The organism is Streptomyces sp. NPDC013187 (genome assembly GCF_042899705.1).
GTDB classification, from domain to species: Bacteria; Actinomycetota; Actinomycetes; order Streptomycetales; family Streptomycetaceae; genus Streptomyces; species Streptomyces hawaiiensis_A.
This window is the reverse complement of the sequence record NZ_JBIBAF010000015.1, coordinates 1-53,896: the sequence shown is the minus strand read 5'-3', so window position 1 is coordinate 53,896 and position 53,896 is coordinate 1. Positions and strand designations below refer to the sequence as shown.

Annotated in this window: 47 protein-coding genes and 2 pseudogenes; 27 read left to right on the top strand and 22 right to left on the bottom strand. The window is 71.7% G+C overall.

Annotation, left to right across the window (positions count from 1 at the left end):
• Positions 1-205: 205 nt before the first annotated feature.
• Positions 206-1,195: a hypothetical protein gene (locus tag ACFY5B_RS29255; protein ID WP_389975268.1), complete on the top strand. Its 990-nt coding sequence runs from the start codon at positions 206-208 to the stop codon at positions 1,193-1,195.
• Positions 1,196-1,295: 100 nt separating this feature from the next.
• Here ACFY5B_RS29255 and ACFY5B_RS29250 read toward each other — a convergent pair whose 3' ends face one another.
• Positions 1,296-2,834, bottom strand: coding sequence for a peptide MFS transporter (locus ACFY5B_RS29250; protein WP_389974833.1), 1,539 nt, complete (start codon positions 2,832-2,834; stop codon positions 1,296-1,298).
• A gap of 460 nt (positions 2,835-3,294) precedes the next feature.
• Here ACFY5B_RS29250 and ACFY5B_RS29245 point away from each other — a divergent pair, with 460 nt between their 5' ends.
• Together ACFY5B_RS29245 and ACFY5B_RS29240 are read left to right on the top strand one after the other, a co-directional pair.
• Positions 3,295-3,972 (top strand): response regulator transcription factor, encoded by a 678-nt coding sequence (locus ACFY5B_RS29245; RefSeq protein ID WP_053675697.1) that lies wholly within the window; start codon positions 3,295-3,297, stop codon positions 3,970-3,972.
• 28 nt (positions 3,973-4,000) lie between these two features.
• On the top strand, positions 4,001-5,275 hold the full coding sequence (locus ACFY5B_RS29240) for an ATP-binding protein (RefSeq protein WP_389974829.1): 1,275 nt from the start codon (positions 4,001-4,003) through the stop codon (positions 5,273-5,275).
• 17 nt (positions 5,276-5,292) lie between these two features.
• Here the strand turns inward: ACFY5B_RS29240 and ACFY5B_RS29235 are convergent, their stop codons facing one another.
• Positions 5,293-5,781 (bottom strand): GtrA family protein, encoded by a 489-nt coding sequence (locus tag ACFY5B_RS29235; protein WP_389974826.1) that lies wholly within the window; start codon positions 5,779-5,781, stop codon positions 5,293-5,295.
• A gap of 163 nt (positions 5,782-5,944) precedes the next feature.
• Here ACFY5B_RS29235 and ACFY5B_RS29230 point away from each other — a divergent pair, with 163 nt between their 5' ends.
• From ACFY5B_RS29230 to ACFY5B_RS29220, 3 genes are read left to right on the top strand one after another with little or no spacing between them, the layout of a single operon-like run.
• Positions 5,945-7,084: a 5-(carboxyamino)imidazole ribonucleotide synthase gene (locus ACFY5B_RS29230; protein WP_389974823.1), complete on the top strand. Its 1,140-nt coding sequence runs from the start codon at positions 5,945-5,947 to the stop codon at positions 7,082-7,084.
• Positions 7,081-7,608 (top strand): 5-(carboxyamino)imidazole ribonucleotide mutase, encoded by a 528-nt coding sequence (purE, locus tag ACFY5B_RS29225; protein ID WP_078885255.1) that lies wholly within the window; start codon positions 7,081-7,083, stop codon positions 7,606-7,608. Before ACFY5B_RS29230 ends, purE begins: the two co-directional genes overlap by 4 nt.
• 5 nt (positions 7,609-7,613) lie before the next feature.
• Entirely contained in the window at positions 7,614-8,801 is a 1,188-nt protein-coding gene (locus tag ACFY5B_RS29220; RefSeq protein ID WP_389974819.1) for a dipeptidase, read from the top strand.
• Here ACFY5B_RS29220 and ACFY5B_RS29215 read toward each other — a convergent pair.
• A complete protein-coding gene (locus ACFY5B_RS29215; RefSeq protein ID WP_389974816.1) occupies positions 8,741-9,880 on the bottom strand; it encodes an alkene reductase in 1,140 nt (379 codons plus the stop codon). The genes ACFY5B_RS29220 and ACFY5B_RS29215 overlap by 61 nt on opposite strands.
• 53 nt (positions 9,881-9,933) lie before the next feature.
• Here ACFY5B_RS29215 and ACFY5B_RS29210 point away from each other — a divergent pair, with 53 nt between their 5' ends.
• Together ACFY5B_RS29210 and ACFY5B_RS29205 are read left to right on the top strand one after the other, a co-directional pair.
• Complete coding sequence (locus ACFY5B_RS29210; RefSeq protein WP_389974813.1) at positions 9,934-10,293, top strand: MerR family transcriptional regulator; 360 nt, start codon at positions 9,934-9,936, stop codon at positions 10,291-10,293.
• Positions 10,294-10,404: 111 nt separating this feature from the next.
• Positions 10,405-11,541, top strand: coding sequence for a dipeptidase (locus tag ACFY5B_RS29205; protein WP_389974810.1), 1,137 nt, complete (start codon positions 10,405-10,407; stop codon positions 11,539-11,541).
• Positions 11,542-11,679: 138 nt separating this feature from the next.
• On the opposite strand, the gene ACFY5B_RS29200 is transcribed toward ACFY5B_RS29205, so the two are convergent.
• Positions 11,680-12,072, bottom strand: a complete 393-nt coding sequence (locus ACFY5B_RS29200; protein ID WP_389974807.1) for a VOC family protein — start codon at positions 12,070-12,072, stop codon at positions 11,680-11,682.
• Positions 12,073-12,086: 14 nt separating this feature from the next.
• Positions 12,087-12,458: a VOC family protein gene (locus tag ACFY5B_RS29195; protein WP_389974804.1), complete on the bottom strand. Its 372-nt coding sequence runs from the start codon at positions 12,456-12,458 to the stop codon at positions 12,087-12,089.
• 116 nt (positions 12,459-12,574) lie between these two features.
• Between ACFY5B_RS29195 and ACFY5B_RS29190 the strand changes: the two genes are divergently transcribed.
• Positions 12,575-13,081 (top strand): CGNR zinc finger domain-containing protein, encoded by a 507-nt coding sequence (locus ACFY5B_RS29190; protein WP_389974801.1) that lies wholly within the window; start codon positions 12,575-12,577, stop codon positions 13,079-13,081.
• 166 nt (positions 13,082-13,247) lie between these two features.
• On the opposite strand, the gene ACFY5B_RS29185 is transcribed toward ACFY5B_RS29190, so the two are convergent.
• On the bottom strand, positions 13,248-14,591 hold the full coding sequence (locus ACFY5B_RS29185) for a UDP-glucose dehydrogenase family protein (RefSeq protein ID WP_389974798.1): 1,344 nt from the start codon (positions 14,589-14,591) through the stop codon (positions 13,248-13,250).
• A 188-nt stretch (positions 14,592-14,779) separates the two neighbouring features.
• Here ACFY5B_RS29185 and ACFY5B_RS29180 point away from each other — a divergent pair, with 188 nt between their 5' ends.
• On the top strand, positions 14,780-15,937 hold the full coding sequence (locus ACFY5B_RS29180; protein WP_389974795.1) for an acyl-CoA dehydrogenase family protein: 1,158 nt from the start codon (positions 14,780-14,782) through the stop codon (positions 15,935-15,937).
• A 200-nt stretch (positions 15,938-16,137) separates the two neighbouring features.
• Here ACFY5B_RS29180 and ACFY5B_RS29175 read toward each other — a convergent pair whose 3' ends face one another.
• Entirely contained in the window at positions 16,138-16,401 is a 264-nt protein-coding gene (locus tag ACFY5B_RS29175) for a hypothetical protein (RefSeq protein ID WP_389975286.1), read from the bottom strand.
• Here ACFY5B_RS29175 and ACFY5B_RS29170 point away from each other — a divergent pair.
• Both ACFY5B_RS29170 and ACFY5B_RS29165 read left to right on the top strand, forming a co-directional pair.
• Positions 16,369-16,554, top strand: a pseudogene (locus tag ACFY5B_RS29170) (winged helix-turn-helix domain-containing protein); the annotation flags it as partial. The gene ACFY5B_RS29175 and the pseudogene ACFY5B_RS29170 sit on opposite strands and share 33 nt — an antisense overlap.
• A pseudogene (locus tag ACFY5B_RS29165) lies at positions 16,551-16,923 on the top strand (transposase). The pseudogenes ACFY5B_RS29170 and ACFY5B_RS29165, both read left to right, overlap by 4 nt.
• Before the next feature lie 19 nt (positions 16,924-16,942).
• On the opposite strand, the gene ACFY5B_RS29160 reads toward ACFY5B_RS29165, so the two are convergent.
• The 3 genes from ACFY5B_RS29160 to ACFY5B_RS29150 all read right to left on the bottom strand — a co-directional run bounded on the left by ACFY5B_RS29160 (position 16,943) and on the right by ACFY5B_RS29150 (position 19,108).
• Entirely contained in the window at positions 16,943-17,314 is a 372-nt protein-coding gene (locus ACFY5B_RS29160; protein ID WP_389974791.1) for an AQJ64_40280 family protein, read from the bottom strand.
• A gap of 94 nt (positions 17,315-17,408) precedes the next feature.
• Positions 17,409-17,552, bottom strand: coding sequence for a hypothetical protein (locus tag ACFY5B_RS29155; protein WP_389974788.1), 144 nt, complete (start codon positions 17,550-17,552; stop codon positions 17,409-17,411).
• Between the two features lie 332 nt (positions 17,553-17,884).
• Positions 17,885-19,108 carry a phosphatidylserine/phosphatidylglycerophosphate/cardiolipin synthase family protein gene (locus ACFY5B_RS29150; RefSeq protein ID WP_389974785.1) on the bottom strand — a complete coding sequence of 408 codons (1,224 nt, stop codon included), beginning with the start codon at positions 19,106-19,108 and terminating at the stop codon, positions 17,885-17,887.
• 248 nt (positions 19,109-19,356) lie between these two features.
• Here ACFY5B_RS29150 and ACFY5B_RS29145 point away from each other — a divergent pair, with 248 nt between their 5' ends.
• Positions 19,357-19,722: a four-helix bundle copper-binding protein gene (locus ACFY5B_RS29145; protein WP_104780261.1), complete on the top strand. Its 366-nt coding sequence runs from the start codon at positions 19,357-19,359 to the stop codon at positions 19,720-19,722.
• 60 nt (positions 19,723-19,782) lie between these two features.
• Here ACFY5B_RS29145 and ACFY5B_RS29140 read toward each other — a convergent pair whose 3' ends face one another.
• Positions 19,783-21,084 (bottom strand): LCP family protein, encoded by a 1,302-nt coding sequence (locus ACFY5B_RS29140; protein ID WP_389974782.1) that lies wholly within the window; start codon positions 21,082-21,084, stop codon positions 19,783-19,785.
• 119 nt (positions 21,085-21,203) lie between these two features.
• Here ACFY5B_RS29140 and ACFY5B_RS29135 point away from each other — a divergent pair, with 119 nt between their 5' ends.
• The gene (locus tag ACFY5B_RS29135; RefSeq protein ID WP_053675667.1) at positions 21,204-21,761 is read left to right on the top strand and encodes an acyl-CoA thioesterase; all 558 of its coding nucleotides are present in this window, start codon (positions 21,204-21,206) and stop codon (positions 21,759-21,761) included.
• Positions 21,762-21,845: 84 nt separating this feature from the next.
• On the opposite strand, the gene ACFY5B_RS29130 is transcribed toward ACFY5B_RS29135, so the two are convergent.
• A complete protein-coding gene (locus ACFY5B_RS29130; RefSeq protein WP_389974778.1) occupies positions 21,846-23,327 on the bottom strand; it encodes an LCP family protein in 1,482 nt (493 codons plus the stop codon).
• A 127-nt stretch (positions 23,328-23,454) separates the two neighbouring features.
• Between ACFY5B_RS29130 and ACFY5B_RS29125 the strand changes: the two genes are divergently transcribed.
• Positions 23,455-24,492: a glycosyltransferase family 2 protein gene (locus tag ACFY5B_RS29125; RefSeq protein WP_389974775.1), complete on the top strand. Its 1,038-nt coding sequence runs from the start codon at positions 23,455-23,457 to the stop codon at positions 24,490-24,492.
• Between the two features lie 111 nt (positions 24,493-24,603).
• Here ACFY5B_RS29125 and ACFY5B_RS29120 read toward each other — a convergent pair whose 3' ends face one another.
• The 5 genes from ACFY5B_RS29120 to ACFY5B_RS29100 all read right to left on the bottom strand — a co-directional run bounded on the left by ACFY5B_RS29120 (position 24,604) and on the right by ACFY5B_RS29100 (position 32,691).
• On the bottom strand, positions 24,604-26,262 hold the full coding sequence (locus ACFY5B_RS29120; protein ID WP_389974772.1) for an LCP family protein: 1,659 nt from the start codon (positions 26,260-26,262) through the stop codon (positions 24,604-24,606).
• Positions 26,263-26,488: 226 nt separating this feature from the next.
• On the bottom strand, positions 26,489-28,243 hold the full coding sequence (locus ACFY5B_RS29115) for an LCP family protein (RefSeq protein WP_389974769.1): 1,755 nt from the start codon (positions 28,241-28,243) through the stop codon (positions 26,489-26,491).
• A 232-nt stretch (positions 28,244-28,475) separates the two neighbouring features.
• Complete coding sequence (locus ACFY5B_RS29110) at positions 28,476-30,236, bottom strand: LCP family protein (protein WP_389974766.1); 1,761 nt, start codon at positions 30,234-30,236, stop codon at positions 28,476-28,478.
• Positions 30,237-30,477: 241 nt separating this feature from the next.
• Positions 30,478-31,692 carry an LCP family protein gene (locus tag ACFY5B_RS29105; RefSeq protein ID WP_389974763.1) on the bottom strand — a complete coding sequence of 405 codons (1,215 nt, stop codon included), beginning with the start codon at positions 31,690-31,692 and terminating at the stop codon, positions 30,478-30,480.
• Between the two features lie 228 nt (positions 31,693-31,920).
• Complete coding sequence (locus tag ACFY5B_RS29100; protein WP_389974760.1) at positions 31,921-32,691, bottom strand: TIGR03089 family protein; 771 nt, start codon at positions 32,689-32,691, stop codon at positions 31,921-31,923.
• Positions 32,692-32,841: 150 nt separating this feature from the next.
• On the opposite strand from ACFY5B_RS29100, the gene ACFY5B_RS29095 reads away from it, so the two are divergent.
• Positions 32,842-34,302 carry an N-acetylmuramoyl-L-alanine amidase gene (locus ACFY5B_RS29095; RefSeq protein WP_389974757.1) on the top strand — a complete coding sequence of 487 codons (1,461 nt, stop codon included), beginning with the start codon at positions 32,842-32,844 and terminating at the stop codon, positions 34,300-34,302.
• A 133-nt stretch (positions 34,303-34,435) separates the two neighbouring features.
• The gene (locus tag ACFY5B_RS29090; protein WP_361117890.1) at positions 34,436-35,518 is read left to right on the top strand and encodes an NDP-sugar synthase; all 1,083 of its coding nucleotides are present in this window, start codon (positions 34,436-34,438) and stop codon (positions 35,516-35,518) included.
• A gap of 272 nt (positions 35,519-35,790) precedes the next feature.
• Here ACFY5B_RS29090 and ACFY5B_RS29085 read toward each other — a convergent pair whose 3' ends face one another.
• The 4 genes from ACFY5B_RS29085 to ACFY5B_RS29070 form a co-directional block, all read right to left on the bottom strand.
• The gene (locus tag ACFY5B_RS29085; protein WP_389974754.1) at positions 35,791-36,825 is read right to left on the bottom strand and encodes a DNA-3-methyladenine glycosylase family protein; all 1,035 of its coding nucleotides are present in this window, start codon (positions 36,823-36,825) and stop codon (positions 35,791-35,793) included.
• A 62-nt stretch (positions 36,826-36,887) separates the two neighbouring features.
• Complete coding sequence (locus ACFY5B_RS29080) at positions 36,888-38,219, bottom strand: coenzyme F420-0:L-glutamate ligase (RefSeq protein ID WP_389974751.1); 1,332 nt, start codon at positions 38,217-38,219, stop codon at positions 36,888-36,890.
• The gene (gene cofD / locus ACFY5B_RS29075) at positions 38,216-39,175 is read right to left on the bottom strand and encodes a 2-phospho-L-lactate transferase (protein WP_389974749.1); all 960 of its coding nucleotides are present in this window, start codon (positions 39,173-39,175) and stop codon (positions 38,216-38,218) included. Before cofD ends, ACFY5B_RS29080 begins: the two co-directional genes overlap by 4 nt.
• 35 nt (positions 39,176-39,210) lie before the next feature.
• Entirely contained in the window at positions 39,211-39,717 is a 507-nt protein-coding gene (locus ACFY5B_RS29070; protein WP_389974746.1) for a cysteine dioxygenase, read from the bottom strand.
• Between the two features lie 658 nt (positions 39,718-40,375).
• Here ACFY5B_RS29070 and ACFY5B_RS29065 point away from each other — a divergent pair.
• The 3 genes from ACFY5B_RS29065 (at position 40,376) to ACFY5B_RS29055 (ending at position 46,151) form a co-directional block, all read left to right on the top strand.
• On the top strand, positions 40,376-40,639 hold the full coding sequence (locus ACFY5B_RS29065) for a WhiB family transcriptional regulator (RefSeq protein ID WP_010034659.1): 264 nt from the start codon (positions 40,376-40,378) through the stop codon (positions 40,637-40,639).
• Positions 40,640-40,854: 215 nt separating this feature from the next.
• On the top strand, positions 40,855-44,598 hold the full coding sequence (locus tag ACFY5B_RS29060) for a glycosyltransferase (protein WP_389974742.1): 3,744 nt from the start codon (positions 40,855-40,857) through the stop codon (positions 44,596-44,598).
• Positions 44,595-46,151, top strand: a complete 1,557-nt coding sequence (locus ACFY5B_RS29055) for a DUF5719 family protein (RefSeq protein ID WP_389974739.1) — start codon at positions 44,595-44,597, stop codon at positions 46,149-46,151. Before ACFY5B_RS29060 ends, ACFY5B_RS29055 begins: the two co-directional genes overlap by 4 nt.
• Before the next feature lie 122 nt (positions 46,152-46,273).
• On the opposite strand, the gene ACFY5B_RS29050 is transcribed toward ACFY5B_RS29055, so the two are convergent.
• Positions 46,274-46,729, bottom strand: a complete 456-nt coding sequence (locus ACFY5B_RS29050) for a metallopeptidase family protein (RefSeq protein ID WP_389974736.1) — start codon at positions 46,727-46,729, stop codon at positions 46,274-46,276.
• A gap of 295 nt (positions 46,730-47,024) precedes the next feature.
• Between ACFY5B_RS29050 and ACFY5B_RS29045 the strand changes: the two genes are divergently transcribed.
• The 7 genes from ACFY5B_RS29045 to ACFY5B_RS29015 form a co-directional block, all read left to right on the top strand.
• Complete coding sequence (locus tag ACFY5B_RS29045; RefSeq protein ID WP_053675638.1) at positions 47,025-47,447, top strand: DUF3499 domain-containing protein; 423 nt, start codon at positions 47,025-47,027, stop codon at positions 47,445-47,447.
• 332 nt (positions 47,448-47,779) lie between these two features.
• Positions 47,780-49,144: a phosphomannomutase/phosphoglucomutase gene (locus ACFY5B_RS29040; protein WP_389974733.1), complete on the top strand. Its 1,365-nt coding sequence runs from the start codon at positions 47,780-47,782 to the stop codon at positions 49,142-49,144.
• Positions 49,145-49,213: 69 nt separating this feature from the next.
• Complete coding sequence (locus tag ACFY5B_RS29035; protein WP_344463939.1) at positions 49,214-49,384, top strand: Trm112 family protein; 171 nt, start codon at positions 49,214-49,216, stop codon at positions 49,382-49,384.
• A 169-nt stretch (positions 49,385-49,553) separates the two neighbouring features.
• Entirely contained in the window at positions 49,554-50,681 is a 1,128-nt protein-coding gene (locus ACFY5B_RS29030; protein WP_389974730.1) for an SIS domain-containing protein, read from the top strand.
• A 55-nt stretch (positions 50,682-50,736) separates the two neighbouring features.
• Positions 50,737-51,888, top strand: a complete 1,152-nt coding sequence (gene manA / locus ACFY5B_RS29025) for a mannose-6-phosphate isomerase, class I (RefSeq protein ID WP_389974727.1) — start codon at positions 50,737-50,739, stop codon at positions 51,886-51,888.
• Positions 51,889-52,040: 152 nt separating this feature from the next.
• Complete coding sequence (locus ACFY5B_RS29020; protein WP_389974724.1) at positions 52,041-53,021, top strand: cation diffusion facilitator family transporter; 981 nt, start codon at positions 52,041-52,043, stop codon at positions 53,019-53,021.
• Between the two features lie 456 nt (positions 53,022-53,477).
• On the top strand, positions 53,478-53,896 hold a 419-nt coding region (locus tag ACFY5B_RS29015; protein WP_389974721.1), incomplete at its 3' end, for an adenosylhomocysteinase.

Below are 53,896 nucleotides of genomic sequence, written 5' to 3'. Positions count from 1 at the left end.
GCACCGCTTCCGAGGCGCGGCCACCAAGGGGGCCGGGCAAGCCGCTGACGGAAGCCCGCTGACGGAAGCCCCCCGGCGGACGCACCGCTTCCGAGGCGCGGCGGGCCGCTACCTGCGCCCCTCCCGGCCGGTGCACCGCCGAGCGCAGGGCCGCACGCCGCTCGGTCCGGCCCACGCCGGCACCGTACGACCGTTGGAGCCGCCGATGCCGTCCGCCGTCCGTCTTCCGTACGTGTCCCTGCCGGTGCTGCTGGCGCTGCTGCTCGTTCTGGCGGGTGCCGGGTCCGTCGGGGCGGTGGACCGGCCCGACGTCGAGCTGTCCAAGGCCCAGGCGGGCACGGGTGGTTCGGTCACGGTCAGCGGCACCGGCTGGCGGCCGCGTGCCCTGCTGACGCTGCTCGTGTGCGGGCAGGCCGAGCCGCGGCGGGGCGTGACCGGCGGCACCAACTCCTGTGCCAACGCCGACGGCCGGGCCGTCACCACCGGCGCCGACGGGCGATTCCGCCGCGAACTGCCCGTCGTGGAGCCGCCCGTGCCGTGTCCCTGCGTGGTGCACGTGGCCACCGTGACAGGAGCCGCGGCCGAGGCGGACGCGGCCCTCCAGGTCGCCGGGCACGCGGTCGAGCCACTGCCCGCGGAAGCGGCCGGCGGACGGCTGTCCCTGCTCGCGGACACCCGGTTGCGCGGCTCCGGGGGCCTGCTCACTTGGTTCGGCTCCCCGCCCGCTCGGACCCTCGTGATCACCGTCGGCAACGTCGGCACGTCCCCCGTGAAGAACCCGGTCTTCCAGGTCGGCACCGCGCACGGCGTGTACGCCCCCGAGTGGCAGGACCAACGCTGGCGCGGCACGATCCGGCCCGGCGGCAAGGCCCGCATCGAACTGCCCGTGGAACTCGGCGCCGGGGCGCACGGCGACTACACCGTGTCGCTGAAATACGGCGGCAAAGTGCTCGCCGAACACCCCTGGGGCGTGGACCGCCCCTGGGGCGTGACTCTGTTCTGGGTCCTCGTCCTCCTGGTCGTACCGGCGGCGCTGGTGCGCGGCGGACTGGCCGTGATCGACCACGTACGGCCCCGCCGCCCGGGTCACGCGGCCCGCCCGGCCCGCCGCCTGCCGCTGCCGGCTCCCCGCCGGGCCCCTGCCACGCCCTGGTTCGCCCCGGACGGCGACCCACCGGGATCGACCGGGACATGAGGACCGGGACATGAGGACCGGGACATGAGGACCGGGACATGAGGAAGGGCCGCCACACCGGGGGTGTGACGGCCCTTCTCCCGAAAACGGGCGGCATTGATCAGTGGACGTCGCCCATCAGGGACTTGACCTTCCTGCGGTACATGTACACCGCAAGACCGGCGAGCACGGCGAGCACGGCCTCCGCGGCGACCGCACCGGTGCCGCTCAGGTCCACGCCGCCGACGGCCGGGTTGGAGAGCAGACCCGTCACCGAGTCACCCGCGGTGACCGCGAGGAACCAGACGCCCATCATCTGGCTGGCGTACTTGGCCGGGGCCATCTTCGTCGTCACGGACAGGCCGACCGGCGAGAGGCACAGCTCACCGACGGTCTGGATCAGGTAGATGCCCACCAGCCACATCGGGCTGACCGGCGTGTCACCGCCGGCCATGCCCAGCGGCAGCAGGAAGAAGAAGAACGAGACACCGATGAAGAACAGCGCCGCGGCGAACTTGGCGACGGTGCTCGGCTCCTTGCCCTTGCGGTTCAGCCACAGCCAGAACCAGGCGAAGACCGGGGCCAGCGCCATGATGAACACCGGGTTCAGCGACTGGTACCAGGAGGACGGGAAGTCGAAGCCGAGCAGCGAGCCGGAAGCCTTCGTCTCACCGAACGCCTGGACCGTGGATCCGCCCTGGTCGTAGATCATCCAGAACGCGGCGGCCGCGACGAAGAACCAGATGTAGCCGGTCATCTTCGACTGCTCGACCGTGCTGAGCTCCTTGTCCCGCTTGATGCGGATCAGCACGCCGGCCGGGATGACCAGGCCGATGACCGTCAGCGGGATCATCGCCCAGTTCAGGGTGAAGTGGCCGGTGAGACCGACGACGCCGTAGAAGACGGTCGCGACGATCAGCCACAGCAGGCCCTTGCGCAGCCATGACGCGCGCTCCTCGGCCGCCAGCGGCTTGGGCACCACGTTGCTCTGCGGGCTGAGGTTGCGGGTGCCGAGGAGGAAGGCGATGAGGCCGATGCCCATGCCGACCGCGGCCAGGCCGAAGCCGAGGTGCCAGCTGACCTGCTGGCCGACGGTGCCGATGATCAGCGGCGCGAAGAAGGCACCCATGTTGATGCCCATGTAGAAGATCGTGAAGCCACCGTCACGGCGCGGGTCGTCCGGGCCGTCGTAGAGGTGGCCGACCATCGTGGAGATGTTGGCCTTCAGCAGGCCGGAGCCGAGCGCGACCAGGGCCAGACCGGCGAAGAAGGGCGCCTGGCCGCCGGGCAGGGCCAGGACCAGGTGGCCCGCCATGATCGTGACGGCCGCGATCGCCACCGTCCTGCGCGGCCCCCAGACGCGGTCGCCGAGCCAGCCGCCGGGCATGGCGAGCAGGTACACCATCGACAGGTACACCGAGTAGATCGCCGTCGTCGTGGCGAGGTCCATGCCCAGGCCGCCGCCCATGCTGCCCTTCTTGGCGTCCGGTCCGCCGGAGAGCAGGTAGACGACGAGCAGGGCCCGCATGCCGTAGAAGCTGAACCGCTCCCACATCTCGGTCATGAACAGAGTGGCCAGTCCGCGGGGGTGGCCGAAGAAGGTCTTCTCGGAACCGGGGGTGCCCGGTCGGGCGGAGTCCTTCGTCAGGCTGGACGCCATGGTCGTTCCTTGCTGCTCGGGACGCGCCCCGCAGCAGCGGTGGTGCGCCCGGTGGGGGTATGCCGGCACCGGTGGGCGGTCGCCACCGGGATCCACGCCTCTACGCGCGTCGCCGCACTGCGAGGCCCGGCCACAGGTCGTTTCACGTCGGGGGGCCGGCGGAACCGGCCCGCACACAAAAGAGACCCTCAGGGCAAATGGCCTCTGAAGGGTCGCCGTGGTGCTACAGGCGTTGATTCACCATACGGCAGGACACCACCCCATATGGAAGGACTTGAGACACGGATCACAGGTGTCGGGGGAACCGCACGCTGGTTTCCAAGGTCCTTCGACGATCCCACCTCATAGGCGCAGGTTCTTACGCGTACCTCAGAAACGTAAGAACCGAGCAAGCAGAGGGTAAGAATCAAGGGTTCCGGTCACACCCCAGCTCAGGGCGTCGCAGGTCTACCATCACCTCATGACCCGTGTACTGCTCGCCGAGGACGATGCGTCCATCTCGGAGCCGCTGGCCCGTGCTCTGCGCCGGGAGGGCTACGAGGTCGAGGTCCGTGAGGACGGACCCACCGCTCTCGACGCCGGACTGCAGGGTGGCGTCGATCTGGTCGTGCTCGACCTCGGTCTGCCCGGCATGGACGGCCTGGAGGTGGCGCGTCGCCTGCGTGGCGAAGGCCATGCCATCCCGATCCTCATCCTGACCGCGCGCGCCGACGAGGTGGACACCGTCGTCGGGCTCGACGCGGGCGCCGACGACTACGTCACCAAGCCGTTCCGGCTCGCCGAGCTGCTCGCCCGGGTGCGGGCCCTGCTCCGGCGCGGCGTCTCCGAGCCGCAGCAGCCGCCCGCCACGCACGGCGTGCGCATCGACGTCGAGTCGCACCGCGCCTGGATGGGCGAGGAGGAGCTCCAGCTCACCGCCAAGGAGTTCGACCTGCTGCGGGTGCTGGTGCGCGACGCGGGCCGGGTCGTCACCCGCGACCAACTGATGCGGGAGGTCTGGGACACGACCTGGTGGTCGTCGACCAAGACCCTCGACATGCACATCTCCTGGCTGCGCAAGAAGCTCGGCGACGACGCGGCCAACCCCCGCTACATCGCCACCGTGCGCGGTGTGGGTTTCCGTTTCGAGAAGAGCTGAGCCGCGAGGCGGGCTCGGGTAACAGGACATGCGTCGCCGACTGATCCAGTCCACGCTCGCCGTGGTGCTCGTCGTGATCGCCGTCTTCGGCGTCTCCCTCGTCATCGTCGAGACCCGGACGATCAGCAACAGCGCCCAGGAGCGGGTGGAGTCCGAGGCGGTCCGGCTGGCCAGCATCGTCGACAGCCGGCTCTTCGGGGCGCAGCAGGTCGACGCGGAGGTGCTGCGCGAGCAGGTCACGCAGGACCGCTACTACGCGGTGATCCGCATCCCCGGCGAGTCGCCCATCCAGGTCGGCGACAAGCCGGACGGTGACGTCATCACCGCGACCGCGCCCGGCGAGGAGGGCGAGACGGTCACCGTCTCGGAGCCGCGCTCCTCGGTGACCCGGGAGGTCGGGCGGACGCTGCTGATCATCGCGCTGGTCGCGCTGCTGGCGGTGGTGGCCGCGGTGCTGCTTGCGGTCCGCCAGGCGAACCGGCTGGCATCGCCGCTGACCGACCTCGCGGAGACGGCCGAGCGGCTCGGCTCGGGCGATCCGCGGCCCCGGCACAAGCGGTACGGGGTGCCCGAGCTGGACCGGGTGGCGGACGTGCTGGACGGCTCCGCCGAGCGCATCGCCCGCATGCTGACGGCCGAACGCCGCTTGGCCGCCGACGCCTCCCACCAGCTGCGCACGCCGCTCACGGCGCTGTCGATGCGGCTTGAGGAGATCACCCTCACCGACGACCCGGACACGGTGAAGGAGGAGGCGACGATCGCGCTGACGCAGGTCGAGCGGCTCACGGACGTCGTGGAGCGGCTGCTGACCAACTCCCGCGACCCGCGCACCGGCTCCGCCGTCTCCTTCGACCTCGACGAGGTCATCCAGCAGCAGCTCGCCGAGTGGCGGCCGGCCTACCGCAGCGCGGGACGGGCGATCGTCAGCTCCGGCAAACGGCATCTGCGCGCGGTGGGCACGCCCGGCGCGGTCGCGCAGGTGCTGGCCGCGCTGATCGAGAACTCCCTCATGCACGGCGGCGGCACGGTGGCCCTGCGTACTCGCGTCACCGGCAACCAGGCGGTCATCGAGGTCACGGACGAGGGCTCGGGCGTCCCCGCCGACCTGGGCGCCCGCATCTTCGAACGGGCGATCAGCGGCCGCAACTCCACGGGCATCGGCCTGGCGGTCGCCCGCGACCTCGCGGAGGCCGACGGCGGCCGTCTGGAGATGCTCCAGACCAAACCCCCGGTCTTCGGCCTGTTCCTGTCCCGCACCCCCCTGCACAAGCCCGCGGACGACGAGGAGCCGATGGTCCGCTAGGGCCGGGTGCGGGAGGGCTACGGCACCTGCTGCTTCGTCTTCGGGTGGCCGGCGGGCCCGGTTCGCGGGGCCGGCTCCCGGGCGGGCAGTGCGCGGAAGACCCAGGAACGGTAGGACCAGAAGCGGAACAGGGTCGCGATGCCGATGCCCAGGAACTTGAAGACGTTGTTCTGGAGCGGCGTGTTCCAGCCGAAGCCGTAGGTGGCCACGTACAGGACGCCGTTCTCGATGACCAGGCCGATCGCGCTGAACAGCAGGAACAGGGTCATCTCACGCGTACGGCGGCTCTTGTCGCGGTCGCGGTACGTGAAGTAGCGGAAGCCGACGTAGTTGAAGACGATCGCCACGACGGTCGCGATGACGCTCGCGCGGACCACCTGGAGGTCGGTGGTGTGGCGTACGAGGTTGAAGACGAGCAGGTTGACCAGCACCCCGGCACCGCCCACGGCGCCGAACTTGGCGACTTCGCGAACGACCCGTCGGAGTCGGGAGGCACCATGTCCCATGGTCGTACAGGCCCCCGTCCGTTCGTCGGCGTCAACCCAGCCATGCTAACCACCCTCCCGCGCGATCTTCCTGCCGATACCGGTGGGCGGCCGGAGATGGTCCGGGCGGGGCCGGTGAGGGGCAGGAAACCGGTCACCCTGGCGCGGCCGATACCCTGGGGGCGTGACGTTCCCGGTAGTCGGCATGGTCGGCGGTGGCCAGCTCGCTCGTATGACACACGAGGCGGGCATCCCGCTGGGCATCAGGTTCAAGCTCCTCAGTGACACCCCGCAGGACTCCGCTGCGCAGGTCGTGAGCGATGTCGTCGTCGGCGACTATCGCGACCTCGACACGCTGCGCGAGTTCGCCCGGGGGTGCGATGTGATCACCTTCGATCACGAACACGTACCCACCGAGCACCTCCGGGCCCTGGAGGCGGACGGCATCCCCGTCCGCCCCGGCCCCGACGCGCTCGTGCACGCCCAGGACAAGGGGGTGATGCGCGCGAGACTCGACGCGATCGGCGTCCCCTGCCCCAGACACAGGATCGTCTCCGATCCGCAGGACGTGGCCGCCTTCGCGGCCGAGGGCGAGGGATTCCCCGTCGTCCTCAAGACCGTCCGCGGCGGCTACGACGGCAAGGGCGTGTGGGTCGTCGACTCCGTCGAGGAGGCCGCCGACCCGTTCAAGGCCGGTGTCCCCGTGCTCGCCGAGGAGAAGGTCGACTACGTCCGGGAGCTGGCCGCCAACGTCGTGCGCTCGCCGCACGGCCAGGCCGTGGCCTACCCGGTGGTGGAGTCGCAGCAGGTGAACGGCGTCTGCGACACGGTCATCGCCCCGGCGCCCGACCTCGACGAGGCCCTCGCCCTGGAGGCCTCCGAGATGGCCCTGAACATCGCCAAGGAGCTCGACGTCGTCGGGCACCTCGCCGTCGAGCTGTTCCAGACCCGCGACGGCCGGATCCTCGTCAACGAGCTCGCGATGCGCCCGCACAACTCCGGCCACTGGTCGATGGACGGCGCGGTGACCAGCCAGTTCGCCAACCACGTCCGCGCGGTCTTGGACCTGCCCCTCGGCGACCCGCGCCCGCGCGCCCCGTGGACGGTCATGGTCAACGTCCTCGGCGGCGACTACCCGGACATGTACTCCGCGTACCTGCACTGCATGGCCCGCGACCCCCAGCTCAAGATCCACATGTACGGCAAGGACGTGAAGCCCGGCCGCAAGGTCGGCCACGTCAACACCTACGGCGACGACCTGGACGACGTGCTGGAGCGCGCCCGTCACGCAGCCGGCTACCTGAGAGGCACCATCACCGAATGAGCCCTGTTGTTGGCATCGTCATGGGGTCGGACTCCGACTGGCCCGTCATGGAGGCCGCCGCCAAGGCCCTCGACGAGTTCGAGATCGCCTACGAGGTCGACGTCGTCTCCGCGCACCGCATGCCGCGCGAGATGGTCGCCTACGGCGAGCAGGCCGACGGCCGAGGGCTCAAGGTGATCATCGCCGGGGCGGGCGGTGCCGCCCACCTGCCCGGCATGCTCGCCTCCGTGACCCCGCTGCCGGTCATCGGCGTGCCGGTGCCGCTGAAGTACCTCGACGGCATGGACAGCCTCCTGTCCATCGTGCAGATGCCGGCGGGTGTCCCCGTCGCCACGGTCTCCGTCGCCGGTGCCCGCAACGCCGGTCTGCTGGCGGCCCGCATCCTCGCCGCGCACGACGAGGAACTGCGCGGCCGGATGCGCGACTTCCAGCAGGAACTGAACGACCAGGCCACCGAGAAGGGCAAGCGTCTGCGCTCCAAGGTCGAGGGCTCGGGCGGATTCGGCTTCGGCGCGGGGAAGTGACGGCGATGACCTCCCAGGAGGCGGCCCGGGAGCTCCTGCGCGAGTTCCCGGTCGTCGACGGCCACAACGACCTGCCCTGGGCGCTGCGCGAGCAGGTTCGCTACGACCTCGACGCCCGGGACATCGCCGCCGACCAGAGCGCCCATCTGCACACCGACATCCCCCGGCTGCGCGCGGGCGGGGTCGGCGCGCAGTACTGGTCGGTGTACGTCCGCACGGACTCACCCGACCCGGTCGCGGCCACGCTCGAACAGATCGACTGCGTTCGGCAGCTGCTGACCCGCCACCCCGAGGACCTGCGCCCCGCGCTCACCGCCGCCGACATGGAGGCCGCGCGCGGGGAGGGCCGTATCGCCTCCCTCATGGGTGCGGAGGGCGGGCACTCCATCGCCAACTCCCTGGGCACCCTGCGCGGCCTGCACGGGCTCGGCGTGCGGTACCTCACCCTGACCCACAACGACAACGTCGACTGGGCGGACTCCGCGACCGACGAGCCGAAGGCCGGTGGTCTGACCGCGTTCGGCCGTGAGGTCGTCCGGGAGATGAACCGGCTCGGGATGCTCGTCGACCTGTCCCACGTGGCGGCGACGACCATGCGGGACGCGCTCGACGCGAGCTCGGCCCCGGTGATCTTCTCCCACTCGTCCTCACGGGCGGTGTGCGACCACCCGCGCAACATCCCGGACGACGTCCTGGAGCGGCTGCCCGCCAACGGCGGCATCGCGATGGTGACGTTCGTGCCGAAGTTCGTGCTCCAGGCCGCCGTGGACTGGACGGCCGCGGCCGACGAGAACATGCGCGCCCACGGCTTCCACCACCTCGACACCACCGCGGAGGCCATGAAGGTGCACCGCGCCTTCGAGGAGCGGCACCCGCGCCCGGTCGCGACGGTGTCGACGGTGGCCGACCACCTGGACCACATGCGCGAGGCGGCCGGCATCGACCACCTCGGCATCGGCGGCGACTACGACGGCACGGCCTTCACGCCCGACGGCCTCGCCGACGTCTCCGGCTACCCGAACCTCCTCGCGGAACTGCTCGACCGCGGCTGGTCCAAGGCCGATCTGGCCAAGCTGACCTGGAAGAACGCGGTCCGCGTCCTGGACGCGGCGGAGGACGTCGCCCGGGGTCTTCAGGCGACGCGGTCGCCGTCCAACGCCACGATCGAGTCGCTGGACGCGCCCGCCGGCTGAGCGTCGAGGGCGGGGTAGTCGGTGTAGCCGGTCGCCCCGCCCACGTACATGAACGAACCCTCGCGCATCGCGTTCAGCGGTGCCCCGGTCCGCAGCCGCGTCACCAGGTCCGGGTTGGCGAGGAAGGGCCGGCCCAGGGCGATCAGGTCGGCCCCGGCGGCCAGCAGCGCCCCGGAGGCCCGGTGCACCTCCTCGGTGGAGACCTCCTTCAGCACCGGATTGCCGATCAGCACGCCGGGCCAGGCGGCGCGTACGTCCCGGAACACCGCCGTGTCCGGGTCGGCGTGCACCAGGTGCAGATAGGCCAGGTCCAGCCCGCCGAGCCGCTCGGCGAGCGCCGGGTAGAGCTCGTCCGTCTCGCCCTCCGCGATGCCGTTGACGGTGTTGCCGGGGGAGACCCGCAGCCCCGTGCGTCCGGCCCCGATCTCGGCGGCCACGGCCTCGGTCACCTCGGCGGTGAACCGGAGGCGGGCGGCGACGGAGCCGCCGTAGCCGTCGGTGCGGAGGTTGGTGTTCCGGGCGAGGAACTGGTGCAGCAGATGGCCGTTGGCGGAGTGCACCTCCACGCCCTCGAAGCCGGCGTCGATGGCGTTGCGGGCGGCTTTCGCGAAGTCGGCGACGGTGGTGCGGATGTCCTCGGCGGTCATCTCCCGGGGGACGACGGACGGCAGGCGCCCCTGTGGCGTGTGGATCGTCTCCGGCAGCGGGACGGGTGAGGGCGCGACCGGCGTGAGCCCGCTGGTCGCGGGGTGGCCGACCCGGCCGCCGTGCTGGAGCTGGAGGAACATCCGCCCGCCCGCGTCCCGCACCGCATCGGTGACCTGCCGCCAGCCGGCCACGTGCGCCGGACTGTGGACGGCGGTGATGTTCGGGTACGTCTGCCCGGCCGGGTTCGGTGTCGAGGCCTCGGCGATGATCAGCCCGGCCGAGGCGCGCTGGGCGTAGTACGTGGCCATGAGCGGGGTCGGGGTGCCGTCGGCCTCGGCCCGGTTCCTGGTCAGCGGAGCCATCACCAGACGGCTGGGCAGCCGAAGCCCGGGCAGACGGGCCGCTTCGAAGAGTGCTGTCGAGAACGTCATGCCGGTACGCTAGAACCTGACACTGATGTCAGATTCAAGTCCGGGGGTGGCACGTGCGGATCGGTGAACTGGCCCGGCGCACCGGCGTGAGCGAGCGGTCGCTGCGCTACTACGAGAAGCAGGGGATGCTGTCCGCCGAGCGCACCCCGGGCGGGCACCGGGAGTACCCGGAGGCGGCCGTGGACCGGGTCATCCGGATCCAGGAACTGTTCGCGGCGGGGCTAGGCAGCGAGAAGATCGTCCAGTTGCTGCCCTGCATGCGGGACACCGACGGCGGCCCGTCCGTCGTCGCCACCCCGAAGCTGGTCGGCGACCTCGTCGCCGAGCGCGCCCGCATCGACCGGATGATCGCCGATCTGGTCCGCTCGCGGGACACCCTGGACGAGGTGATCGAGGCCGCCCGGCTGTCCTGAGGGCCCTCGCGCGCGAGGCCGGCGCGTACTCCGAACGCCCCGCCCACCAGGAACCACGTCCCACTCCGTGCGACGGTGACCGTACCTCACGAACGACCGTACGGAGCCGCCATGGCAGATCTCCAGGACGACCTGCGCACCGCCGCCGCGGCCGCCGGCGAGTTCGACGAGCTGGCCGGGCCGTACCCCGACGAGGGCCTTGTGACGTCGGAGCCCTACGAGCCGGTCTCGGACCCGGACGACGCGCCCATGACCCGGGCCCGCGCGATCCTCGCCGCCCACCCCGTCGCCGACGGCTACAACGGGCTGCCCTGGGCGCTCAAGCGCCTGTCCTGGTACGACCTGGAGGACGGCGAGAGCACCGTCGACACGGACGTACCCCGGCTGCGCAGCGGCCATGTGGGCGCCCTGTTCTGGTCGTTGCACCTGCCCGAGGGCCTCGACGGCGACCGGGCCGTCGGCGCCACCCTGGAGCAACTGGACCTGGCGAAGACCATCGTGCGCACCTGCGAGGAGGGGCTGCGGCCGGCCTGCACGGCCGGGCAGGTCGCCGACGCCCGTAACTGCGGCCGCGTCGCCGTGCTCCTCGGTCCCGCCGGTGCCCCGGCCCTGGGTGACTCGCTCGGCATCCTGCGCCAGCTGCACCTGCTCGGCCTGCGTGTCCTCACCCTGACCGGGGTGTCGTGGGCGAGCGACGCGGGGCTGACCCGGTTCGGTGAGGAGGTGGTGCGCGAGATGAACCGCCTCGGCGTGATCGCGGACCTCTCGGGAGCCTCCGCGCAGACCCTGCGCCGGGCCCTGAGCCTCTCCCGGGCCCCCGTGCTGTGCAGCCGCTCCGCGGCCCGGAGCCTGCGCCCCCACCCCGCCAACCTCCCCGACGACCTGCTGGCGGAGCTGGGCGCGGCCAAGGGGCTGTGCCTGGTGCCGCTGACCGCCGAGCAAGCGGGCCCCACCGTCCGCGACGTCGCCGACCACCTCGACCACATCCGGGACGTGGCCGGAGCACAGAGCGTCGGACTGTCCGGCACCTACGACTCCGGGACGGCCCACCCTCAGGAGCTCGCCGACACCTCCTGCTATCCCCGACTGGTCGCCGAGCTGCTGCGGCGCGGCTGGGAGGAGGCCGATGTGGCCCAGCTGACGTGGGGCAACGTCCAGCGCGTCCTGCGGGGGGCCGACTTCACGGCCCGCGCCGCCCAGCAGCGCCGGGAGCCTTCGACGGCGACGATCTCGGAGCTGGACGGGTAGCGGACTCGTAGGCCGGGCGACCCCGTCGGGCCTGGCGACCGGGCGTACCGCTCGGGTCGTTCGCGCTGCCCGGCCCGAACGACCCGAGCGGTCCTGCCCGGCTGATCGTCCTGCCCGCCCCGAAGCCGTCCTGCCCGGCTAGTCGTGCTCGATCCGGCACAGGCAGAACGGATGTCCCACCGGGTCGGCGTAGACGCGGAAGCCCTTCTTCTCGTCGTCCTCCTTGTCCAGCACCCGCGCGCCCAGCGCCAGCACCCGCTCCTCGGCCGCGTCGATCTCCTCCCAGGTCGAGCCGCCGTCGAAGTCCAGGTGGAACTGCTGGGCGTTCTGGTCCGCCCGCGGCCACTCCGGGGCGGTGTAGCCCGGGGAGCGCTGGAAGGCGAGCCGGGGTCCGCCGGGGACACGGAGCACCACCCAGTCGGGGTCGTCGTCCTCCGGCGTACCGCCGCCGACCTGCGCGTAGAAGCGGGCCAGCGCGCGGGGATCGGGACAGTCGACGACCACGGAACGGAAACGTGCCACGGCGGACATGGGACCTCCAGAGGTCAGCAGGCGCAGAGGCAGAACGGGTGCCCGGCCGGATCGGCGTAAACCCGGAAGGATCGCTTCCGGTCCTCGGCGTCCAGCGCCTTCGCGCCGAGGGCCAGCACGCCTTTCTCGGCCGCGTCCAGGTCGTCCACCACCAGGTCGAGGTGGAACTGCTGGGAGCCGTCCGATGACGGCCACTGCGGCGGTACATGTCCGGGAGCGGCCTGGAAGGCCAAGGGGGTGCCGCCCGGCACCTTCAGGTCGATCCACACGTCGTCCCCGTCGGTCTCCACCGTCGGCGTGCCCCCGAGCACCTCGGCGTAGAAACCGGCCAGCGCATGCGGGTCGGGACAGTCCAGGACGACGACACCCAGCTTGGCGAGAGCCATGACTTCCTCCTCGAAGTCGGCGTTACCCCCAGAAGCGGGTAACCAGTAACCGTTACTGCATGCTCCCCCATTGGCGGTAACCTCGCAAGCGAATGTGCGAGAGGTACGGTCCAGCCATGATGGAGAGATCGCCCGCGCCCGGCGGCCTGACCCTGGTCGAGGCCCTGGTGAACACGCTGGACATCGAGTCCGGTGTCGACGCGCTGGACACGCCGGAGGGCCGGCAGCGCCTCGGCATCACCGCGGACGACACCGACCGGGCCCGCATCCTGCGCGAGTCCCTGCGCGCGACCCTGCTCGCCCACGCCGGCCACCCGCCGCACCGCGAGGTCACCCCGCTCGGCGTGCTCCTGGCCGAAGCCCCGCTCCTCGTCACCGTCGACGCGGCGGACGGCTCGGCCGCCCTGGTCCCCGCCGGCGACCGCTCCCTGTACGCACGCGTGGCCGCCGCCGTCGCCGAGGCCCTGGTCGCCGGCACCTGGACCCGTCTCAAGGCCTGCGAGGCCGCCGACTGCCACTGGGCCTACTACGACCGCAGCCCGGCCGGACGGGGCCGCTGGTGCTCCATGCAGGTCTGCGGGGCCCGCGCGAAGATGCGCCGCTACCGGGCCAAGGAGGTGTAGAGGGCCTCCGGAGGATCTCCGCGGCGTCGCGACGCCCGGCACGCTCCGCCCGGAAGCCCTCCGGCCGCCCCGCCGCACCTCCGGGTGGTGCAGAATGCACGAAGACGCCGGTTCGGCCGACTGAGCCTCGGCCGAACCGGCGTCGCCTGTCTCACGCCTGACGCGCTCAGGCCCTGGGACGCCCCATCGCCCGGTACGTCCAGCCGGCCTTGCGCCACAGCTCCGGGTCCAGGGCGTTGCGGCCGTCCAGGATGACCCGGGCCGCCGCGACCTCGCCGAGGGCCTCGGTGTCCAGCTCCCGGAACTCCCGCCACTCCGTCAGATGCAGCACGATGTCGGCGCCGCGCACGGCGTCCAGTGCCGAGTCGGCGTAGCCGAGGGTCGGGAACACACTGCGGGCGTTGTCCATGCCCTTCGGGTCGTAGACCGTGACCTGGCCGCCCTGGAGGTGGATCTGCCCGGCCACGTTGAGCGCGGGGGAGTCCCGGACGTCGTCCGAGTCGGGCTTGAAGGTCGCGCCCAGCACCGCCACCCGCTTGCCCAGGAACGGCCCGCCGCCCAGCGCCTGCCGGGCCAGCTCCACCATCTGCCCGCGCTGGCGCATGTTGATCGAGTCGATCTCCCGCAGGAACGTCAGCGCCTGGTCCGCGCCCAGCTCACCCGCGCGCGCCATGAACGCCCGGATGTCCTTCGGCAGGCAGCCTCCGCCGAACCCGATCCCGGCCCGCAGGAACTTCCTGCCGATCCGGTCGTCGTAGCCGATGGCCTCCGCCAGCTTGGCGACGTCACCGCCCGCGGCCTCGCACACCTCCGCCATCGCGTTGATGAACGAGATCTTCGTGGCGAGGAAGGAGTTCGCGGAGGTCTTCACCAGCTCCGAGGTCGGGAAGTCCGTCACCACGAACGGCGAGCCCTCGGCGATCGGCGTCGCGTACACCTCCCGCAGCAGCTTCTCGGCCCGCTCACTGCGCACGCCCACCACGAGACGGTCGGGGTGCAGCGTGTCGTCCACGGCGAACCCCTCGCGCAGGAACTCCGGGTTCCACGCCAGCTCGGCGTCCTGACCGGCGGGGGCGTGCGCGGCCAGGTAGGCGGCGAGGCGGTCCGCGGAGCCGACCGGCACGGTCGACTTCCCGACGACCAGCGCCGGGCCGTGCAGATGCGGGGCGAGAGAGGCGAACGCGGAGTCGACGTAGCTCATGTCGCAGGCGTACTCGCCGTGCCGCTGCGGGGTGTTCACACACACGAAGTGCACATCGCCGAAGGCGCCGACCTCGGCCCAGTCCTGGGTGAAGCGCAGGCGTCCGCTGGAGCCCTCGATGCCGGCCACGTGCCTGCGCAGCAACTCCTCGAGGCCCGGCTCGTACATCGGGGCCTCGGCGCGCTCCAGCTTCTCGATCTTCTCGCGCACGACGTCGAGGGCGAGCACCTCGAAGCCCAGCTCGGCCATGGCCGCCGCGTGTGTCGCGCCGAGATAACCGGTGCCGATCACGGTGATCTTCAGGGCCATGGGTGCTCCAGGGGTCTACGGCATGCGGTGCGCGCCCGAGCATAGCCGGGGCATGGCGGCGCGCTTCACTGGGCAACTTCTCCGCTGTCGCCTAGCTCACGTATCACTCGGGTGGGCTACCCCATAAACTTTTGATTACTTAACGGTAGTTAGCGTCACCATCGCAGCGTTTTGGAGCGTGAGAGACCTTGGCCGGATCGGCTGACTTCGACCTGTACCGCCCGTCCGAGGAGCACGACATGCTCCGTGACGCCGTCCGCTCCCTGGCCGAGGCGAAGATCGCGCCGCACGCCGCCGCGGTGGACGAGGAGGCCCGCTTCCCCCGCGAGGCCCTCCAAGCGCTGGTCGCGAACGACCTGCACGCCGTGCACGTGCCCGAGGAGTACGGCGGCTCCGGCGCCGACGCGCTGGCCACCGTCATAGTGATCGAGGAGGTCGCGCGCGTCTGCGCCTCGTCCTCCCTCATCCCGGCCGTCAACAAGCTGGGCTCCCTGCCGGTGATCCTCTCCGGCTCCGAGGACCTGAAGAAGAAGTACATGACCCCGCTCGCCAAGGGCGACGGCATGTTCTCCTACTGCCTCTCCGAGCCGGACGCCGGCTCCGACGCCGCCGGCATGAAGACCAAGGCCGTCCGCGACGGCGACTTCTGGGTCCTCAACGGCGTGAAGCGCTGGATCACCAACGCCGGCGAGTCCGAGTACTACACGGTGATGGCCGTCACCGACCCCGCCAAGCGCTCCAAGGGCATCTCCGCCTTCGTCGTGGAGAAGTCCGACGAGGGCGTGTCCTTCGGTGCCCCCGAGAAGAAGCTCGGCATCAAGGGCTCCCCGACCCGCGAGGTCTACCTCGACAACGTCCGCATCCCCGCGGACCGCATGATCGGCGAGGAGGGCACCGGCTTCGCCACGGCGATGAAGACCCTCGACCACACCCGCATCACCATCGCCGCGCAGGCCCTCGGCATCGCCCAGGGCGCCCTCGACTACGCCAAGGGCTACGTCCAGGAGCGCAAGCAGTTCGGCAAGCCGATCGCCGACTTCCAGGGCATCCAGTTCATGCTCGCCGACATGGCCATGAAGATCTCGGCCGCCCGGGCCCTGACCTACCAGGCCGCAGCCGCCTCCCAGCGCGTGGACGCCGACCTCACCTACCTGGGCGCCGCCGCCAAGTGCTTCGCCTCGGACGTGGCGATGGAGGTCACGACGGACGCGGTCCAGCTCCTCGGCGGCTACGGCTACACCCGCGACTACCCGGTGGAGCGCATGATGCGCGACGCCAAGATCACGCAGATTTATGAGGGCACGAACCAAGTCCAGCGGATCGTGATGGCGAGGAACCTGCCTTAGCAGGGTTTTTGCAGGTCAGAAGCTGTTTCGAAGGTCCGGAGGGACACCCTCGGCTTTCTGCCCGTCGCGGCCCGATCAGGACCGTTCCTGGGCGTCATGCTGGGGGAATCCTGGGGGGATGCCGGGCTGAAAACGGCCACTGACCTGCACAAACAACGCAGCCCCCGGCGTACTTGCCGGGGGCTGTCGTCGTACGTGGATCAGGCCACCTCTGTCGCTTCCGTGGGGTCGTCCGCGCCGGGCGTCAGCATGGTTGCGATGGCTGCACGGCCGCGCTGCTCGGCCCCTTCGAAGATGTAGTGGTAGTGCTCCCTGAGCACGTCAGTACTGCTGTGGCCCATCCAGTCGGCCCCGTCGTTCCCGGGGACTCCGGCGTACAGCAGCCGCGACCCGTAGTAGTGCCGGAGCGAGTGGACCCTGTCGCAGATCAAGTCCAGGGCGTCGCTGCTTTGCTGAAGCGGCACGGCTGGAGCTGCCAGGTTCCCGCCCGCCGGGCCATCGAGCGGGACGAGGCGGCGGTGGCCGGCTGGGTGAAGGAGACCTGGCCTGACGTGGAAGGACCGTGGCGGCGCTCGACGCCTGGCTCGTCTTCGAAGACGAAGCCGGATTCTCGATGACGCCGCCCACCACCCGCACCTGGTCGCGCAGCGGCCATACTCCCGTCGTCCGGGTCAGGGGGCGCTCCCGCGTCTCTCGGTGGCCGCCCTGCTCTGCTACAAGGCCGGACAGCCCTCCCCGCTGATCTGCCGTCTCTGCCCCGATGCCCGACCGGACGGGCGCAAGAGCTTCTGCCGCCCTACGCACCCCACCTCAACCCGGCGGAAAGCCTGTGGTCCGTGCTGCGGCGCACCAGCCAGGCGAACCGGGCCTTCGCCGACCCCGACGGCCTGATCACCGCCATCCGGCGCGACCTTCACCAACTCCAGTACCCACACGACGTCTTCGACGGCTGCCTCACCGGCACCGGACTACGCAAACCACCATGACGATGTCACGCACTCGTGGTCAGTAATGGTAGGGGAGGGCGCGAAGCGCGCGGCCTACGTCCTTGCCGTAGATGCGCTGTACGTCCATGCCGGGAAGGCTCGGCATTTCGGCCCAGTGCGTGACCATTTCCTCGCAGGCCGGCCCACCGATGGGGAAGCGGACCACGCCGTCGGAGTCGTAAAAGCAGTTCTCGATGATCTCTCCGGTTTCCTCCACTGGATGGATGCGACGGAAGTACATGGGGAGTACCAGCCAGAACTCCTGCCCGGAGAGCGAGTCGGGGTCATCCTCCTGCTCGCCCGGATAGCGACCGGTCACGGCTGCGAGGATGCCGGCACCGTCGTAGGGGAGTCGCTCGTCGGCTCGGATCCATTCGACTGTCGTATTCATGCTTTGCTTTCTGGCCGAGAGGCGTAGGTGAGTGCCAGTCCACCCGGTCTCGTGGCTCGCCGCATCGGGGATGTCCCCCAGCACGCCCCTGAGATCACTCCAACCCTGCTTCACCGACGACCTGGGCGATGATCACGTTCTCGTCCCCGCTTTGGAACCACTCGGCCGCCTCCGACCGCAACTTCGCCCGGAAGGCCCGCCGTTCGTCCGTCAGTCCACCACCCTGCGCATACCTCATACAGGCGGCATACCGCTCAGTGCAACGGACCGTGTGGCCCATGCAACGTTCACGATCTTCGGCGACAGCAGGGTGCACGCGGACACCCGGGACGCTGCTGCCACCTTTACGCAGCCCAGCCAGGTCGAGTTGTACGCCCGAGCCCTTTGACCGGCTCTCGCAGGTGGCCGCAAGGGGTGCAGCGGAAATGCTGGGGGAGTCCCCCCTCAACGCCAGATCACCTGTGACGCACCCAGATCTACGAGGGCACCAACCAGGTCCAGCGCGTCGTCATGGCGCGCAACCTGCCGTAGCCCCGTCTCCGGGGGCCGGACGTCCGGCCCCCGGCGTTCTCACAGGAAGCGCCGGATCGGGGTCACCGCGGCCTCCGCGAGGCGCATGGGCAGGGGCCGCCGCCTCCAGCGGCGGGGGTCGATCGGCTCGCTCCGCTCCCGGTCGGCCTCGAAGTCGGCGTCGAGCCGAGCGGTGAAGTCCTCGTCGAGGACGGCCAGGACGACCTCCTCGTCGTGCTCCATGGAGCGGCGGTTGAAGTTCGTGGAGCCGATGAGGGAGCAGACCCCGTCCACCGTCATGATCTTCGTGTGGAGCATCGTCGGCTGGTACTCCCGCACGTCCACACCGGCGTCGACGAGCGTCTGGTAGTGCTGCCGCCCGGCCAGCAGGCACGCCCGCTGGTCGGTGTGCGGTCCGGGGAGCAGGATCTCGACTCTGACCCCGCGACGGGCCGCCGCGGCCAGGAGGTCGACGAAGTAGGTGTCGGGGGCGAAGTAGGCCGTGGCCAGCCGCAGCCGCTCCTGCGCCGAGGTGATCAGGACCCGCAGGACCGTCTGCATGTCCTGCCAGCCGAAGGAGGCGGAGCCCCGCACGACCTGGACCGTGGCCTGTCCCGGCTGCTCCTGGGCGGTGAAGCGGTCGTGCTGGTCGTAGAGGTCGTCGTGACACTCGGCCCAGTTCTGGGCGAAGGCCGCGGCGATGCCGTCCACGGCGGGCCCGCGGACCCGGACGTGGGTGTCGCGCCACTCGTCGGGGTTGCGCGCGTCACCGCACCACTCCTCCGCGATGCCCACGCCACCGGTGAAGGCCGTGTGCTCGTCGGTGACCAGCACCTTGCGGTGGCAGCGGTGGTTCTGCCGCATCGGTGACAGGCGCGTGGGTCTGCGGAACCAGGCCACCTGGACGCCCGCCTCGTCCATGGCCTCTAGCAGGTCCCGCTCTATCTCCTTGGCCCCGAAGCCGTCCAGCAGCAGCCGCACCCGGACACCCGCGCGGGCCCGCTCGGCCAGAGCGTCGGCGAACTCGTGGGCGACCTCGCCGCGCCAGTACACGAACGTCATCATGTCGACGGTGTGCTCGGCGGCCCGGATGGCGGCCAGCATCGCGGGGAAGATCTCGTCGCCGTTGCGCAGCGGCACCAGTTCGTTGCCCTCGGTCGCGGCGATGCCGATCAACCGCTCCAGCCGTCTGCGCAGCCGCAGTTTCTGTTCCTCAGGTCCTCTCGCCTGCGGCCCGCTCTCCGTCTCCCGCGCCCGCCGTTCGCCATACATCTGCTGCGTCATGTGTGGGTCTCCCCCTGCACGATTGCCCCGCCCCGCCCTGCCGCGCCCCGCCCTGCGCCGGGCCCCGCGCGCCTGCAACCCCTTTTTGCCGCTGTCGGCGCTTTCACGCAGAGACCGTTGAGTCGTGCCTCACAGGCGAAGACGGCAGCACGCGGGAGCGTCAGCCCTGTGGTGCTCATGGGGCCGGAGGCGTAGGACAGAGGAGCGGGCGCCGATCCGCGGCTCCCGCCATTCCCTGGGAGGACGTCATGACCCAGCAGCCCGCCACCACCACCCCGCTGAGCAAGGAGATGCAGGACTGCGTCCAGACCTGCATGACGTGCCACAGCGTGTGCGAGGAGACCATGAGCTCCTGCCTGCAGATGGGCGGCCCGGCCCAGATGCAGATCATGCGCGCGGTCATGGACTGCGCCGAGATGACGCGCATGTGCGCCGACATGATGATGCGCCGTTCGCCCCTGATGGCCGAGATGTGCGCGATGTGCGCCCGGGCCTGTGACATGTGCGCCGAGGCGTGTATGTCCATGCCGGAGGACGCGCAGATGATGCGCTGCGCCGAGGCCTGTCGCCGCTGCGCCGAGTCGTGCCGCTCGATGTCGGGCGCATCGATGTGAGAACCGCCTCACGGCGAAGGGGGCACCCGCCCGGGTGCCCCCTTCGCCTCGCGTGCCCGCTCAGTTGCCGGAGACGGTGACCGGGTCGTCGTTCTTCAGCTCGTTCACCAGGGTCTTCACCTTCGCGGTGTTCCACTGGAGGTTGCCGTTGGGGCTGTTGCCGGCGATCGGCATGTTCATCGACTTGCCCTCGCCGCCGCTCACGCCCTTCATCGCCCAGAACATGGACGCCAGGTCGAACAGGCTCATGTCCTTGTCGACCACGAGGGTGTCCAGGCCGGCGCTCATGGTCGGGTACAGCTTGAAGGGGTTCAGGACCGTGCCCGGAGTGGCGACCTGGTTGGCCAGCGCCGACAGGAACTTCTGCTGGTTCTTCGTGCGGTCCAGGTCGGAGCCCCTGAGGGCGTAGCGGGTGCGGACGAAGGCGAGGGCCTGCTCGCCGTCGAGGGTCTGCGTGCCCTTCTTGAGGTCCGCGCCGGACTTGGTGTCCTTGATGTCCTGCGGGATGTTCATCTCGACGCCGCCGACCGCGTCCACGATGTTCGCGAAGCCGGCGAAGCCGATCTCCACGTAGTGGTCGATGTGCAGGCCCGTGTTGGCCTCCACGGTGCGGACCAGCAGCTCCGGGCCGTCCTCGGCGTAGGCCGCGTTCAGCTTCGTCTGGCGGCCGGTGGCCGGGTAGAGCTTGCCGGAGTCGGAGCCCTTGAACGACGGGATGGTGACGTTCGAGTCACGCGGGAGCGAGATCAGGGTCGGGGCGCCGCCGCCGGTGTGCAGGATCATCATCGAGTCCGTGCGCTTGCCTTCGGCGGACCCGGTGTGCAGCTTCTTCTTCTCCTCGGCCGACATGCCCTTGCGGCTGTCGGAGCCGACGATCAGGTAGTTCGTGCCCTCGCCCGCCTCCGGACGGTCGATGACCTTCGACAGGTCGACCTCGCGGTTGAGCTTGGAGTCGGCCCAGAAGTAGGTGCCGACGCTCGTCACGACCAGCAGCGTCACCAGCGTGATGGCCGTCACCTTGATACGGCGGCGCCAGTTCGGCGCGGGACGCGGCTCGTACATGCCGTCGCCCGGGCCGCCGGGGCCCCTGCCGCCGGGGGAGCCGTAGACCTGGCCGGTGTTGTAGCCGCTGTCGTAGCCGTCACCGGGGCCGTAGCCGCCGCCGTCCACGTAGGACGGCTGCTGCGGTACGCCGCCGCCGTACGGCGGGGCGCCGCCGTATCCCGCCTGCCCGGGCGATGCCCCCGGGCCGCGGCGGACCTGCCGCATGACGCGGGCGCTCTCGGGCTGTGAGCTCGAGCTGCCGCGTCCGAAGCGGTTGCCGCGGTTGTCACCGGAGAATCCCTCGGGCCAGTCATTCATGCGCCCCAGTGTGCAGGTCCCCGTAGTGCGCCATACAAGAGTCGTCGGAAAATCAGAGCACGGCTGTGGCGAAGCTGACACAAAACCCCCACGCGCGGCCTCGGCTTAAGGTAGGGGCCATGACAGACCAGGCCCCAGCTGCGGATTCCGGCAGTCCGGATATCCCGGGCAAGCCGACTTCGGCGTCCCGCACCACCCTCAGCCACATCATGACCCACAACGACACGAACCTTCTGGGGACCGTGCACGGTGGGGTGATCATGAAGCTGGTCGACGACGCGGCGGGGGCCGTGGCCGGACGGCACTCCGGTGGGCCGGCGGTCACCGCGTCCATGGACGAGATGGCGTTCCTGGAGCCGGTCCGCGTCGGTGACCTGGTCCACGTCAAGGCGCAGGTCAACTGGACCGGCCGGACGTCCATGGAGGTCGGGGTCCGGGTCCTGGCCGAACGCTGGAACGAGTCCGCCCCGCCCACGCAGGTCGGCTCCGCCTACCTCGTCTTCGCCGCGGTCGACGCCGACGGCAAGCCCCGCCGGGTCCCGCCTGTCCTCCCGGAGACGGAGCGCGACAAGCGCCGCTACCAGGAGGCCCAGATCCGCCGCACCCACCGCCTGGCCCGCCGCCGCGCGATCATGGACCTGCGAGAAAAGCGAGCGGCGGAGGGCTTCGAGGACTGACCCGGACCCCCTGAACTCCCGAGCCCTGGGCCGGAACGGCAGACTCCGGGCCGAACGCCGAACCTCGAGGCTGAACGACGGGTCTCAGCCGCACGCCACCTCGTCCCCCCGCACCACCCCGAACTCGCCCTGTCCCGGATCCTCGGCCCGCACCTTGCGGACGCGGTCGAAGTCCTGGCCGGCGATCACCTTCAGGGTCGAGCCCAGGCCCGTGACCGCGCGCAGCTCGCTGCCCGGCAGGGCGGTCGCGAGGGACTTGGCCGAGCGGTCCCAGCGGGGGTCGTAGGCGACGACCGTGCGCTTCACGTCGCGGGTGGCGGCGTTCATGGGCGCGCGGGTCGTGCGGAAGCCCGTCGCCGCCAGTGCCGCGTCCACCCTGCGGCCGAGGCCGGGCGTGCGGGTGCCGTTCTCCACCTGGACGCGGATCTGCTGGGGGGCGACAGGGACGACCCGGGCGGCGCCGCGCGGCCGGTGCACCGACAGCGGCTGGTCCTTGCGCAGGGCGTGGAAGAGGCGCTCCGCCTTCACGGGGTCCCACTTCAGCGTGGAGCCGACGCCCTTCACGACGTACCCCATCTGCCCGACCGGGACGGTGGTGAACTCGGAGGAGGAGGGGGAGAAGTTCCGCATGGCCCGGCCCAGGTCCAGCATCTCGTCCGTGCCGAAGCCCTTGTCGGCCCGTACCGAGCCCAGCACCGCCCGCGTCACGTCCCGGAACTTCATCGGGTTGAGGAGGATCCCGGACGAGGTGAGCCGGTCCACGAGCGCCGCCATGAAGCGCTGCTGCCGCTTCATCCGGCCCAGGTCGGAGGCCCCGTCGACATGGCGTGCGCGCACGAACTGCAGCGCCTGCCCGCCCCGGAGCGTGTGCCGGCCGGCCGGGAGGTTCAGGCCGGTGTAGCTGTCCTGCAGTGGCTCGGCCGTGCAGATCTGCACGCCCCCCACCACGTCCACCGTCTTCATGAAGCTCGTGAAGTCGACCTCCAGGTAGTGGTCGATCTTCACCTTCGTCATGTTCTCGACGGTGCGCACGGTCAGCTGCGGGCCGCCCTCGGCATACGCGGCGTTCAGCTTGAGGGGGTGTCCGTCGTGCCGCTTGCCGGACGTACGGTCGACATGCGCCGGCGTCACCGCGTACGAGTCGCGCGGCAGGCTCACCACGCTGGCCCGGTCCCGGTTCTCCGAGATGTGCACGATCATGATCGTGTCGGTGCAGTGGCAGGGCGCGCCGCCCAGCCGGTACGTGCGGCGCTCCTCCTGGCCGATCTTCTCCCGCCCGTCGGTGCCGACGAGCAGCAGGTTCATGCCGTGGCCCGCCTGCGGGCGGTTCTTCATGTCCTTGAAGGGGTCGACCCTGGCGATGTCCGCGTCCAGGCTGGTCATCACCGCGTGCCCGATGCCGGCGGAGGCGAGGACCACCACGGACAGCGTGGTGACCGCCCGCAAGGCCCAGCGCGGCTTGCGCGCGGGCGGTGCGGGCCTGCGCGGAGCGCGGCGGGGGACGGGGGACTGCGGGCGGCGCTGGGGACCGGCGGTGGACCGGGAGGACCGCGGCGGCGTGGGCATGGGAACACCTCCGGACGACGGCCGTACGTGGGATCTGTGAAACCGTAGGCCGATACGATCTGCGGCCTGCGGTACCGCCCCGGCGGCGCGCACCGGTGTCCCCCGTTCGCGGTAACGTGACCCCCCTATGAACGCCAATCCCGACGTGCGGCTCCCCGCCGTTTCCGTGATCATGCCCGTCCTCAACGAGGAGCGGCATCTGCGGGGAGCAGTCCAAGCGATCCTCGCGCAGGAGTACGCCGGCGAGATGGAGGTCGTGATCGCCCTCGGTCCGTCCACGGACCGCACGGACGAGATCGCCGCCGAGCTCGTGGCCGAAGACGCGCGTGTCCACACCGTCCCCAACCCCACCGGCCGTACGCCCGCGGCGCTGAACGCGGCGATCAACGCCTCCCGGCATCCGATCGTCGTCCGCGTCGACGGGCACGGCATGCTCTCGCCGAACTACATCGCGACCGCCGTACGGCTCCTGGAGGAGACCGGCGCGCAGAACGTCGGCGGCATCATGCACGCCGAAGGCGAGAACGACTGGGAGCACGCGGTCGCCGCCGCGATGACCTCGAAGATAGGGGTCGGCAACGCCGCTTTCCACACCGGTGGCCGGGCGGGTCCCGCCGAGACGGTCTACCTGGGGGTGTTCCGGCGCGAGGCGCTGGAGCGGCAGGGCGGCTACAACGTGGAGTTCATCCGCGCCCAGGACTGGGAGCTGAACTTCCGCATCCGCGAGGCGGGCGGCCTCATCTGGTTCTCGCCCGAGCTGAAGGTGTCGTACCGGCCGCGGCCGAGCGTGAAGGCGCTCGCCAAGCAGTACAAGGACTACGGCCGCTGGCGGCACGTGGTCGCCCGCTTCCACGAGGGTTCGATCAACCTGCGCTACCTCGCCCCGCCGACCGCCGTGTGCGCGATCGGGGCCGGGATCCTGGTGGGCGCCCTGCTGACCCCGTGGGGTTTCGTGGTGCCCGGCGCTTACCTCGCGGCGATCCTGCTCGGCTCGGTCCCGGCGGGCAAGGGCCTGCCGCTGAAGGCGAGGCTGCAGATCCCCGTGGCGCTGGCCACCATGCACATGTCGTGGGGCTGGGGCTTCCTGACCAGCCCGCGGGCGCTGGCGAGGAAGGTCATCGCCTCCCGGCGCCCCGCGGTGCGCGCCGACGCCGCCGCGAGCTGACCCGACGCGGCGCCCCGCGGTGCGCGCCGACGCCACCGCGAGCTGACCCGACGCGGCGGGCCCGTCGTCCTCCCGGACGGCGGGCCCCGCTCTCTCGTGCCGCGGAGGTGTTCACCACTGGTAGGGCTTGTACACGTCCATGCACTCCGTCTTGTCCGCGGTCAGCGCGTCCGCGGAGTCGGGCAGGTCGCCCGCCTCGGGCGCCTTCTGCTTCGGGTAGGCCGAGCCCTCCCGCCAGTCGCTGCCGATGGTCAGCGTCGTGGTCACGTCGTCCGTGGCCCGCACCTGGCTGCTCGGGACGCCGACCGCCTTCGCCACCGACAGCGCGTTGGCCCGGCCCTGCTCGCCCGTGCTCTTGGGGTACGTCACCTGGGTCCGGGCCTGTGGGGCCTGACCGCTCGCGGCGACGGCCCGGGTGAACCCCTCCCGCCGCAGCGCCGCCACGATCGCGGTGGCCCGCCGGGGAACGGCGGCCCGCTCGTCATCGGCCGTGCCGTTGACGACGGAGACCGACAGCCCCGCGGCCGGCGCGGCGGCGGGCCCGGTGGCCTTCGCCGCAGCCGGGGACGAGCCCGCGTCCGCGGCCGTGCGCGCCTTGCCGCTCTTGTCGAAGGAGACGTCGTCGCGGAGCATCGCCCACAGCTTGTCGGCGTCCCCCGGCTTGGGCACCAGGTGATTGCGGTCCAAGGGGTCCTCGATCCACGGCATCGTCGTCATCGTGATGCGGTTCGTCGGGACCGACTTCAGCTGCATGCCGACGTCGTACAGCTCCTTGACCGTGCCGATCTCCTCGGACACCTTCAGCGCCTTGGTGCCCGCCTCCGCCAGGCCCGTCAGGCGGCCGGTGTCGGTGAAGACGTTCTGCTCCTTCAGCGTCCGGATCATCGCGTTCATGTACATGTGCTGCGCCTTGGCGCGCAGCGGGTCACTGCCCCAGGCATGCCGGGTGCGCAGCCACTGCAGCGCCTCCTTGCCCTGCACCTTGTGCGTGCCGGCCTTCAGCTTCAATCCGGAGCCGCCGCGCTGGCCGGCCAGCGGCCGGTCCCACACGTTCTGGTTGACGCAGACCGGGACACCGCCGATGGCGTCCGCCATGTCCACCACTCCGGCGAAGTCGACCATCATCCAGTGGTCGATGTACACACCGGTCAGGTTCTGCCAGGTGGCGAGGGTGCAGCCGGGGCCGCCGCGCTGGAGCGTCTCGTTGATGATGGTGTTCTTCGCCGGGTACTTCTCCCCGGTGTCGGGGTCGACGCACTTGGGGATGTCCACCCGGGTGTCCCGCGGGATGCTCACCACGGACGCGCTCTCGCGGTCCGCCGAGACGTGCAGGAGCATCTGCACGTCCGCCAGGGGCTTGCTGCCGACGTTGTCCCGGCCGCCGCCGAGTTTGACGTTCTCCGCAGAGTTCCGGCTGTCGGAGCCGATGAGCAGGATGTTGAGGGGGGTCTGGCCCGCCGCGTTGGGGCCGGTCTTCTTGACGTCGGACTCACCGCTGTTGCGTTTGCCCTTGTCGATGTTGCCGTTGAGATGGCGGTAGTAGAGGTATCCGGCGCCGGCCGTCCCGAGTATCAGGACCGACAGCACGATCGCGGACCAGCGCAATATCCGGCGTCCGCCGCCGCGCCGCCGGCCGCGCCGACGGCCGTGGCCGCCTCTGCCACCCTCGCCCCCGCCCGCGGCGGGCGCCGCCGTCCCCGGACGCTCGTCCTGGGTCAGGCCGCCCGAATCGTGCCGTGTGCCGCCTGCACGCACGTCACTCTGCGCCATACCCCTGCCTCCCACCCCAATGGCCGACCCACGGGTCCGCCCCGCGTCGAGTTCGGATCACGGGTGACCCGTGTCCGTCCGGACCACGGGTTCCCCCACTGCTCCGCCGGAGCACGGTCGTCCCCGCTTCTGGTTGGACCTCTGACATGCCCGGTCGGATGTACACCCGGCCGATTCGTCCGGGCTTGCTCCGTCCACCTGTGAGACGCAGGAAGGGACGGTCAGGTCACTTCGCGCACTCGACCTTGTCGGCCGTGGACTTCTGCACCTCGTCCGGCACCTTCGCCGGAGTGGTGAGGGGAACGCCCGCGCCCTCGAAGTCCTTGCCCAGGGTCAGCGTCATCGCGGGCAGCCCCTGTGAGTTGGTCACGCTCTCGCCCGGCTTGAGCGCGGCCCCGGACAGGCCCATGATCTCCGCGAGCCGGCGCGCCTGGTCCGCCTCGTCGGGCCCGTACTCCAGCGTGGTCTTGGCCAGCGGCTGTTCGGCGTTGCCCGCGTTCTCGGACTTGGTCACACCTTCCTGGACCTGCAGCCAGCTGAGGGTCTCCTGGGCGCTGCCGGCGACGGCACCGCCGTTGAGGATCCGCACCCGGACCTCGGAGGCCGGTGCCTTGGGGCCCTTCAACCGGGCGGCCTCGGCGGCCTTCTCCTTCTTCTTCTCCTGCTTCACCGCGGTCAGCGACACGTCGTCGCGGACCATCGCGAACAGCTGCTGGGCCTGAGGCTCCTTCAGGACCACCGTGGCCTTGACCTTCTCCGCGGGGTTGTCGTCGACGGGCACGGTCGCGAACGTGAGGTTCTTCGTGTCGAACTTGCCCAGCTCCGCCCCGAGATCGGCCAGTTTCTTGATCGTGCTGATCTGCGAGTCGACGGTCAGCGCCTTGGTGCCCGCCTCGGCCAGCTTGATCATCTTCGACGGGCTGGTCAGGGTGTCGTTGGACTTCAGCTTGCGCATCATCGAACCCAGGAACTGCTGTTGCAGTTCGATCCGGCTCAGGTCACCGCCGAAGCCCACGGAGTGCCGCGTGCGGACGAAGGCCAGCGCATCCTCGCCCTCGATCGTGTGCTCGCCCTTGGGCAGGTCGAGCTTGGAGTCCTTGTCCTTGATGTCCTTGGCCAGGCACACGTCGACCCCGCCCACCGCGCTGGTCAGCGTCTTGACCGCGTTGAAGTCGGCCACCATGAAGTGGTCCATCTTCAGCCCGGTCAGCTCGGTGATCGTGCGCATGGTGCAGCTCGGCGTCCGGTCCTCCTGCCCGAGGCTCTCGTTGAAGCGCGCGCGCTGCTTGCCCGGGATGACTTTCTCCGTGCCGTCCTCCTGGGTCGTCGGACAGTCCGGGATGTCGGTGATCAGGTCGCGCGGGATGCTCAGCACCGTCGCGTTCGTACGGTCCTTGGAGACGTGCAGCACGAGCGTGGTGTCCGCGTGCCCGGCGCTGTTCTTGTCGCCGTAGCCCTCGTTGCCCTTGCCGGTGCGCTTGTCGGTACCGATCAGCAGGATGTTGATCGCGCGGTCCTTGCTGAACCCGCCGGTGCCGGCGCCGTCGTCGGAGACGGACGTGATGTTGTTGTTGAGGTGCTCGTAGTAGAGGTACGCGGCCGCGCTCGTCCCGACGAGTACGAAGGCCAGGGAGCCGCCGGTCCACATCAGGACCTTCTTGCCCTTCCCCTTCTTCTGCGCCGGCCGGCGTCCGCGCCGCCCCGCGGCGGCGTCGGCCGGGGCGCTGGTGCGTCTGCGGGGGGAGGGAGTCTCATCACCGGATGCCGCCGCCCCGGAACGCCGGGCGGGTTCGGTCCGGCGGGCACGTGCCGCGCCGCCCGCCCCGGTCGGGCCACGGCCACCGGAGGAACGGGGGCCGGGAACGGACGACTGCGCTGCGGAAGGGGCCAGTCGCAGTTCGTATTCGCCGGTGTTCGGGTTGAGTACCCACTGGTCTGCGGGATCGACGTCGTCCGCCCGCCCACGGCCTTGCGCGTCCACGGTTGCCTGTTCCTCCGTCGGGCCACGCGGCGCCCTCCCCCGGAAGGCGCACGGTGCTGGTCAAGCAGTGCACTCCCCCAGGACGGAGCTCATGGATGAGAGCACTGGATCGCACACACTATCCGCACACTTCGGCGTCAAGCGACGTGGGTGAGAAATTGCACGTTCTCACAACTGGGCAATACCGCCCATTTGTTTGAAGGAAGTCTGGCGAACGCGAAGGACATTCACGTCACTTGGCGCACTCCACCTTGTCGGCGGTGGACTTCTGCACCCCCTCGGGTGCCTTGGCGGGTGCGGTGAGGGAGACCCCCGCCCCTTCGAAGTCCTTGCCCAGGGTCAGCGTCATCGCGGGCAGCCCCTGGTCGTTGGTCACGCTCTCGCCCGGCTTCATCGCGGACCCGGACAGCCCCATGAGGTCCGCGAGGCGGCGGGCCTGGTCGGCCTGGTCGGGCGCGTACTCCAGGGTCGTCTTCGCCAGCGGGGCGGGCGCGTTGCCGGCGTTCTCCGACTTGGTCACGCCCTCCTCGTTCTGCAGCCAGCTGAGGGTCTCCTGGGCGCTGCCGGCGATGGCACCGCCGTTGAGGATCCGCACCCGCACCTCGGAGGCCGGGGCCTTGGTGCCCTTCAGCCGGGCGGCGACCGCGGCGGCCTCCTTCTTCTTCCGCTCCTTGACGGCGGTGAAGGAGACGTCGTTCCTGATCATGTCGAAGACCTGCGGGGCCGTCGACTCGTTCAGGACGACGGTGGCCTTGACCTTCTCCGTCGGGTTGTCGATCACCGGGGTCGTGGTGAACGTCAGGTTCTCGGTGTTGAGCTTGCCCAGCTCCAGACCGAGGTCCTTCAGCTTGCCGATGCTGTCCAGCTGCGAGTCGACGGTCAGCGCCTTGGTGCCCGCCTCGGCCAGGTCGAGCATCTTCGACGGGCTGGTGAGGGTGTCGTTGGACTTCAGCTTGCGCATCAGCGCGCTCAGGAACTGCTGCTGCAGACCGATCCGGCTCAGGTCACCGCCGAAACCGACGGCGTGCCGGGTGCGCACGAAGGCCAGCGCCTGCTCGCCCTCGATGGTGTGCATGCCCTTGGACAGCTTCAGATGCGAGTCCGGGTCGTCGAGGTCCTTGCCCACGCAGACCTCGACCCCGCCGACCGCGCTGGTCAGCGTCTTGACCGCGTTGAAGTCCGCGACCATGAAGTTGTCCGGTTTGACCCCGGTCAGCTCGGTGACGGTCCGCATCGTGCAGCTGGGCGTACGGCCGTCCTGGCCGAGGCTCGTGTTGAAGCGGACCTGCCGTGTGCCGGGGATGATCTTCTGCGTGCCGTCCTCCTGCGTCGTCGGGCAGTCCGGCACGTCGACGATCAGATCACGCGGGATGCTCAGCGCGGTCGCGTTCGAACGGTCCTTGGAGACGTGCAGCAGGATCGTGGTGTCGGCGTGCCCGACACTGCCCGCGTCGCCGTAGCTGCCGTTGCCCTTGCCGGTGCGCTTGTCGGTGCCGATCAGCAGGATGTTGATCGCCTTGTCCTTGCTGAAGCCACCGGTGCTCGCGCCGTCGTCGGAGACGGAGGCGATGTTGTCGTTCAGGTGCTCGACGTAGAAGTACGCGGCACCCGCGCCGGCGACCAGTACGAACGCCATCGTGCCGCCGGTCCACAGCAGGACCTTCTTGCCCTTCGAGGCCTTCTTCGCCGGGCGTCGTCCGCGCCGTCCCGGCAGCGGCTCCTCCGGCGCCCCGCGGCGTCTGCGCGGCGGCGGCACCGCGCGGCCGGGGGTCTCGGGCCGCGACCGGCCGGAGGCCTCGTTACGTCCGCGTGCCTCCGTGCGGCCGCGCGCGGGCGGAGCCGTCTCGGAGGAGCGGGGCCTGCGAGGTGCGGGGACGCCCGACTGCGACGCCGAAGACCCCAGTCGCAGTTCGTACTCGCCGGTGTTCGGGTTGAGCACCCACTGATCTGCGGGGTCGATGTCGTCCGCCCGCCCACGGCCTTGCGCGTCCACGGTTGCCTGATTCCTCCGTCGGGGGACGCGGCGCCTTCCCCCTCCAAGGCGCCCGGGTCTCGGTCACACAGTGCGCGACCTCGGGACCGTTCCTCGGGGCCGGGCGCACCGGATCGCTCACACTAACCGGCCCTTTCGGCGCCGGGCGACGGCGGTGACCCACGCCACGTCCGCACACTCGGGCAATTCGCCTATTACCGGGTGGAGAGTTCCTTGCCTTGGAGTGGTCTTGGTGTCCGCTTTACCCGCAGGTGTCCTCGGCTGCCGTGTTCCCCCGATACGTCGGTGGAGGAGAAACGGTGACGGCGGGCGCGAGGCGAGCGCCCGGATGCGCGTCCCCGTGCGACCCGTCGCGCGCGCCTGAGAGGCTCTGCGGGGCGGATTCCGGCGGGCCGTTCCCCTTCACGACCAGGGGTGTGTCCGTACGCAGTCGCTCGAAGAGCCGGTCCGCCGCGGGCTCCACGAGTTGGTCGCGATTGGCGTCGTACGCATACGACTCCCGGGGGACGGTCAGGAATTGCACTTGTTCCATGGGGATGTCGCGCAGGCCGCGCACAAGATCGTACAAACCACGCAAGCTGGCCAGTCCCGGGTCGGTGGTGAGGGACGACGTGGCGGCATCCAGGACGGGATACAGCTTCACCGGATTCAGCAGGACGTCATTGCTGCGTACCTTGTTGACGAGTGCCCCGAGGAACCGCTGCTGCCGCTCCATCCGCTCGGTGTCGCTGCCGTCGCCCAGGGTCTTGCGGGCACGGACGTAGCCGAGGGCCTGCTCGCCGTTGAGCGTCACGTGCCCGGCGGGCAGCCGCAGCCTGGCGGCCCGGTCGTCGATCGGCTCCCGCAGGCACACCTCGACGCCGTCGACCGCGTCGACCATCTCCTTGAAGCCGTGGAAGTCCACGACGACGTGGTGGTCGATGCGGATGTCGGTCAGCTTCTCCACGGTCCGGATGGTGCAGGCCGAACCGCCCAGCTGGAAGGCTTGGTTGAACATGGCGAACCGGGGCGCGCTGCGGGACCCGTCCGGGCGTCGGCAACCCGGCAGATCCACCATCAGGTCCCGGGGGAGGGAGACGGCGGTGGCACTGCCCCGGCCCGCGGACAGGTGCAGCAGGATCGTGGTGTCGGACCGCTCGGTGCCGGAGTCCCGTCCGTAGCGGGCGTTGCCGGTCCCCTCACGCGAGTCCGACCCGATCAGCAGGATGTTCCGGGCGTCCTTCACCAGGGAGGTGGGCCGCTCCCTGTCGTACCGCGCGAGTTCGGCGGCGGCCGCCTCGTCGGGCGTGATGTTCCCGCTGAGCTTCGCGTACACGGCCCAGCCGGCCCCGCCGGCCGCCACGAGGAGAGCCGTGACCCCGAACGCCGTGATGCGCACCCACCGCCGTCGGCGCCGCCGCACCAGCCCCCGCCCACTGGCGGACGCCCCCGCGCCCGGACCGACCCTGTAGCCCACGGCAGCAACCACCCCTCCTGACCTGGGAACGCCCCGCGCGCACTGCTCCTACGACCATGGCGCGGATGGCGGCCGGGGGGCGGGTCGGGATGGGCCGAACGGGGGGCCGGGCTACCGGCCTGCAGTGCCGCGGGTGTGGTGACGGTGTCCGCCGGGTGAGACCGGTGCCGGCGGCCGGCCGCGGCAGGGGTGGTGGTCGTGAGGGCGTCTGTCGTGCGTCGCCCGGTGTCAGCGGCCCGCCGTGCCGCGGGCGATCACCGTGACCCGTTCGCTCTCCACCCGCTTGTCCAGCACCCCGCCCCCGGCCTGCTCCAGGTGCCGGCACAGCACCACGGAACCTCCGGTGGCCAGCGGCCCGAACAGCCCGGCGTTCAACCCGTCCCACGTGTCGTACGGCAGCCCCGACAGGATCCGCGACCCGGGCCCGGTCAGCCCCAGCGCCGTGGCCTCGGCCCGGGCCCGCTCGACGACCTCGGCCCCGCTGAACTCCCGCCCGGCCACGATCAGCGCGGGCCCCTCCGGGTCCACGGGTGCGTACGGCACGAACCGGTCACCCTGCCCCGGCACCTCCACCGCGTAGTCGGTGAAGCCCTCGGGGGCCTGCGGGAACCGCCCTCCGAGAGGCCGCAGCGCCATCGCGATCCGTGAACCGGAGCATGCCCGGGCCTCCTCCAGCCGGTCCGGCCCACTCACCACGACGTCGGCCGCGCGTACCTCCCCGGACACGTCCGCGACGACTCCCACCGACGCACACGCCAGCAGCCACACCGCCGTCTGCCAGTGCGCCGGCAGCAGCAGCGCCACCCGGTCCCCGGGCTCGACGGACAGTTCGTCCTGGAGGAGGTTCGCGGTCTTGGCCACCCAATTGGCGAAGGTGGCCACGGACAGTTCGACCCGTTCCCCCGTGGCGTCGTCGTAGAAGGTCACCAGGGGGCGTCCCGGATCCGCGGCGAGCGCGGAACCCAGCAGGTCGGCAGGGGTGCGATCGGTGGCGTTCACCCGCGCAAGCGTACGCAACGCACCGGCCCCCACCCAACGGCCCGCCCAGCGCCGCGCCCCGAATGCGCCACCGGTTCGGCCGAACCCCGACCGATGGTCCGTCAACTCCCAAATAGACAGACTTATACGACTATGTCCAAGATCAGGGGCATGCGTGGATTCCTTGCTTCCTCGATCGGTGTCACCTGCGCGGCCGCTCTGGCCCTCCCCCTCACTCCTCCCGCCCTCGCGGCGTCGGCGAGACCGGCGTCGGCCACGGAAGCCGCGAGAGGTGCGCCCCTTGCGGGTTCCCCGGCCACGAACCCGGCCGAGCGGCGCGCGGCCGAACCGTACGTCGCCGGCAGCACCCAGTCCCTCCCCCTCGAACCCTTGACCCGCACCCGCGCCACCCCCTCCGCCCCCGCCACCGAGCAGGGCCTGTCCCGCCGCGCCGTACGCCACTTCTCCCTCGTCGGCGTCATCTGGGACGACCCCGACGCCGAACTGCACGGCCGCGTCCGGGTCCGCACCCGCGCCGCCGGCACCGGCACCTGGTCGGGCTGGCAGGACCTGGAGACCCACAACGCCGACCACTCCGCCGACCGGGACACCCCCGAGAGGGCCTCGGGCCGCGTCCGCGGCGCCACGGCACCGCTGTGGGTGGGCGACTCCGACGGCGTGGAACTCCGGGTCAGCTCCGAGTCCGGCGGCAGGGCAGCCGCCTTCCGCGCGCGCCCCCCGGACTCCCGCAACCTGCCCGCCGCGCCCCCGCTGCCCTCGGGCCTCCGCCTCGAACTCGTCGACCCGGGCGAGGCCGACACCACTTCCCTCGGCGTCGGGGGCCCCCGCGCCGCCGACGCCCGGAACGCCGAGTCCTCCGCCCTCGTCGAGGCCTCCGCCGCCAACGCCGACCTCGCCCCTCTCGGCGCCCGCGAGATCGCGGCACTGAGCCGCGCCAGGACCGAGCAGGAATACCGCGCCTTCGACGCCGTCGAGCTGACGGAGCAGCAGCGGCAGGCGAAGCCGTACATCGGTCCGCGCCCGGGAATCGTCACGCGGCGCGGCTGGGGTGCGAACGAGGGGTTGCGGGAGAGCGGCCTCCGGTACACGAAGAAGGTCAAGGCGGCCTTCGTGCACCACACGGCCAGCGGCAACAAGTACCGCTGCTCGCAGGTCCCGTCACTCATTCGCGGTATCTACCGCTACCACGTCAAGAGCATGGGATGGCGGGACATCGGCTACAACTTCCTCATCGACAAGTGCGGAAAGATCTACGAGGGCCGCGCGGGGGGCGTGGCGAAACCCGTCCTCGGCGCGCACACGCTGGGTTTCAACAGCAACAGCATGGGGATCGCCGTCCTCGGGTCCTACGGCGCCAAGAAGCCGTCGAAATCCGCGGTCAAGGCCATCGCCCGGCTGACCGCGTGGAAGCTGGGGCTGTACCGGGTGAACCCGAAGGGAAAGACATACCTGAAGTCGGCCGGCAGCAATCTCCACCGAAAAGGTAAGAAGGTACGACTGAACGTGATCTCGGGGCACCGGGACGGCTTCAAGACCGAGTGCCCGGGACGCAAGCTCTACGGAAAGCTCGGCTCGGCCCGCTCCAAGGCGGCCCGCTACCAGGGCCGCTGAGCACACGTTCACCGCCGTCGGGGGGCAGCGGGCGGCACGCCGCACGGCCAACGAAGGCGCCACGGAACGATCTGCATACACTGACCGGCCGAAAGACAGTTCGGCCGGTCCCGGCAGGAAGCAGAGACGACACGTGACTGAAGCGATCCTCCTGGTCGGCGGCAAGGGCACCCGGCTGCGCCCGCTCACGGTGCACACGCCCAAGCCCATGGTCCCGGCGGCCGGGGTGCCCTTCCTCACGCATCAGCTGGCGAGAGCGAGAGCGGCCGGTGTCGAGCACATCGTCCTGGCCACTTCCTATCTGGCCGAGGTCTTCGAGCCGTACTTCGGTGACGGCTCCGCGCTGGGACTCCACCTCGAGTACGTCACCGAGGAGGAGCCGCTCGGCACGGGCGGCGCCATCCGCAACGTCGCCTCCCGGCTGCACTCCGGCCCCGACGACCCGGTCCTGATCTTCAACGGCGACATCCTGACGGGCCTGGACATCCGGGCCCTGGTCGACACCCACGAGACGACGGGCGCGGACGTCTCCCTGCACCTCACCAAGGTCACCGACCCGCGCGCCTACGGCCTGGTCCCCACCGACGACACGGGCAGGGTCCTGGCGTTCCTGGAGAAGCCGCAGACCCCCGAGGAGATCGTCACCGACCAGATCAACGCGGGGGCGTACGTCTTCCGCCGCTCGGTCATCGACTCGATTCCGCTGGGCAGGCCGGTGTCGGTGGAACGGGAGACCTTCCCCGGTCTCCTCTCGGCCGGCGCGCACCTGCAGGGCATGGTCGACTCGACGTACTGGCTGGACCTGGGCACCCCGGCGGCCTTCGTCCGGGGCTCGGCGGACCTGGTACTCGGCCGGGCCCCGTCGCCCGCCGTCCCCGGCCGCTGCGGCGACCGCCTGGTGCTGCCCACGGCCCAGGTCGCGTCCGACGCCAAGCTGGCGGGCGGCACGGTGGTGGGCGAGGGCGCCTTCGTCGCCGAGGGCGCGCGGATCTTCGGCAGCACGATCCTGCCGGGCGCGGTCATCGAGCCGGGCGCGGTCATCACCGACTCCCTGATCGGCACCCGCGCCCGCGTCGGCCAACGCTCGGTCCTCACCGGCACGGTCATAGGAGACGGCGCGGTGATCGGCCCCGACAACGAACTCCTGGAGGGCGCCCGCATATGGTGCGACGCCCGCATCCCGGCAGGAGCGGTCCGCTTCTCATCGGACCAGTAGGCACGCGCACGGGGGGCTTGGCTGCGGGCCGCCACCCCCAGCCGCGGACGCGTCCCGACGCCTCAGCTGCCGACGCGTCCCGCCGCCCCCGCTGCGGACGCGTTCCGGCGCCCCCGCTGCGGGCATGCGTGCCGCCTGGGGCGGCACGGGTGGGCGCAGCGGCACCCCGCCACGCCGGGCTGCGGACCCACCCGCCCTCAGCACAGATGCCGAGCACCTGGACCCCGACAGTTCGCGCGCAACACCCCGGCCTCGCACGCGAAGCCAACAGTTCACAACCGCCCGATGTCCCACCGAGGCATCTTCGGCGCCCGCCGCCCCGGCACCCTCCCGCTCAGCAGAATCAACCGAGCCGCCCGATGCCGCTGCCCCGCATACGGCTCCAGCAGCTCCAGCATCGCCGCATCGTCCGCATCCCGGTCCCCGGCCAGCGCCCACCCCACGATCCCGGGCAGATGCAGATCCCCCACCGTCACCTCGTCCGCCGCCCCATGACTGCGCTGCACCGTCTCAGCGGAGGTCCACGGCCCGACCCCCGGCACCAGCTCCAGCCGCGCCCGGGCAGCCCCGGGCTCCATGCCCACCGCCTGCTCCAGCCGCGCGGCGACCCGCACCGCACGCAGGATCGTCGACGCCCGCTTGTTGTCGACCCCGGCCCGGTGCCACTCCCACGACGGAATCAGCGCCCACGTCCGAGGCTCCGGCATCACGTACATCCGCGCGGGCGCGGGCCCCGGCGCCGGCTCCCCGAACTTCCGCACCAGCAGCCGCCACGCCCGGTACGCCTCGTCGGTCGTGACCTTCTGCTCCAGGATCGACGGGATCAGCGACTCCAGCACGAGCCCGCTCCGCGTCAGCCGCAAGCCCGGCCGCCGGTGCCGGGCCGACGCCAGCAGCCGGTGCCGCGGCACGAACGCCGACGGATCGTCCGCGGCCCCGAGCAGCTCCGGCAGCCCCTCCAGCAGCCACTGGGCCCCGGGCCCCCAGGCCTCTCCGCGCACCCCACCGCCGTACGCGCACACCCTCAGCGTCCCGGGCCCGGCCGGAGTGAGGCCGGTCCGCCACACGGAACCGTCCGGCGTCGCCCGGAACGTCGGGTCGCCGGGCCCGCGCCGCAACGGCCCGAGCACCAGACCGAGATCCAGCGGCCCGTCCGGCACCCACTCCCGCACCCGGCCCGGCCCCGCCGCCTGCCGGGGCACGCCCGGGGGCACGGCGACATGCCCACCGCGCACGGTCGTGGGGGTGCCTCCCACGCTTTTCGGGCTGTGGGGGAGCGTGGGCCGCTGAGCGAACCGTCCTGCCATGAATGTCGTCCCTGGGATCCTGAAGGAGCAGCCCTACGAGCGTAGGCGCCGCCCGGCGCCTGTCACCGCACCTCGATGAACGCCCCGGCGTCCCGCTCGGGACGGGGCCGCGGTTCCTCCGCCGGATGCCCGACCGCCACCGCTCCCATCGGGTCCCAGTCCGCGGGCAGGTCCAGCACCTCGCGCACCACGTCCCGGCAGAACATCGTCGACGACACCCAGGCCGAACCCAGCCGCTCCGCGGCCAGCGCGACCAGGAAGTTCTGCACGCCGGCACCGGTGGCGACCACGAACATCTCCCGCTCGGCACCGTCCCGCCGCGGGTCGCCGTAGGTGTGCGAACCGTCCATGACCAGGCAGGGGACGACGAGGTAGGGCGCGTTGCGCAGCACGTCCCCGCGCCGGACCCGCTTGGCGATGGACTCCTCGCTCTTGCCGTCCCGCCGCAGGTCGGCGATCCACGCGTCCCGCATGGCGTCGAGCAGTCGCGTCCGCGACTCCGGCGACTCCAGCAGCACGAACCGCCAGGGCGTCGTGTGGTGCGGGGCCGGAGCCGTCACGGCGGCGGCCACGGCCCGCCGTACGGCACCCGCGTCCACGGGCTCGTCCGTGAACGAGCGGACCGTGCGCCGCTGGGTCACGGCCTGCCGGACCGCCTCCGAGGTGCCGAGGCGGAACATGTCGTCGCGTGCGCCGCGGACCATGGCCCGTGCTCCCTCGCCGTCGTCGCCCGGCGCGACCAGGTGCGCGAGCCCGCGCACCACCGCGACGGGCAGCCCCGCGGCCTTGCCCTTGACGAGGTCGCCGGCGGCGGCGAGTTCGTCGGCCGTGGCGACGATTGTGGCGCTGAGCGGATTCCCGTACGCGTCGGTGCCGCCGCGCAGATCGTCGAGCACGCGCACTCCGGCGGCGCCGATCGCGACGTCCGTGAGCCCGGAGCGCCAGGGCCTGCCGAACGTGTCGGTGACGACGACCCCGACGTCGACGCCTAGGGCGTCGCGCAGTCCGTCACGGATGGCGCGGGCGGAGGCGTCCGGGTCCTCGGGCAGCAACAGCACCGTCCCGGAGGGGGTGTTGGACGCGTCGACCCCGGCCGCTGCCATGACCAGGCCCTGCCGGTTCTCGACGATCCGCAGGGCGCCGCGCCGGGCCACCACCCGGACCGTCTCCGCGTCGATCGCGGCCTCCCGGTCGGCGGCCTGGACGATCCGGCCCTCCGCCTTGGACACGATCTTCGAGGTGACGAGCAGGACGTCCCCGTCTGCCAGGCCGGGCTCCGCTGCGGCGATCAGCTTCGCCAGGTCGTCCCCGGCCGTGACCTCCGGTATGCCGCCCACGGCCCACACCTGATATCCGGCGGCAGCCGGCTCCGTGCCGGTGACCTCGCCGCTCATACCCCCCGCACCTCCTCGGCCAGCGCCAGCGCCTCCTGGGCCATCCGCGCGGTCGCGTCCGTGTCGCTCATCATCAGCGGTACGGCCCGGCAGCGGATCCCGGCCGCCTCGACCCGCTCCACCGCGCCCGCGTCCACCGAGTCGACGAGCCAGCCGTCCAGCAGGCCCGAGCCGTAGTGCTCGGCCACCGCCGTCGCGGTCGACTCGACGCCCACGGCGGCGAGCACCTTGTCGGCCATGCCCCGCACGGGCGCGTCGCCGACGATGGGGGAGAGGCCGACGACCGGCACCCCGGCGTCGGCGATCGCCTCCCGGATGCCGGGCACGGCGAGGATCGTGCCGATCGACACGACCGGGTTGGACGGCGGGAAGAGGATCACGTCCGCCTCGGCGATGGCCTCCAGCACGCCCGGCGCGGGCTTCGCCTGGTCGGCGCCCACCGGCACGACGGCCCGGGCGGGCACCGAGGCGCGCAGCCGCACCCAGTACTCCTGGAAGTGGATCGCCTTGGTCTCGCCGTCGATCTCGACGGCCACATGGGTCTCGACGCGGTCGTCGGACATGGGGATCAGCCGCACGCCCGGCTTCCAGCGGTCGCACAGCGCCTGCGTCACCGCACTCAGCGGGTATCCGGCGCCGATCATCTGCGTCCGCACGATGTGCGTGGCGAAGTCCCGGTCGCCCAGGCCGAACCACTCGGGCCCGACGCCGTACGCCGCGAGCTCCTCCTTGAGGTGGAAGGTCTCGTCGGTACGCCCCCAGCCCTGCTCCTCGTTGATGCCGCCGCCGAGCGTGTACATCACCGTGTCGAGGTCCGGGCAGACCTTCAGCCCGAAGAGATGGATGTCGTCCCCGGTGTTGCCGATGACCGTGATGTCCGCGTCCGGGACGGCCCGCTTCAGACCACGCAGGAACCGGGCACCGCCGATGCCGCCTGCCAGAACCACAATGCGCATGGGCGACAGTCTTGCAGGCGGCTACGACATCCGGGTCAGGCAGTCACGGCATCCGGCAGGGCTCGCGCCTCGCAGTGCGGGGCGGTGTGCATCGGCATCTCGGTGAGGCCCGGGTAGTACACGTGCAGGCTCACCGCCGGCTCCAGCGCCTCGTTCACAACCTCGTGCACGTACCCCGGCGCGAACACGCGCTGCGCGCCCGCCCGCAACGCGCGCGTGCCCCGCTCCGTGCGCTCGGTCAGCGTGCCGTCCAGGACGGTGAGCACACCGGAGGAGCGGCCGTGGTCGTGCAGCCCGCTGCCCTGCCCGGGGACCCAGGACAGCAGCCACACCTCGTAGCCGGGGCCGGTGCGCAGCCGGTGGTACCAGCGGGTGGTGGCGTCGTAGCGGACGAGGTGCTCCCACTGGGAGCGGTCCTCGGCGAGGGAGCGGGCCAGGCCGACGAACTCGGCGACGGTGGCCGGGTGCTCGCGCGGGGTCTGGAGGAGGTGGGTGACTTCGAGGATGTCGCCGGCGATCTGGAGGTCGCTGTCGCTGTTCATGGGGTTGCGTGGTTCCTCAGTGAAAGAAGGTCAGAGGGAACGGAAGCCGAGAGACGGGTGGCTCGGCCTTCAGCTGGAGCAGGTGTGGCTCAACAGCTGGAACAGCAACAGCTACAGCGAGCGCGGGCAGCACCGTGGGACCCGGCGGTGCGGGTCGAGGTGAGCGCCAAGTTCGCGAGCATGCCCACAAGGACACCGCTTCACACCTCCACTGTCAACTCGACACCCGGTACGTGGGACGTGGTTCACCTCATCCGGTCGATCGCTCAGATGAAAGGTTTGTTCATGGCCCACCCGGGACACATGGCGTCCATCCGGGCGCACAAACCCCGTTGCGTACTCGTGATCCGACTGTGATCCGTTTCGCTTCGGCGTGCGTGTCGGAACGAGATCGAACTCCTGGGCGTCCTTGTTCGTACGGGGCTGCGTGGGGTCCGGCGGAAGGTGTGAGCCCTCGCGGGCTCTATCTGTGTGTCAGGTTTTATGGTGATTTGAACACTTTCCGCATGGGCTTGGTTCCGCAGAGTGAATAAGGGGCTCAATAGCAGATCTCGGCTTGACTCGCCCGGAGCAGCACACTTGTAATTTCACTCGTGTCGTTCAGCCGGAATCGGTAACGGCTTGATCACGGGGACGCGAAGACAGACGAGGGGCGCACATGACCGAGACAGTGCAGCAACTGCTGGTCGACGACGCGGACGAGGAGCTCGGCTGGCAGGAGCGCGCGCTGTGCGCCCAGACCGACCCCGAGTCCTTCTTCCCCGAGAAGGGCGGCTCGACCAGGGAGGCCAAGAAGGTCTGCCTCGCCTGTGAGGTCCGCTCCGAGTGCCTCGAGTACGCCCTCGCCAACGACGAGAGATTCGGCATCTGGGGCGGCCTGTCCGAGCGGGAGCGCCGCCGGCTGAAGAAGGCGGCCGTCTGACCCCTCACCCCTCTGCGTGAAGGGCCCGTCCCCCGTGGGTCATCCACGGGCGGCGGGCCCTTTGCCCGCCCGGCTCCCGACCGCCACCCCTCAACGAGGCGCTGCGCGCCGTCCCTACGGGACTGCCGATAGTGTGGTCGCTCGTCCGAGACGCCCCGCCGCCCCACCGGGCGCAGGCGTCCACCGCAGTCCACCGAACCGGGGCCCGTACCTCGATGTCCGTGCACAGCCACCCGGCAGCTCCTCATGACGCCGCTGCCGCACCTGAGTTCCCGCGCCATGTGGTGACCGCGGTCCTCGTCTCCCACGACGGCGCCCGCTGGCTGCCCGAGGCGCTCGCCGGGCTCCTCGGCCAGGAGCGACCCGTCCAGTACGCGACGGGGGCCGACACCGGCAGCTCGGACGCCTCCGCGCAGCTGGTCACCGACGCCCTCGGCGCCGACCGGGTGCTGCACCTCGCCCGCCGCACCGGCTTCGGCCAGGCCGTCGAGGAGTGCGGCCGCACCGCCCCGGTCCTCACCCCGGACGAACTGCCGTACCTGAAGCGCCCCAGCGGCTGGGACCCGGTCACGCGCTCGTGGCGCGACGACGCCTACGACCTGCCCGAGCTCCCGCACGGCGAGCCGGTGCAGTGGCTCTGGCTGCTGCACGACGACTGCGCCCCGGCCCCGGACGCCCTGGCCCAGCTGCTGCGGGTCGTGGACAACGAGTACGAACTGGGCCGCGAGGACGTGGCCGTCGTGGGCCCCAAGCTCCGCGGCTGGTACGACCGGCGGCAGCTGCTGGAGGTCGGCGTCTCCATCGCCAACTCCGGCCGCCGCTGGACCGGCCTGGACCGCCGCGAGCAGGACCAGGGCCAGCACGACCACGTCCGGACCGTGCTGTCGGTGTCCACCGCCGGCATGCTCGTGCGCCGCGACGTCTTCGAGCAGCTCGGCGGATTCGACCGCCACCTGCCCCTCATGCGCGACGACGTGGACCTGTGCTGGCGCGCGCACGCGGCCGGATACCGCGTCCTGGTCGCCCCCGAGGCGGTCGTCCGGCACGCCGAGGCGTCCAGCCGCGAGCGCCGCACGGTCGACTGCGTGGGCCGCACGGCCGCCTCCCCGCACAAGGTCGACAAGGCCGGCGCCGTCTACACCCTGCTCGTCAACTCGCGTACGGCCGTGCTCCCCTGGGTGATCCTGCGGATCGTGCTCGGCACCCTGCTGCGCACCGTGGCCTACCTCGTCGGCAAGGTCCCCGGACAGGCCGTCGACGAGATCCGCGGCCTGGTGGGCACACTGCTCCGGCCCGAGCGGATCCTCGCCGGGCGGCGCGGCAGAGGCGCACCCCGGATCGACAAGGGCGAGCTGCGGGCACTGTTCCCGCCGCCCGGCGCGACCGTCCGCGTCACCGTCGAGCAGATCGCGGGCAGCCTCGTCGGCCGCTCCGACCCGGAGGCCGCGGCCGGCGCCGGACGGCACGGCAGCGCCGTCGAGTCGGGCCCCGGCGGCGACGACGCCGACTTCCTGGAGATCGAGCAGTTCGCCCGGCTCAAGCGCATCGCGCGCAAGCCCGGCCCGGTGCTCTTCCTCGTGCTGCTGCTCGTCTCCCTGGTCGCCTGCCGCCAGCTCCTCGGCGGCGGTGCGCTCGCGGGCGGCGCCCTGCTGCCCGCCCCGGCCGACTCCGCGGAGCTGTGGTCGCGCTACCTCGACGCCTGGCACCCGGTGGGCGCCGGCGGCACCTCGTCCGCACCCCCGTACGTCGCGCTCGTGGCGATGCTGGCGTCCCTGCTGTTCGGCTCGACCGGCCTCGCCGTCACCGTCCTGCTCGTCTGCTCGGTGCCGCTGGCCGGAGTCGCCGCCTACTTCGCCTCCCGCCCGCTCGTCGAGTCCCGGCTGCTGCGCGCCTGGGCGGCCGTCGTCTACGCCTTCCTGCCCGCCGCCACCGGCGCCCTCGCCGGCGGCCGCATCGGCACCGCCGTCCTGGCCGCGCTGCTGCCGCTCATCGCCCGCGCGGGCATCGCCGCCGGCGGCCTGGCGAACTCCTCCGGGACCCGCGGCAGCTGGCGCGCCACCTGGGCGTACGCGCTGCTGCTGACCATCACCACCGCCTTCACGCCGATCGTGTGGCCCATCGCGCTGCTCCTCGGCATCGGGCTCCTCGTCCTGCGCCGGAGCGACATCACGGCCTACGGGCTGCGTTTCCTCGCCCAGCTCGGCACGCCCCTGCTGCTCCTCGCCCCCTGGTCACTGACCCTGCTCCCGTTCGGCTTCCTCAAGGAAGCGGGCCTCGCGTACGGCCCCTCGGCCGCGTCCGCCCTCGACCTGCTGGGCGCCAGCCCGGGCGGTCCGGGCACCGTCAGCGGCCTCATGCTCATCGGCATCGTGCTGGCCGCCCTCGCCGCCCTGCTGCGCTCGGAACGCCAGGCGGGCATCTGGACGGCCTGGGCGGTCGCCCTGACCGGCTTCGTCTTCGCGGTCCTGTCCAACAGCTCCACCTGGGCCGGCCCGGCGACCCTCGTCTACGGCATCGCCCTCCTGGCGGCCGCAGCGCTGGGCGCCGACGGGGCACGCGCGCGGGTTGCCGAGCAGAGCTTCGGCTGGCGCCAGCCGGTCGCCGTGCTGATCGCCTTCGCCTCGGCAGCGGGCCCGCTGCTCATCGCCGCCGGCTGGATGATCCGGGGCGCCGACGGCCCGCTGGAGCGGCGCGACCCGACCCAGGTCCCGGCGTTCGTCGCCGAGGAGAGCGGCACCCGCGACCAGGCCCGCACCCTCGTCCTCGACAGCGACTCCGGGGCCCACGTCGGCTACATGCTGGTCCGCGGCTCCGGCGCCCGCCTCGGCGACGGCGAGATCGCCGCGGCCGACGGCGAGAACGACAGGCTCGACAAGGTCGTCGCCAACCTGGTCGCGGGCTCCGGCGCCGACCAGGCCGACCAGCTCGGCGGCTTCGCCGTGCGCTACATCCTGGTCCACCAGGGCGCGCCCCGCGAGGTCACCCGCGTCCTGGACGCCACGCCCGGCCTGACCCGGCTCAGCCAGCAGAACGGCGGCGCGCTGTGGCGCGTCAACCGCGAAGTCGCGCGCGCCACCATCGTCCCGGCCTCCGGCGCCGGCACCCCGCGGCCCGTCGCCGCCGGGCCCGTCGACATCCACACCACGATCCCGGCCGGCGCCGGCGGACGCGTGCTGCGCCTCGCCGACTCCGCCTCCGACGGCTGGACCGCCACGCTCGACGGCAAGCCGCTGACCCCCACCACGGTCGACGGCTGGGCCCAGGGATTCCGACTCCCCGCCACCGGCGGCACGCTGGACGTCACCTACGACGACCCGATCGGCCACACGGCCTGGCTGTGGGCCCAGGGTCTCCTCGCGGTCGTCCTCGTGGTGCTCGCCCTGCCCGGCCGGCGTCGCGACATCGACGACGACCTCCCCGACGAGCCGGCGGCCCCGGCCGAGGCCGTCGCGGGCGAGGGCCGCCGGGCCCGCCGCCTGCGCGCCCAGGCGGAGGCCGAGTCCGAAGAGGCCGCCGTCCCCGAGGAGTTCGAGACCCCGCGGCCCCAGCAGCCGCCGGCCGCGGTGCCGCAGCAGCAGAACTACGGCCAGTGGGACGACGCCGGCTACCAGGGCGGCACGTACACGGGCTACGGCGACCAGCGCCAGAACGCCCCGTACCCGGCGGACGCCTACGGGCAGCAGTACCAGGCGGACCCGTACCAGGCCGGCCAGTACGACCCGTACGCCTACGGTGGCCGGGGCCAGACCCCGTCCTACGACCAGCAGGGCTACGACCAGGGCCAGGGCTACGACCAGGGCCAGGGCTACGACCAAGGCCAGGGCTACGACCAGGGCCAGGGCCAGGGCCAGGGCCAGGGTTACGACCAGGGCCAGGGCTACGGCACGCCGTACGACCCGGCGCAGCAGCACCACCCCCACGGCACGGGCAGCGAGCGTCCCGACGGGAGCCAGCAGTGAACCGCACCACCCTGTCCCTGATCGCCGGCACGACCGCGCTCGCCGCCGTCACCGGCTTCGCCGCGCTGTCCGCTCCGGACGACGCCCCGGGCCCCGACACGGCCAAGGCGGCCGCCCAACTGCCCGTGGAGCGCACGAGCCTGCTGTGCCCGGCGCCGAGCACGTCCGACCTCGCCGAGACGTCCTACACCTCCTTCACGCCCGTCACGAAGGGCACGGGGAGCGGCGGCAAGGCCGAACTCCGGGCGGCCACGGAGGAGTCGGCGGACACCGCGCCCGACGACAAGGGCACGGGCAAGGATGCGGACAAGGGCGCGAAGCAGGGCAAGGGCGACGGGAAGTCCGGTCAGGACAAGCCCGCGGAGCCCGTGCTGACGCCCAAGGAGCCCGGCAAGCCGGTCACCGGCGACAGCTCCGGCGGCGACGCGCCCGCCCTCGTAGGGACCGCGGACGGCAGTTTCGCGCCCGGCTGGACCGTCCAGGAGACGACCGAGGTCGCCGCGGGGACCGGCCGAGGCCTGCAGGGCGTCAACTGCACCGCTCCGGACACCGACTTCTGGTTCCCCGGAGTCAGCACGGACGCCGACCGCACCGACTACGTCCACCTGACCAACCCCGACGACTCGGCCGCCGTGGTCGACATCGAGCTCTACGGCAAGGACGGCGCCCTGAAGTCCGCGGTGGGGGAGGGCATCACGGTCCCGCCGCACTCCAGCGAGCCGGTCCTGCTGTCCACCCTGACCGACGAGCGGCAGGCCGACCTCACCGTGCACGTCAACGTCCGCAGCGGACGCGTCGGCGCCGCCGTGCAGGCCCTGGACGACAAGCTCGGCGGCGACTGGCTGCCCGCGTCCACGGACCCGTCGGGCAGCCTGGTCCTGCCCGGCATCCCCAAGGACGCCACCTCCGTGCGCCTGGTCGCCTTCACCCCCGGCGACGCCGACGCGGACCTCAAGGTGCGCCTCGCCTCCCCCTCCGGGCTGATCACCCCGGCCGGACACGAGACCGTGCACGTCAAGGGCGGCATGACGACCGCCGCCGACCTGGGCGACGTCACCCGCGGCGAGGCGGGCTCCCTGGTGCTGACCCCGACGGACCGGTCCGTGCCGGTCGTGGCGGCCCTGCGGGTCGTGCGGGGCAAGGGCGACAAGCAGGAGACGGCGTTCATTCCCGCCACCCGCCCCGTCGGCACACGCGCGACGTCCGCCGACAACAGCGGCAAGGGCAGCACCCTGTCCCTGACGGCCCCCGGCGCCGCCGCCACGGTCAAGGTCACCGCCTCGGCCGGCAGCGAGGGCGGCACACCGGTGTCGAAGACGTACACGATCAAGGCCGGCACGACCCAGGACATCGAGCCCCCGGTCCCCGGCGGCCTGAAGGGCACCTACGCGCTCACGGTCGAGCCGGTCTCCGGCGGCCCGGTCTACGGGGCCCGCACCCTGGCGGCGAACGAGGGCGGGGTCCCCGCCTTCACCGTGCAGACACTGCCGGACGACCGGGGGACGGTGGCCGTACCGGAGGCGGACGAGGACCTTTCGGTGCTGCAGAAGTAGGTCCGCCGGGCCGACATCCGGCTCAGCCCTGGTCCTCGCCGCGGATCGACCGTCTCCGGCGAGGGATCCGGCTCAGCCCCGGTCCTCGCCGCGGATCGACCGTCTCCGGCGAGGGATCCGGCTCAGCCCTGGTCCTCGCCGTACCGCGGATCGACCGTCTCCGGCGTCAGCCCGAGGAGCTCGGCGACCTGCTCGACGACGACCTCGTGCACCAGCGCCGCCCGCTCGTCGCGCCCCTTCGTGCGGATCTCGACCGGCCGTCGGTAGACGACCACGCGCGCGGGGCGCCCTTCGCGCGCGCTGATCGTGCCGCCGAGCGGCACGGCCTCGTCGTTCCAGGCCTGGCCGGGCCCGTCGAGCCGCGGCACCTCGAGGACCAGGAAGTCGATGTCGGCGAGTTGCGGCCACCGCCGCTCCAGGCGCTCCACCGAGTCCTGCACCAGATCGGCGAACCCCTCCGCGCGGCTCGCGGCGAGCGGCACCTGCGGCGGTGCGATCGGGCCGCGCATGCCCCGTCCGTGGCGATCACGACGGCGGGGCCCGGGGGCGGCGGCACGGGGCGTTACGGGCTTGTCCATCACTGGTGAAGGGTAGTCCCCGCCGCGCCCCCGCGCCCGGCACCGCACGACGGCACGGGCGGCTTCCGGCCGCAGCCGTGCGGCATGTCGTTACATGACCATTCAAGCCAAGGTTGGGCTCAAATCCGTATCCCGTCGAGAGCGGCACCCTCACGGTATTTGAGGGTTTTGTGATGACTCTTGATCGCTTGCGCGGTCGATCCACGCCTCGGGCGTCGATGTCCTGGCAGGTCAGGAAGGTGCGCCCAAAGGGGTGTGTGTGGCGTTTCACAGCACGACACGGGGGAGTGACCTGGTGGAGAGTCGTCGCGGCCCGCTCAAGAGTGCGGTACCGTCCAACGTCGTGAGCCCTGTACGTCGCTGTTCGCGCACCGCCTGCGGCCGTCCCGCCGTCGCGACGCTGACGTACGTCTACGCCGACTCGACCGCGGTCCTCGGCCCGCTCGCCACCTACGCCGAACCCCACTGTTACGACCTGTGCGCCGAGCACTCCGAGCGCCTCACCGCCCCGCGCGGCTGGGAGGTCGTCAGGCTCCTCGACGGCTCGGCTCCGGCCCGGCCCAGCGGCGACGACCTGGAAGCGCTCGCCAACGCCGTGCGCGAGGCGGCCCGTCCGCAGGAACGTGCGGCCGAGGCCGGGGGCGCAGGCCGCGGTGCCGACCCCAGGGAGGTCGCGCGGCGCGGCCACCTGCGGGTCCTGCGATCGCCCGACAACTGACCCCGCCCTCCCCGCGTTCCTCACGCGCGGCCCCATCGGCGCGCGAGCTTCGAGCGGCATGACCATGCGCCCTGCGCCGGTCCTTCCGAGGGCTCGCCCCCCCCGACTCGCGGGCCGCAAAGCCGACTTGCCGCCCACGGTGCTGCCGTGGAACCGGTCAGCGGCCGGTGATGTGCCTGATCCTGGTCGGCCCCGGCGCACCCCGGCCCTGGACCGGATGCCGCCCTGACCTGAGATTACGGCTGGGAGTCCTCTGGGCGTCCGCCCGGCGCGTCGCCGGTGGGCGAGGGTAGTTTGGGCGGACCGACAGTACTTTTTCAGGAAGGTTGGCCGTGGCTGCTGATCTGTCGCAGGTCGTGAAGGCGTACGACGTACGCGGGGTCGTCCCCGACCAGTGGGACGAGTCCTTGGCCGAGCTCTTCGGGGCGGCCTTCGTGCGGGTCACCGGCGCGAGCGCCATCACGACCGGGCACGACATGCGGCCCTCCTCCCCGGGCCTGTCGCGGGCCTTCGCACGCGGGGCGGCAGCCCTGGGCGCCGACGTGACGGAGATCGGCCTCTGCTCCACGGACCAGCTGTACTACGCCTCGGGCGCGCTGAACCTGCCGGGCGCGATGTTCACCGCCTCCCACAACCCGGCGCAGTACAACGGCATCAAGATGTGCCGCTCGGGCGCCGCCCCGGTCGGCCAGGACACCGGCCTGACGGAGATCCGTGAACTGGTCGAGGCCTGGAGCGAGTCGGGCGCCCCGGAGCCGGCCGCGCAGGCGGGCACCATCACCGGCCGCGACACGTTGTCGGACTACGCGGCCCACCTGCGCTCCCTGGTCGACCTGACCTCCATCCGCCCCCTGAAGGTCGTCGTCGACGCGGGCAACGGCATGGGCGGGCACACCGTCCCCGAGGTCTTCGCCGGCCTGCCGCTGACGCTCGTCCCGATGTACTTCGAGCTGGACGGCACCTTCCCCAACCACGAGGCCAACCCCCTCGACCCGGCCAACCTCGTCGACCTGCAGAAGCGGGTCCGCGAGGAGGGCGCCGACCTCGGCCTCGCCTTCGACGGCGACGCCGACCGCTGCTTCGTCGTCGACGAACGAGGCGAGCCGGTCTCCCCGTCGGCGATCACCGCCCTGGTCGCCGCCCGCGAACTGGCCCGGCACGGCGGCAAGGGCACGATCATCCACAACCTGATCACGTCCTGGTCGGTGCCCGAGGTCGTCGAGGAGAACGGTGGCAGCCCGGTCCGCACGCGCGTGGGCCACTCCTTCATCAAGGCCGAGATGGCCCGCACCGGTGCCATCTTCGGCGGCGAGCACTCCGCGCACTACTACTTCCGCGACTTCTGGAACGCCGACACGGGCATGCTCGCCGCCCTGCACGTCCTGGCGGCCCTGGGCGGCCAGGACGGCCCCCTGTCCGCCCTCGTGGCCCAGTACGACCGCTACGCCGGCTCCGGCGAGATCAACTCCACGGTCGCCGACCAGCAGGCCAGCCTCGCCGCCATCCGTGCCGCGTACGGGAGCCGCGAAGGCATCACCCTCGACGAGCTCGACGGCCTCACCGTCTCCGCCGCCGACTGGTGGTTCAACGTCCGCCCGTCCAACACGGAGCCGCTGCTGCGCCTGAACGCGGAGGCGAGGGACGCCGGCACGATGGCCCGGGTGCGGGACGAGGTGCTGGGGATCATCAGGGGCTGAGGCCCCACCCCCACCGGCGGTAATCTGACCAGGCACGACCCCAAGCGCCCGCACCCCGGAGGAACCCCTATGCCCCTCGAATCCGGCCTCCTCGAGATCCTCGCCTGCCCGGCCTGCCACTCCTCCCTCAGGGAGCAGGACGCCGAGCTGATCTGCACCGACGCCGGTTGCGGCCTGGCCTACCCCGTCCGCGACGGCATCCCCGTCCTGCTCGTCGACGAGGCCCGCCGCCCCGCGTGACGGCCGGACGCGCCCGGATTCCCGATCCGGCACCGCGCGCAGCGGCTGTCGGCCGGGCGACCGCCATCACACGCACCGAGCGACACCCCGGTGCACATGACCCCCGGCCCAGCGGGCACGCTCCAGGACACCCCCCACAACGGACCCCGGCGATGGGAAGCTGCCGCCCATGCTCGACGAATCGCTGCTCGACTCCCCTGAGGGCCTCGCCGAGGCCGACCACCGCGGGCTGCTCCGCGGCGCCGCAGAAGCCGGCGCCCGTGTGCGCACGGCCGTCCGCCATGCCGCCGAGGCCGGCGTCAACGACCTCAAGCCGGACGGCCGCCCCCGCGCGGTCCTCATCGCCGGCCCGGGTGCCGCCGCCACCCACGCCGCCGACCTCATCGGCACCCTCGCCGGCGCGGGCAGCCCGGTCACCCGCCTCGCCCCCACCGGCGTCGCCCCGGCCGCGGGAGCCCTCCGGTGGGAGCTGCCCGGCTGGGTCGGCTCTGTGGACCTCCTGCTGATCACCACCCCGGACGGCACCGAACCCGGCCTGTCCCTGCTCGCCGAGCAGGCCTACCGCCGGGGCTGCACGGTCGTCGCCGTGTCCCCCGCCCGTACCCCGCTCGCCGAAGCCGTCGCCGGCGCGCACGGCCTGTTCGTCCCCATGGCGACCGCCCCGTACGACCAGGACGAGCCGTTCGCCGCGTCCGCCCCCGGCGTCCTGTGGGCCCTGCTCACCCCGCTGCTGGCGCTCCTGGACCGCACCGGCGTGCTCGCCGCCCCGCCGGACGCCCTCGGCAAGGTGGCCGACCGGCTCGACCGCGTCGCCGAACGCTGTGGCCCGGCCATCGCCACGTACAGCAACGCCGCCAAGACCCTGGCCGCCGAACTGGCCGACGCGCTCCCCATCGTCTGGACCGAGGGCACCTCGGCCGGGCCCGCGGGCCGCCGCTTCGCCGCCGCCCTCGCCGAACTGTCCGGCACCCCCGCCGTCGTCGCCGAACTCCCCGAGGCACTCGCCGCCCACAGCGCCCTGCTCGCCGGACCGCTGGCCGCCAGCGCCGACCCCGACGACTTCTTCCGCGACCGCGTCGAGGAACCACCCGCCCTGCACGCGCGCGTGGTGCTGCTGCGCGACCGCCCCATCGGCGGCCTCACCGCCGCACCCGGCGCCCGCGACCTCGCCCTCAGCCACGACACACCCATCAGCGAGCTCGAACCGGAGGCCGGCGGCGAACTGGAGACCCTCGCGGAACTGATCGCCATCACGGATTTCGCCGCGGTTTACCTGGCGCTCGCTTCGAGGGCCTGATCTTGCCCGGGACACCCTGAAGCGCCCGCACCCCCGCACACCCAGAGAGAACCCCATGGACCGCCTCGACAACACCATCCGCCCCTACGCCTGGGGTTCCCCGACCGCCATCCCGCAGCTGCTCGGCGTCGAACCGACCGGCGAACCGCAGGCGGAGATGTGGATGGGCGCCCACCCCGGCGCACCCTCGCGCACCGGCCGGGGCACGCTCGTCGAGGTCGTCGACGCCGACCCGGAGCAGGAACTCGGGCCCGCCGCCGTCGCCAAGTTCGGCCCCCGGCTGCCCTTCCTCCTCAAGATCCTCGCCGCGGGCGCCCCACTCTCCCTCCAGGTCCACCCCGACCTCGCTCAGGCGCAGGAGGGCTACGCCGACGAGGAACGCCGCGGCATCCCCGCGGACGCCCCGCACCGCAACTACAAGGACGCCAACCACAAGCCCGAACTGATCTGCGCCCTCACCGAGTTCGACGGTCTGTGCGGCTTCCGCGCCCCCCTGGCGGCCGCGGCGCTCCTCGACGACCTCGGAGTCGACTCCCTCAAGCCCTACGTCGACCTGCTGCACGCCCACCCCGAGGACGCCGCCCTGCGCGAGGTCCTCACAGCGATCCTCACCGCCGACCCCGACGAGATGTCCCGCACGGTCACGGAGACGGCGAGCGCCTGCGTCCGCCTCGGCGGCGCCTACGCCCCCTACGCCGACATCGCCCACCACTACCCGGGCGACCCGGGCGTCCTCGCCGCGATGCTGCTGAACCACGTCCGGCTCCAGCCCGGCGAGGCCCTCTACCTCGGCGCCGGCATCCCGCACGCCTACCTGAACGGCCTCGGCGTGGAGATCATGGCCAACTCCGACAACGTCCTGCGCTGCGGCCTCACCCCCAAGCACGTCGACGTCCCCGAACTCCTGCGCATCGTCCGCTTCCTCCCCAGCGACCCCGGCGTCCTGCGCCCCGAGGCCTCCCCGGACGGCGAGGAGGTCTACGAGACCCCCATCGACGAGTTCCGCCTCTCCCGCTACGTCCTCCCCGAGGCGGGCACCGCCCACGACCTCACCCGCCCGACCCCGCAGATCCTGCTCTGCACGGCCGGCACCGTCCGGGCCGGCGAGCACGATCTGACCCCCGGCGCGTCCGTCTTCGTCCCCGCCGGTGAAAAGGCCGAAGTATCCGGAACGGGAACGCTTTTCCGGGCCACCGTCATCGCCTGACCGTTTCGAAGGCCCCGTGCTGGTGACCTGACTCACCGCTGTCGTGGCGGGCTGCAACAATGGCCCACCGTCAAGCACGGGCAAAGCCACGGGCGCGCACCAAGGCGGTCGCCCGGGCCCTGGAACGGCGTACGAAGGGACAACGCGAACATATGAGCGCGTCAGGCGGCACCAAGGCGATCGTGGCGGCACTGGCCGCGAACCTCGCGATCGCGGTAGCGAAGTTCGTGGCGTTCATCTTCAGTAACTCGTCGTCGATGCTCGCCGAGTCCGTCCACTCGCTCGCCGACTCCGGCAACCAGGCGCTGCTCCTGGTCGGCGGCAAGAAGGCCAAGCGCGAGGCCACCCCGCAACACCCCTTCGGCTACGGCCGTGAGCGCTACATCTACGCCTTCCTCGTCTCCATCGTGCTCTTCTCGGTCGGCGGCATGTTCGCCCTCTACGAGGGCTACGAGAAGATCAAGCACCCCCACGAGCTGACGCACTGGTACTGGCCCGTCGGCGTCCTGGTCTTCGCGATCATCGCCGAGAGCTTCTCCTTCCGCACGGCCATCAAGGAGTCCAACACCCTCCGCGGCCGCCGCTCCTGGAAGGACTTCGTCCGCCACGCCAAGGCCCCCGAGCTCCCGGTCGTCCTCCTGGAGGACCTCGGCGCCCTCGTCGGCCTGATCCTCGCGCTTGGCGGCGTCGGCCTCGCACTGCTCACCGGCGACAGCGTCTGGGACGGCATCGGCACCCTCTGCATCGGTGTCCTGCTCATCCTGATCGCCCTGGTCCTCGCCGCCGAGACCAAGTCGCTGCTGCTCGGCGAGTCCGCCGGCGCCGAGGAGACCCGGAAGATCGAGGCCGCCGTCGTGGACGGTGAGACGGTCACCCGCATCATCCACATGCGCACGCTCCACCTCGGCCCCGAGGAACTCCTCGTCGCCGCCAAGATCGCCGTCCAGCACGACGACACGGCCACCGAGATCGCCGCCGCCATCGACGCCGCCGAGGCCCGCATCCGCGACGCCGTCCCGATCGCCCGCGTGATCTACCTGGAGCCGGACGTCTACAGCGAGAGGGAAGCGGCCAAGGGCCCCGACCCCGAGGCCTCCCCGGGCGGCCCCGCACCCCACCCCACCGAGCACTGACGCTCCCTCTCCGGCCCACGGGGCCCGCCGAGCCACTCGGCGGGCCCCGTCCGGCTTCCCGGCCCCACCACCCGCCCGCCGTCCGGCCCTACCACCCGCCCGCCGTCCGGCCCTACCACCCGCCCGTCGTCCGGCCCTACCACCCGCCCGCCGTCCGGCCCGCCCCCCGCCCGTGACCCGCTCCGTCCTCCGGTCCGTCACATGATCGGCTCGATGTGTTCGCCCACGGACTGGGGATCGCGCCCGCCCCCGGTGTAGCTTGGGACGGAGCCAGACGTCGCTGCTGATGGCGGTCGGGCGGTCCCGAAGCGGACCGACCGAGGGAGAGAGGGCCTCCGACGGACTGCGCTGCGCGTACGCGGGCATGCCTGTGTCCTCTTTCGGGGCACCCTGTGTCCGCCGCCGCGCAGACCAGCCGTACCCACCCTCGACCCACACCCCGAGGAGCAGCTCGCAATGACGACTGTCGAGAACCGACAGGACTTCAAGGTCGCCGACCTCTCCCTGGCCGAGTTCGGCCGCAAGGAGATCACCCTCGCCGAGCACGAGATGCCGGGCCTGATGGCGATCCGCAAGGAGTACGCCGAGGCGCAGCCCCTGGCGGGCGCTCGTGTCACCGGTTCCCTGCATATGACGGTGCAGACCGCTGTGCTCATCGAGACGCTGGTCGCGCTGGGCGCGCAGGTCCGCTGGGCCTCCTGCAACATTTTCTCCACGCAGGACCACGCGGCCGCCGCCATCGCTGTGGGTCCGAACGGCACGCCGGACGACCCGCAGGGTGTGCCGGTGTTCGCCTGGAAGGGCGAGACGCTCGAGGAGTACTGGTGGTGCACGGAGCAGGCGCTGACCTGGCCGGACAGCCCTACCGGCGGCCC

Bases quoted from the DNA above. Each gene is read 5' to 3' on its own strand.
- ACFY5B_RS29255 (WP_389975268.1), top strand. From the start codon at position 206: ATGCCGTCCGCCGTCCGTCTTCCGTACGTGTCCCTGCCGGTGCTGCTG.
- ACFY5B_RS29250 (WP_389974833.1), bottom strand. From the start codon at position 2,834: ATGGCGTCCAGCCTGACGAAGGACTCCGCCCGACCGGGCACCCCCGGT.
- ACFY5B_RS29245 (WP_053675697.1), top strand. From the start codon at position 3,295: ATGACCCGTGTACTGCTCGCCGAGGACGATGCGTCCATCTCGGAGCCG.
- ACFY5B_RS29240 (WP_389974829.1), top strand. From the start codon at position 4,001: ATGCGTCGCCGACTGATCCAGTCCACGCTCGCCGTGGTGCTCGTCGTG.
- ACFY5B_RS29235 (WP_389974826.1), bottom strand. From the start codon at position 5,781: ATGGGACATGGTGCCTCCCGACTCCGACGGGTCGTTCGCGAAGTCGCC.
- purE (WP_078885255.1), top strand. From the start codon at position 7,081: ATGAGCCCTGTTGTTGGCATCGTCATGGGGTCGGACTCCGACTGGCCC.
- ACFY5B_RS29220 (WP_389974819.1), top strand. From the start codon at position 7,614: ATGACCTCCCAGGAGGCGGCCCGGGAGCTCCTGCGCGAGTTCCCGGTC.
- ACFY5B_RS29215 (WP_389974816.1), bottom strand. From the start codon at position 9,880: ATGACGTTCTCGACAGCACTCTTCGAAGCGGCCCGTCTGCCCGGGCTT.
- ACFY5B_RS29205 (WP_389974810.1), top strand. From the start codon at position 10,405: ATGGCAGATCTCCAGGACGACCTGCGCACCGCCGCCGCGGCCGCCGGC.
- ACFY5B_RS29200 (WP_389974807.1), bottom strand. From the start codon at position 12,072: ATGTCCGCCGTGGCACGTTTCCGTTCCGTGGTCGTCGACTGTCCCGAT.
- ACFY5B_RS29195 (WP_389974804.1), bottom strand. From the start codon at position 12,458: ATGGCTCTCGCCAAGCTGGGTGTCGTCGTCCTGGACTGTCCCGACCCG.
- ACFY5B_RS29190 (WP_389974801.1), top strand. From the start codon at position 12,575: ATGATGGAGAGATCGCCCGCGCCCGGCGGCCTGACCCTGGTCGAGGCC.
- ACFY5B_RS29185 (WP_389974798.1), bottom strand. From the start codon at position 14,591: ATGGCCCTGAAGATCACCGTGATCGGCACCGGTTATCTCGGCGCGACA.
- ACFY5B_RS29160 (WP_389974791.1), bottom strand. From the start codon at position 17,314: ATGAATACGACAGTCGAATGGATCCGAGCCGACGAGCGACTCCCCTAC.
- ACFY5B_RS29155 (WP_389974788.1), bottom strand. From the start codon at position 17,552: ATGAGGTATGCGCAGGGTGGTGGACTGACGGACGAACGGCGGGCCTTC.
- ACFY5B_RS29150 (WP_389974785.1), bottom strand. From the start codon at position 19,108: ATGACGCAGCAGATGTATGGCGAACGGCGGGCGCGGGAGACGGAGAGC.
- ACFY5B_RS29145 (WP_104780261.1), top strand. From the start codon at position 19,357: ATGACCCAGCAGCCCGCCACCACCACCCCGCTGAGCAAGGAGATGCAG.
- ACFY5B_RS29140 (WP_389974782.1), bottom strand. From the start codon at position 21,084: ATGAATGACTGGCCCGAGGGATTCTCCGGTGACAACCGCGGCAACCGC.
- ACFY5B_RS29135 (WP_053675667.1), top strand. From the start codon at position 21,204: ATGACAGACCAGGCCCCAGCTGCGGATTCCGGCAGTCCGGATATCCCG.
- ACFY5B_RS29130 (WP_389974778.1), bottom strand. From the start codon at position 23,327: ATGCCCACGCCGCCGCGGTCCTCCCGGTCCACCGCCGGTCCCCAGCGC.
- ACFY5B_RS29125 (WP_389974775.1), top strand. From the start codon at position 23,455: ATGAACGCCAATCCCGACGTGCGGCTCCCCGCCGTTTCCGTGATCATG.
- ACFY5B_RS29120 (WP_389974772.1), bottom strand. From the start codon at position 26,262: ATGGCGCAGAGTGACGTGCGTGCAGGCGGCACACGGCACGATTCGGGC.
- ACFY5B_RS29095 (WP_389974757.1), top strand. From the start codon at position 32,842: ATGCGTGGATTCCTTGCTTCCTCGATCGGTGTCACCTGCGCGGCCGCT.
- ACFY5B_RS29085 (WP_389974754.1), bottom strand. From the start codon at position 36,825: ATGGCAGGACGGTTCGCTCAGCGGCCCACGCTCCCCCACAGCCCGAAA.
- ACFY5B_RS29080 (WP_389974751.1), bottom strand. From the start codon at position 38,219: ATGAGCGGCGAGGTCACCGGCACGGAGCCGGCTGCCGCCGGATATCAG.
- cofD (WP_389974749.1), bottom strand. From the start codon at position 39,175: ATGCGCATTGTGGTTCTGGCAGGCGGCATCGGCGGTGCCCGGTTCCTG.
- ACFY5B_RS29070 (WP_389974746.1), bottom strand. From the start codon at position 39,717: ATGAACAGCGACAGCGACCTCCAGATCGCCGGCGACATCCTCGAAGTC.
- ACFY5B_RS29065 (WP_010034659.1), top strand. From the start codon at position 40,376: ATGACCGAGACAGTGCAGCAACTGCTGGTCGACGACGCGGACGAGGAG.
- ACFY5B_RS29060 (WP_389974742.1), top strand. From the start codon at position 40,855: ATGTCCGTGCACAGCCACCCGGCAGCTCCTCATGACGCCGCTGCCGCA.
- ACFY5B_RS29050 (WP_389974736.1), bottom strand. From the start codon at position 46,729: ATGGACAAGCCCGTAACGCCCCGTGCCGCCGCCCCCGGGCCCCGCCGT.
- ACFY5B_RS29035 (WP_344463939.1), top strand. From the start codon at position 49,214: ATGCCCCTCGAATCCGGCCTCCTCGAGATCCTCGCCTGCCCGGCCTGC.
- ACFY5B_RS29030 (WP_389974730.1), top strand. From the start codon at position 49,554: ATGCTCGACGAATCGCTGCTCGACTCCCCTGAGGGCCTCGCCGAGGCC.
- manA (WP_389974727.1), top strand. From the start codon at position 50,737: ATGGACCGCCTCGACAACACCATCCGCCCCTACGCCTGGGGTTCCCCG.
- ACFY5B_RS29020 (WP_389974724.1), top strand. From the start codon at position 52,041: ATGAGCGCGTCAGGCGGCACCAAGGCGATCGTGGCGGCACTGGCCGCG.